A 56,340-nucleotide genomic window follows, 5' to 3' on the forward strand; every position below is an offset into this window, starting at 1 on the left:
GGGCGGCGGCCATCCAGGGGAGGTCGGCGGCGGGGTCGGCCGCGATCACCTGGGCGGTGAAATGGCCTCCGACCCGGCGGGCGGCGTCGATCTCGCGGGCGAAGCGGACGCGGAACTCGGGGTCGCCCGCGTGGTGGCGGTGCACACGCTTGACCACGACGACCCGGCCGCCCGGTGAGCGGGCGAGGAAGACCTCGCCCATGCCGCCCGCGCCGAGCCGTCCTTCGAGCCGGTAGGGGCCGATCAGGGCGGGGTCGTCGGGCAGCAGCGTGTCCAAGGTCGGCGAACCCCTCGTGATTTCCCGCGAACGAAACGATCCGAGGGCCCCGCGCCCACCCGAGGCATCCTAGAACCTAGTCGCGGCTCCATTCGGCCGCCTTGGCGGAGATGACCGCCGCCGCCCCCTCGGGAGCGGTGCCGGCGCCCTGGGCCAGGCCGAGGAGGTAGGCCGTCAGCGGCGCGGCCGGCCGGGCGACCCCGTGGGCGACGTCGCGCGTCAGATCGAGCACCATGTCGCGGTCGACGACGGCCGGGTCGATGCCGAGTTCGCGGCAGACCAGGGCGGTCCATTCCTCCAGCACGTTCACGGTCGGGCTCCAGATCGCTAGGGACGGGTCAGCCGCCGATCGCGCTCATCGGGCGGGACGGCTGGAGGAACTCGGGGTTGTCGATGCCGTGGCCGGGCTTCTTGCGGGCGATCGAGGCGGTCCAGCGGGCGGCGAGGTCGGCGTCGGAGGCGCCCTCGCGCATCGCCCGGCGGAGGTCGGACTCCTCGGTGGCGAACAGGCAGTTGCGGATCTGGCCGTCGGCGGTCAGGCGGACGCGGTCGCAGGCCCCGCAGAACGGGCGGGTGACCGAGCCGATCACGCCGACCGTGGCGGGGCCGCCGTCGACGAGGAACAACTCGGCCGGCGCGCTGCCGCGCTCCTTCGGGTCGGCGTCGTCAAGGGTGAAGTGGGCCCCGAGCAGGCCGAGGATCTCGTCGGCGGTGATCATGTTCTCGCGGCTCCAGCCGTGCTGGGCGTCGAGGGGCATCTGCTCGATGAACCGGAGCTGGTAGCCGCGGTCGAGGCAGTAACGCAGCAGGCCGGCGGCCTCGTGGTCGTTGACGTCGCGCATCAGGACGGCGTTGACCTTCACCGGCCGCAGGCCGGCCGCGTCGGCGGCGGCCAGGCCGTCGAGGACGTCGGGCAGGCGGTCGCGGTGGGCCAGCTTCTTGAAGATCTCGCGGTCAATCGTGTCGAGCGACACGTTGACCCGGTGGAGGCCCGCCTCGGCGAGCGGGGCGGCCAGCTTCGCCAGGCCGATGCCGTTGGTCGTGAGAGAGATCTCGGCGCCCAGGCCGGAGGTGCGGGCGACGATCTCGACCAGTTCGCGGCGCAGCAACGGCTCGCCGCCGGTGTAGCGGACCTCGGTGACACCCAGGTCGCGCACGCCGATGGTGACCAGGCGGACGATCTCGTCGGCGGTCAGCAGGTCGGGTTTCGGCAGCCAGTCGAGACCTTCCGGCGGCATGCAGTAGCTGCACCGGAGGTTGCATCGATCGGTCAGCGACACCCGCAGGTCTGTCGCGACACGCCCGAACGAGTCGACCAGCACGTAACCATCTCCATTCTGTATGCCAGCTTAGAGCAGATACAACCGCGCCCGATCAACGGGGATTCCTCCAGAGGAAAACCATTGGGAACGCTTAACCCCGGTTCGGCACACTGATCGCACTGAACAGGAGATCATCATGCCGAAGGAAGTCGCCCACAACCTGCTGTCCTGGGCCAGCGACATCGACGCCGGAACGATCGAGCAGGCGGCCCGGACCGCGCGCCTGCGGTTCGTGTCCGGACACGTCGCGCTCATGCCCGACGCGCACATCGGGATCGGCGCGACCGTCGGCTCGGTCATCCCCACCGAGGGCGCGATCATCCCCGCCGCCGTCGGGGTCGACATCGGCTGCGGAATGATCGCGACCGAGACCGACCTGACCGCCGCCGACCTGCCCGGGAACCTCGACGCGCTGATGCCGCTGGTCGAGCGGAGCATCCCGGCCGGCGTGGGCCGGGGCCACGACGACCGGGCCGTCGACAAGGCGCTGGAGGCGCTCGGGCGGCCGTCCACGGAACTGACCGCCAAGCAGGACAAGACGGTGGCGACGCAGTTCGGCACCCTCGGGTCGGGCAACCACTTCGTGGAGGTCTGCCTCGACGAGCGCGACCGGGTGTGGACGGTGCTCCACTCCGGCTCGCGCGGGATCGGGAACCAGCTCGCCACCCGCCACATCGCCGACGCGAAGAGGGCGATGAAGCAGGCGGCGATCGGGCTGGAAGACCCCGACCTGGCCTACTTCGTCCAGGGCACGCCCGAGTTCGCCGCCTACATCGACGACATGTTGTGGTCGCAGGCGTACGCGATGGCCTCGCGGGCGCGGATGGACGCGGTGTTGTCGAACGCGCTGTTCTCGGTGGTCGGGAAGGGCCGCCGGGTCCGGACGATCAACTGCCACCACAACTTCACCCAGCGGGAGACCCACCACGGCAAGTCGTTGTGGATCACCCGCAAGGGCGCCATCAAGGCCGACACCGGCGACGAGGGCGTCATCCCGGGCTCGATGGGGACGCAGTCGTACATCGTGCGCGGGAAGGGCAACTCCGACTCCTACCACTCGTGCTCCCACGGGGCGGGGCGGCGGATGTCGCGCGGGCAGGCCAAGCGCACGCTCACCGCGTCGTCGCTGAAGAAGGCGATGGAGGGACGGACCTGGAACGCCGACCGGGCGTCGTCGCTGGTCGACGAGCACCCGGAGGCGTACAAGCCCATCGACCAGGTCATGGCCGACCAGACCGACCTGGTGACCGTGCAGCACACGCTGCGTCAGGTGTTCAACTACAAGGGCTAGCCGGTTCCGCGCAGGAGCAGGAGCACGACGGCCAGCGCCGCCACGGCGACCGCGCTCTGGAACGGCGCCGACGGGCGGCGTACCAGGCGCGGGGCCAGCGCCAGCGCGGCGGCGAGCGGCGCCGCGGGCCACCAGAGCACCACGACGGCGGCGACCAGGAAGACCGGGGTGAGCGTCAGGGTCCGGCGGCGGCCGAGCCGCTGGGGCAGGCCGTGCACGCCCGTCTCCAGGTCGCCGTCGATGTCGGGCAGCACGTTGGCCAGGTGGGCGCCGATCCCGAGCAGCGCCCCGGCGGCCACCGACCACCAGGCGGGCCAGGGCTGGCCGGGCAGCCCGAGCGACACGAACGCCGGGAACTGCCCGAACCCGATCGCGTAGGGCGCCCACGAGAAGACGGTGGCCTTCAGGCCGAGGTTGTACGCCCACGCCGCCGCCACCCCCAGCAGATGGAAGGCGCCCGCCGCCGCGCCGCTCGCCAGCGACAGCGGCACGCACGCCAGCAGGGCGGCGAAGGCGGCCGCCCACAGGGTCGCGACCGGGACACGCCCGGCGACCACGGGCTTGCCGGTCCGGCCCAGGGCCCGGTCGCGGTTCGCGTCCACGGCGTCGTTCGACCAGCCCACCGACACCTGCCCGGTCAGCACGGCGGCCAGCACGAGCAGGCATCCGGCGAAGTCCCGTCCCGAACCGGCGGCCAGTGCGGTCACCAGCGCGGTGACCGCCAGCGTCGGCCCGGGGTGACACGCGAGGGCTAATCCCAGGAGCACAGGGGTTGGGGTTCCCAACGGGACGCACATGAACCCGTGAGGGGTGGGCAGAGATCGGAAGGGGATGGATTTCTGCCGATCTGGGAGTGCGATGTCACGTATCGCCGCCGTTCAGGGCGTCCTGCCGCCGAACCGCTACGCGCAGGCTGAGATCACCGATGCGATCGCCCGACTGGGCATTCTCGACGCCACCGAACGCCGCGTTCTCGACCGGCTCCACCGGCACGCCCAAGTGGAGTTCCGGCACCTCGTACTGCCCCTCGACGACTATGTGAAACTCGACGGTTTCGGCGCGGCCAACGACGTGTTCGTCGCGGCGGCGGTCGACCTGGGCTCCCAGGCCGTCGCCGAAGCCCTCGACGCGGCCGGCCTGACCCCCCGCGACGTCGACCTGATGCTCTTCACGACGGTGACCGGCATCGCCGCGCCGTCGATCGAGGCCCGCATCGCCTCCCGCCTCGGCATGCGACCCGACGTGAAACGCCTGCCGCTGTTCGGCCTGGGCTGCGTGGGCGGCGCGGCCGGGGTGGCCCGCGTCCACGACTATCTGGGGGCGGGGGCCGGGCGGGTCGCGGTGCTGCTGTCGGTGGAGTTCTGCTCGCTGACGATCCAGCGCGACGACCGCTCGATCGCCAACCTGGTCGCGGGCGGACTGTTCGGCGACGGCGTGACCGCCGTGGTCGCCACCACCTCCGAAGGCCCCGGCCCCCGCGTGATCGACTCGCGCTCCCACCTCTATCCCGACTCCGACCAGGTCATGGGCTGGGACATCACCAACGGCGGCTTCCGGGTGGTCCTGGACGCCAGCGTCCCGGCCGTGGTCCGCACCTACCTGCCCGGCGACGTCGACGGCTTCCTCGGCGACCACGGTCTGACCCGGTCGGACATCACGGCCTGGGTCTGCCACCCCGGCGGGCCCCGTGTGCTGGAGGCGGTCGTCGAGGCCCTCGACCTGCCGCCGGACGCCCTCGACGTGACGTGGCGGTCGCTGGCCGAGGTCGGCAACCTGTCGTCGTCGTCGGTGCTGCGCGTGCTGGCCGACACGATGGCGCTCGATCCCCCGAAGGGCACCCCCGGCCTCATGATCGCGATGGGCCCGGGGTTCTGCTCGGAACTCGTCCTCCTGGAGTGGTGATGGGCTGGTACGCCCTGCTGGTCGCCCTCGTCGGCCTCGAACGGCTCGCCGAACTCGTCGTCGCCAAGCGCAACCTCCGCTGGAGCCTCGACCGGGGTGGCGTCGTCGCCGGTCAGGGCCACTATCCGTTCATGGTGGTGCTGCACACCGGCCTGCTGGCCGGGTGCCTGATCGAGGTGTACGCCACCGGCCGCCCCTTCGTGCCCGCCCTCGGCTGGCCGATGCTGGCCCTGGTGATCGCCTCGCAGGGGCTGCGCTGGTGGTGTATCCGGACGCTGGGCCACCAGTGGAACACCCAGGTCGTGGTGGTGCCCGGCCTGACGGCGGTCACGGGCGGGCCCTACCGCCATCTGCGCCACCCCAACTACGTCGCGGTGGCCGTCGAGGGGCTGGCGCTGCCGCTCGTCCACTCGGCCTGGGTGACCGCCCTGGTCTTCACGGTGCTGAACGCGGGGCTGATGGTGGTCCGGATCCGGTGTGAGGAGGCCGCGCTGGCCCGGCTGGGAACGGCGTGATCGACTTATTGATCGCGGGCGGCGGGCCCGCCGGGCTGGCGACCGCCTGTCACGCCGCGCTGGCCGGGATGGAGGCCGTCGTCGTCGAACCCCGGGCGACCCCGGTCGACAAGGCGTGCGGCGAGGGGCTGATGCCCACGGGCGTCGAGGCGCTGCGGTCCCTGGGGGTGCGGCCCGAGGGGTGGCCGCTGCGCGGCATCGCCTACCTCGACGCGGGCGGCTCGGTGACCGCGCCGTTCCCGCGCGGCGCGGCCGGGCTCGGGGTCCGGCGCACGGTCCTGCACGAGGCGCTCGCCAAGCGGGCCGCCGACCTCGGGGTGCGGGTGGTCGCCGGGCGGGTCGGGCGGTTCCGGCAGCGTCTCGGCGACGTCGAGGCCGACGGGTTCGGCCGGGCCCGCTGGCTGGTCGCCGCCGACGGGCTGCACTCCCCCTTGCGCGCCGCCCTGGGGCTGACCGTCGCGTCGCGGCGGATCCGCCGCCACGGCCTGCGCCGCCACTTCGCGGCCGCCCCGTGGAGCCCCCACGTCGAGGTGCACTGGTCGCCGGGCGCGGAGGCGTACGTGACGCCGGTGGGGGCCGGGCTGGTCGGGGTGGCGGTGCTGAGCTCGCGGCGGGCGCCCTACGAGGAGCACCTGGCGGCCTTCCCCGCGCTGCGCGACCGGCTCGGGGCCGCGTGTTCGCCGGTCAGGGGGGCGGGACCGCTGCGGCAGGGGGCCCGTGCGCGGGTGGCCGGGCGGGTGCTGCTCGTCGGCGACGCCGCCGGATACGTGGACGCGCTCACCGGCGAGGGGATCTCGCTGGCCGCGCGGTCGGCGGAGGCGCTCGTGGCGGCGCTGCGGGCCGGCGACCCCGGGTCGTACGAACGGGCCTGGCGGCGGCTGTCGCGGCGGCAGCGGGCGCTCACGGGGGCGCTGGTGGCCGTCAGGGGCAACCGGGTGACCGGCGACCTGATCGCGCCGGCCGCGCGGCGGCTCCCGTGGGCCTTCCGCGCGGCCGTCGCTCTGCTGGCCTAGCGGCGCGCCACCAGGATCAGGCGGCTCGACCCGATCGTGTAGGGGGCGCGGTCGGGGCCGGCGTACAGGTCGATCTTCTGGAAGCCCGCCTGGGCGACCAGGCGGCGGACCTCGGCGGCGGTGTAGACGTGCTGGACCGAGGTCCCCCGGTGCACCTCGTCACCTCGGGTGAAGGTGAAGTGGGTGAGCCAGCGGCTCGCCGTCACGTCGTACTCGTTGACCTGCTCGGCGGTGACGCCGCCGATGGTCATCGGCTCCTCCTCCAGGGTGAGGCCCGGGAGGAACGACTCGGCCACGAAGCCGTAGTCGAGGACCAGCGTCTCGGCGGTCAGCCCGTTCAGGAAGGCGACCGTCTCGTCGTGGTCGAGGTAGCCGAAGGCGTTGCCCATGCAGATCGCCGTGTCGGCGGCCGACGCGGGCAGCGCGCGCATGTCGCCGACCTGGAAACCGGCGTCGAGGCCGCGCCGGGCGGCCTCCCGGGTCGCGTGGGCGACCGCCTCGGCCGACACGTCGACGCCGGTCACCCGGCGGCCGCGCGCGGCCAGTTCGAGGGCGTGCCGCCCGCTGCCGCAGGCCACGTCGAGGACGTGGTCGCCGGGCAGGGACATCAGGAAGTCGATCTCGGCGGTGGTGTACTCGACGGGCACGGCGGCCCGCCAGAAGGTGTTGGGCAGCTCGGTGAAGAAATCCGTGTACCACGGCATTGGAAGAAATGCTCCAGTCAATGTGAGAGAAGAACTGTTTCTCGTCTTGACCGGGGCAGCGCTGGACCACCCCGGTCACACCGGGCGGGCAGCCATGGCCTCTCCTCGTTTCGCTGGACTGGGTACGACGGTAGCGGCTGATAGAACGGTTGTCATGATGATTACGACCTCGCGTGACGGCACCACGCTGGCCTACGACCAGGTCGGCGAGGGGCCGCCGGTGATCGTCGTGCTGGGCGTCTTCAACGAGCGCGCCGCCGGGCTGCCGCTGGCCGAGGCGCTCGCCGACCACTTCACGGTCTTCGTGTACGACCGCCGGGGGCGCGGCGGCAGCGGCGAGGTGGCCGTGCCCTACCGGATCGCCGACGAGGTCGACGACCTGAAGGCGATGATCGAGGTCGCGGGCGGCGAGGCGGCCGTGTTCGGCTACTCCTCGGGCGGGCTGCTGGCGCTGAAGGCGCTGCTCGACGGGGCCCGCATCACCCGGCTGGCCCTCTACGAGCCGCCCTACCAGAACGAGAACCCCTCCCCCGCCGACCACGCCGGCCACCTGACCGAGCTGGTCTCCCAGGGGCGGCGGGCGGAGGCGGTCGAGTACTTCCAGCTGAAGATCATCGGCATGCCGCCGCACATGGTCGAGGAGGCCAGGAACGCGCCCTTCTGGCGGCGTCTGGAGGACCTGGCGCCCTCGTGCGTCTACGACGCCCTGCTGGTGACCGACCGCGGCCTGCCCGCGCAGCTGGCCGCCCTGCGCCCGCCGCCCACGCTGGTGCTCGACGGCGCGGCCAGCCCCGACCGGCTGCGCGGCATGGTGGGGGCCCTGGGCACGGCGGTCCAGGGAGCCCAGGTGGTGGCCCTCGACGGGCAGACCCACACGATCGACCCGGAGGTCACCGGGCCGATCGTGCGGGCGTTCCTCACGACCGGGCCTTCGCCGAGGCCCTCCGGTTCGCCTTCTTGATCGCCTCGACGAGCTCGGTCTTGCTCATCGACGACCGGCCCGGCACCTCCAGGCGCTTGGCGACGTCGTAGAGGTGCTGCTTGGAGGCGTTGGCGTCGACGCCCTCGGCGGTCTTGCCGGGCTTGGGGGTGCTCTTCTCGGCCTGGCGGTCGGAGGGGCCCTTCTCGGCCTTGGCCTCCCAGTGGTCGCCGACCTTCTCGAAGCCGTGCTTGAGGGCGGCGTTGGCGGTCCGGTGGGCCCGTTCGCCCTCGCCGTACTGTTCGACGGCCGAGTCGTGGGCCTTGAGCCAGGTCCGCTGGGCCTTCTTCGGGGAGCGCTTCAGCGTGTCGGGGAGTTCCTCGCGTGCGGGCATGGTCCGTGCCTCTCGTCCGGTGGTCCGGCCGTGGCGGCACGGCCGGACCGGCGAAGACGTCAGTCGGTGGTCAGCGCCGCCATGAGGTCGCCGACCGACGTTTCCGGAAGGGCCTTGGCGACATCGGCCAAAGCGACCATCCCCACCAGGGTGTGACCGTCGATCACGGGCAGGCGGCGGACCTTGCCGGCGCCCATCGTGCGCAGGATCTCCCCCGCGTCGTCGTCGGCGCCGATGGTCACGACCTTCTTGCCTCCCAGCTCACCGGCCAGGCAGGACTTCGGGTCGCGGCCCTGGGCGATCACCTTCACCACGATGTCGCGGTCGGTGATCATGCCCTTGAGGCGCTGGTCCTCCCCGCAGATCGGCAGGGAGCCGACGTCGAGGCGCCGCATCTTCTCGGCGGCGTCGGCGATGGTCTGGTCGGAGTTCACGCACTCCGCGTTCGGAGTCATGATCTCGCGGGCGGTTGTCATCGTTCCTCCTTCCGACAAGGGTCCGCCTGCCCCGCTTCGGCCGCGCCACGCCCCCGGTCAGCCCAAGAGTTCGTCGAGGTCGAGCCGGAGCGCCAGCTGGTCGCCCAGCTCGCGCACCAGGCCGGCCTCGGCCAGGGAGAGCGGACGGCCTCCGCCGGCGCGGCGCAGGAGGGTCACCGTGCCCATCGGGCGGCGGGCCGCGAGCGGCACGCAGACCAGGGAGCCGACGCCCAGCCGCGCGGCCACCTTCACCCCGTCTGGGTCCTCCCCCAGGACGCCGAGGTCGTCGAGCGGGCTCTCCAGCGCCAGGCGCCCGGTGTCGAGCACCCGCCGCTGCAGGACGAGCGGCCGGTCGGCGGCGTCGGCGCCGCGGCCCGCCAGGGCCGCCCCCGGACGCCAGACCCCGGTCTGGTCGAGCAGGTCGACGTACACCCAGTCGGCCATGGCGTCGAGCAGCGCGGCCGCCGCCTTCCCCAGGGAGAAGCCGGGCGAGAGCAGCAGCCGGGAGAAGGCGGCCAGCACGTCCTCCCGCGCGGGGTGGATCTCGGGCGCCGACGGCGCGACCGGTTCGAGCGGCGGCACGATCGAGGTGCCGATCATCAGATGGGGGCGCTCACCCGGCAGGTCGAGCGCGGTGATCGCGAGGGTGACATCCACCGGGGGCAGCCGTCGCCGGGCCAGCCGCATGCGGACCGTCCGGGTCTCGCCGGTCCGGCTCACCGCCGCCAGCGCCGACCGCAGGGCGGCCCGGAAGCGCAGGTCGGCGAAGACGGGGAAGGGGCGGCCGGACGCGTACGACTGGGTCACGTCGAGGAGGGCCAGCGCGGCGGCGTTGGCGCGCCGGATCACCCCGTCGTCGCCGGTCACGATCAGGGTGGGGAACGGCGAGCCGGTGAAGGCGGCCCGCAGCAGCAGGCGCTCCAGCTCGGCCGGGCTCTTCTCTGCGGCCACCTGGTCGGCCCAGGAGACCAGCTCCTCCTGGCGGACCTTGAGCTCCTCGGTGGCCACGTCGAGCTCCAGCAGGGCGGCGTCGACCCATTCGTCGCGGCCGAGCTCGGCGGTCACGTACGCCCGCGACTCCCGCAGATACGCCAGGCGCTTCTGGAACTCGATGAACTCGGTCTCGAACGCGTCGGCCGACTCGGTCATCGCTCCCCCGTCTCCGTCGCCTGGTCGCCACTGGGGGACACCATGCCCCAAGGACGGGGGGCCAGTCGCGCGGGGATTTCCGGGAAGGTCAGGCGGGGGCGAACCGGTTGCTCCTGGCCCGGAACTCCGCGGCCTTGCGCTCGTGGGAGTCGCAGTCGCAGTCGAGCGTGTGCCCGGCGTACTCGTGCATCCGCGCGAGGCGGTCGTGCAGGTCGGCCATGTCGGCGCAGTTGGCGGCGGCGCGTTCGCGCATGGTCCGCAGCTCCTCCCGCATGATCTCCCTCAGCTCCGCGGCCCGCCGCATGACCGGATGCACCGCGTCGGCGGCCGGAGCCGGGTCGAGCGGGCGGCGCGGCCGCGACTCCGCGCCGGGCCGGGCTCCCCGCACGACGGGACGATGACCGGCGACCGGGTCGGCCACGGCCAGGGGGACCGGGGACGGCGTGCTTACCAGCCCCGGGGAGAGCAGCCCGAGCAGGCGGGTGGCCGGACCACCGCCGGTCAGCAGCAGGATCGCCCCGTCGAGCTCCACCAGCGCCTTGAAGCGGAGCAGGACCCGGGCGCCCTCCAGGTCGCAGAAGCCCACCCCGCCCAGGTCCAGGGTCACCCGGTCGAACCGGCGGAACATTACCGCCGTCAGGGAGCTCTCCAGCCATTCGGCCCAGGTCCAGTCGACCTCGCCGGACAGCGCGAGGCCGAGGTCGGGGCCGTCCTCCTGGACGACGGCGAGCGAGAGGATCATGTCCGAGTCCCTACCCTTTTTGCGGTCTTATGTGCATACGCCGAGATAGCGGGCAGGGAAACCCCGTGGACAGCCAGCAGGGAAGAGACCTCGTGGTCGTCGCCGCGTCGGCCGGTGGGGTGGAGCCGTTGCGGACCCTGGTGGCCCGTCTCCCGCCGAGCCTACCCGCGGCCGTCCTGGTGGTCCTGCACGTGGCCTCATCAGGGTCGAGCGCGCTGGCGGGCATCCTCGACCGGGCCGGGCCGCTCAAGGCGGCGCCCGCCGAGGACGGCCTGCCGCTGGTGCGCGGGGAGATCCGGGTGGCCGTGGCCGACCACCACCTCCTGGTGCACGACGACCACCAGCGGGTCAGCCGGGGACCCCGCTACAACGGCTACCGCCCGGCCGCCGACCTTCTCTTCATGAGCGCCGCCGTCGCCGCGGGCCCGCGGGTCGCGGGGCTGGTGCTGAGCGGCACCCTCGACGACGGGGCGCGCGGCAGCGGGCTGGTGGAACGGCACGGCGGGGTGGTGGCCGTACAGGACCCGGAGGAGTGCGCCTTCCCCGGCATGCCGTCGGCGGCGCTGCGGGCGAGCGGCCGGGCGCAGATCGTGCCGGCCCGGCGGCTGGCCGAATGGATCGTGGACCAGACCCGGTCGCCGGTGATCGCGGAGGAGAGCATGCCCGACGACGAACTGCTGCGCGACCTGGCCCGCTACCTGACGCCCCGGCTGCCGACCACCCCTCCCGAGGGGGAGTTGTCCGGCTTCACCTGCCCCGACTGCAGCGGCCCGCTGTACACGCGGCCCGGCAACCCGGAGCCCCGCTACGACTGCCGCGTGGGCCACTCGTGGTCGATGGAGACCATGATCGCCGGACAGGCCGACGCGGTCGAACGCGCCCTGTGGGTGGCGGTGCTGCGGCTGGAGGAACGGGGCCGGCTGCTCCAGCGCATGATCCACTCCGCGGAACAGCGAGGGCACCGCATGTCCTTCACCCGGCTCGCCGAGGAGGCCGACCAGACCCGCGAGGCGCTGGAGACGATCAGGGTGATGCAGTCGCGGCTCAGCACCCAGGACGACGTGGCAGGGGCGTAGGGTCGGAGTGTGATCCCGGCTGACGAACGTGACTTCGACGACCTCCTGGCGATGCTGAAGGAGACCAGGGGTTTCGACTTCACCGGCTACAAGCGCACCACCCTGATGAGGCGCATCGCCCGGCGGCTGGAATCCCTCAAGCTTCGCGACTACGGCGAATACCGCGACTACCTGGAGCTGGAACCCGCCGAGTTCGACCGGCTGTTCGACAGCCTGCTGATCAACGTGACCAGCTTCTTCCGCGACCCGGTGGCCTGGCAGGTGCTCCGCGAGCGGGTCGTGCCGGCCATCGTCGCCGGCAAGCAGGCGGGCAAGGGCATCCGCGTCTGGAGCGCCGGGTGCGCCACCGGCGAGGAGGCGTACAGTCTCGCGATGGTCCTCGCCGAGGAGATCGGCGTCGACGAGTTCAAGGATCGCGTCAAGATCTACGCCACCGACCTCGACGAGCAGGCGCTCCAGGTGGCCCGCAGCGCCACCTACACCGACCGCCAGATGGCCGAGGTCCCCCAGGAGCTCCGCGAGACCTACTTCGAGTCGTCGGAGGGTCTCCACGCCTTCCGCCGCGACCTGCGCCGCCAGGTGATCTTCGGCCGCAACGACCTGACCCGCGACGCCCCGATCTCCCGGGTCGACCTGCTGCTGGCCCGCAACACGCTGATGTACTTCAACACCGAGACGCAGCTCAACATCGTCCGGCGGTTCCACTTCGCGCTGGCCAACCCGGGCTACCTGTTCCTCGGCAAGGCCGAGATGCTGCTCAACCACAGCGACAAGTTCGAGCCCCTCGACCTGCGCATGCGGCTGTTCAAGAAGACCGGCACCGTCTCGTCGGGCGCGCGCCCCGCCTGGTCGTCGGCGCTGCCCGCCCACACGTCGATGGGCGAGCTGCAGAGCTCCGCCCTGGCCTCCGGCCCGGTCGCCCAGCTCGGCCTCGACACCAACGGACGGCTCGCCCTGGTCAACAGCCGCGCCGAGACGCTCTTCAGCCTCAACCCGCGCGACGTCGGCCGCCCGTTCCAGGACCTCGAGGTCTCCTACCGGCCCGTCGAACTGCGCTCGGTGATCGAGCAGGCCCAGACCGAGCTGCGCACGGTCGAACTGCAGGAGATCATCTGGCCGCGGTCGGGGCAGCCCGACGTCGGCGTGTACGACATCTCGGTGGTCCCCCTGCAGAACGCCGGCGGCGACCTCGTCGGGGTCGGCATCAACTTCTACGACGTGACCCGCTACCGCCGCCTGCGCGACGAGCTCGAACAGGCGAACCGGGAGCTCGAGAACGCCTACGAGGAACTCCAGTCGCTCAACGAGGAACTGGAGACCACCAACGAGGAACTCCAGTCCACGAACGAGGAGCTCGAGACCACCAACGAGGAACTCCAGTCGACCAACGAGGAACTGGAGACCATGAACGAGGAGCTCCAGTCGACCAACGACGAGCTCCAGCAGATCAACGACGCCCTCAACGCCCGCAGCGACGAGCTCGACAAGGCCAACGCGTTCGTCTCGGCGATGGTCCGCAGCCTCGGCGACGCCGTCGCGGTCGTCGACACCGAGCTGCGCGTCCTGGTCTGGAGCCCCGGGGCCGAGGAGTTGTGGGGCGTGCGCGCCGAGGAGGCCGCCGGGCGTCCGCTGACCGGCCTGGACATCGGCCTGCCCCTCGACGACCTCACGGCCCGACTGAAGCCCATGCTCACCGACGCCGAGACGCGCGACTGGCCCGACGGCATCGCCGTCGACGCCGTCAACCGGCGGGGGCGCACCACCCGGCTGAGCATCGAGTTCTCCCGCATGCTCGACGAAGAGGGCCGGACCGCCGGCGCCATCCTGCTGATGGACGTCCTCGACCCCGCGGCCCCCTAGGCGGAGCTCCTACGGCAGCGAGGGGAGGTCGGCCACCGACCGCAGCAGGTGGGTGTGGCGATGGCCGCCCAGCTCGGCCGCGGTGGCCGCGCCGGTGAGCACGCCGACGACGAAGCCCGCTCCCGCGTTACGGCCGGCGGCGAGGTCGTTGGGGGTGTCGCCGGCGACGAGGACCCGGCCGACCTCGGAGACCCGCGCCCGTTCCACGGCGCGGAAGGGCGCGGGGCGGCTGAGCGGGACGTCGTCGTCGGCGACGAGGCCGTCGACGTGCTGCCCGACGGTCCAGCCCAGGGCGTCAAGGATGGATTCGGCGATGTCGCGGGAGTAGCCGGTCTGCAGGACGACCTTGACTCCCGCCGCGCGAAGCTCGCCGATGGCCTCGGCGGCGCCGGGGATCGCCGTCGGCGGCGTCGCGGCGTAGGCGGCGGTCAGGGGTGGGCACGTTCACCGCGCGCCGCGTCGACTACCGCGTCTCCCCCGCCGAAGCGCCCTCGTGGAGCCGCATGGTGCGCGAGTCCGGGTCGGTGCCGCGCACCGTCGTGCGCTCCTGCTCGGTCGTGCCGATGCCCGCCGAGGTGGCCGCCCTGCTCCGGATGGCCGAGGACACCCCCTGTCACCGGCTGCGCCGGCGGTCGTTCACCGACGACGTGCCGGCCGCCTACGGGACCGAATGGGTGCCGGTGGCCGTGGTGCCGGAGCTGGCGCAGGCGCTGCGCTCGTTCGGCTCGCTGGACGCGATCCTGCGCGGCAGCGCCGGCGCGATCCCGCGACGGGCCTGGACCCGGGCGAGCATGGCCCCGATCGACCCCGGCGTGGCCACCGAGCCGGGCAGCCGCACGGGCGACCCGGCCTGGCTGGTGGAGAGCCTCGACGACGACGCCGGTTCGGGCCGGCTCCTGTGCTTCACCCAGCGGTGGATGCGCGCGGACGCCGTGCGGGTGCTGCTGGAGACGGGCTCCGCTCGCGGCGGCGCGCGGGAGCACAGCACGGAGAGCCGGCCGGTGGCCGCCCGAGTAGCGATCACCTGACTGCGGGTCGGCCGCAGCTTGACCGGGGCGCCCAGGTCGACGGTGAAGCGACTGCCGTACGTCATTCCGTGGTTCGCGCACGCGTTCCGGATCGCCCATCGCGCCCCGGCCACCCCGGCCGCAAGGCCCGCGCCCTAGACGACGTCGGCGACGTCGGCGCCCCTGGCTCCTCGATGGTCGGCGACTGGCGGCGTGACGTATTCGACTGTGTCGTGCCTATTGTCGATGGACCTCACGATCCGGCCCTCGTCAGGACAGGTTCGCGCCGCGGGCGCCGGCGTGCTCCCAGAGTTGCCGCGCGGCGTCGCCGAAGAACGGGCCCACGACGCACTGGCCCTGTGCTCCCTGACTGCTCACCGACGTGACGTAACCCCAGCCTCTGGACTGCTGGTAGTCGTACATCCACGGACCGCCGCTCGACCCCGGCGCGGCGAGAGTGGCGCAGTCGCCGCCCGCCTGCAGCCTCTTGAAGACGCTGGCGATCACGGTGGTGGCGCAGTTGTACTGCCATTCGCCCTCGGACGGCGGGATCGCCGGGTAGCCCCACAACGCGGCGGTGTAGACACCCGTGCGGTTGAACGACATGCCGTTCCATCCCGTGACGTCACCGAGGACCCGGCCGTCGCGCGGCAGCACGCTCGCGAAGGCGTAGTCGTAGGTGTGGTCACGCGACTCGATCCACGGGCTGTAGACGTAGGTCCCGACGACGGTCCAGGTGCCGTAGTAGGGGTCGGGCCCGTAGTTGTAGTAGGGCATGTAGACGAGGTTCTTCGCCCAGGTGCCGCCTGGGCCGTCATGGACGCAGTGGGCCGCGGTCGCGATGACGTTGCGGCCGGGTCCGCCCACCGCGCTCGCCGAGCAGGCGAACAGTCCCTGCGCGTCCTCCCCGAGGATCTGGCCCACCACGGGGTTGGCGAGGAAGCCCTTCTGCGCGCCGCCGGCGGACGCCGAACCCGGGACGGTCAGTTCACGCCCCGCCGGTTCGGCCGGCCGGGCCGGGGCGGCGCCTTCCGCGGGGGCAGGCAGCTCCCGCGACCTTGCTCGTGCGATGCGCTCCGGGGTCCAGAACGTCTGGAGCGACTCGGTGACGGTGGCCTCGGCGCCGACTATGACGGGCCCGGAGTCGGCGGCCGCCGGGGCGGCGAGTGTTCCGGCGGCGACCAGGACACCGAGCAGGAGGTGAAGTGATCTCATGGACCCGGACGTTAGGGACCCGGCCTTGGATCCGCCTTGTCATCGACAAGGAGGCAGTTGGGGCGGAAGGCCTGCGCCAGGGTGATGACCGCCCATGATTACCGACTGATTCCGCACCGTGCGGGACCTGGCCCGGTGATATGGCCCGTCCCTCGTGTTTGAGGAGGGGCGGCGGGTAGAGGCGCGTGCACTGTGCGCTCACTTCTGGGAAGAGACATGCCGCAGAACGTCATCGATCTGATCATGGCTGATCACCGGGTCGGGCGGGACCCGGAGAACCGGCCCGCGCCGGTCGCGGAGCCGACCGCCACGTTCGTCGCGCACGGCCGTGCCGAGGAGACCAAGGTCTACTCCGAGCCGGCCGAGGCAGTCCCGAGCGAGCGCGTCGAGGTGCACCACGAGGCCGAGGAACTCTCCTCACTCGGGAAGTGACCCGCCCCATGTTCGACGATTTCACGCTGGAACACATCGAACTGTCCGAGACGACCCTCCGGGTGCGCCACGGAGGGTCAGGCCCGGCGGTTCTCCTCGTCCGTGGTCATCCCCGCACCCACACGACCTGGCATCGGCTGGCCCCTCTGCTGACCCGGAATCACACCGTCGTCTGTCCCGATCTGCGGGGATACGGCCAGTCGTCCAAACCGGAGACCACTCCCGACCACGCGCCCTACTCCAAGCGCGCCATGGCCGCCGACTGCCTGGAGCTCATGAAAAGGCTCGGGCACGAGACCTTCCGCGTCGTCGGACACGACCGTGGCGGATATGTGGCCTTCCGGCTGGCCATGGAGCATCCGGAGGCGGTCACCCACCTGACCGCCCTCAACGTCGTCCCCATCGGCGAGGCGCTCGCCCGCTGTGACGCGGGCTTCGCGACCCGGTGGTGGCACTGGTTCTTCCGCGCTCGGCCGACCCCGGGCCCAGAGACCGATATCGGCGACAACCTCAGCCTCTGGTGCCAGGACGGCCCCGACGAGATGGGCCTGGAGTCGTGGGAAGACCTCCAGCACGCCTTGGGCGATCCCCGGACCGTCCACGCCAGGTGCGAGGACTACCGGGCCGGGCTCGGCATCGACCGCCGCCACGACGACGAGGACCGGGCGGCCGGGCGGCGGGTGCGGTGTCCGGTGCTCGTCGTGTGGGGGTCCCGGAGCGACCTGCCGGAGCTCTATTCCGACATCACGGGAATCTGGAGGGCCTGGGCCGACGCGGGGGTGACCGGAAGGACGGCCGAAAGCGGCCACCACATCGCGGAGGACGCGCCCGGAGAACTGAGCACCTTCCTGCGCGAGACCGGTGGTCACCGCACTGGCCCCGTGTGGCGCAGGATCTCCTCCGCCAGGCGGTCGTGCACCACCGAGGGCAGGGTGTGCCCCAGCCCCTCGATCATGACCAGCCGGGCCCCGGCGATGGCCGAGGCGGTGGCCTCGGCGTGCGCGGGCGGGAACATCGGGTCCTCCGTGCCGTGGACGACCAGCGTCGGCGCGGCGACGGCGGCGAGGTCGACCGTGCCGCCCAGGCCGGCGGCCCCGGCGAGGGCGTGGTTGAGGGCGGCCCGCGGGTCGCGCGCCCGGGCGTAGGCCCGGCGCTCCAGTTCGCGGTACTCCTCCGCGTCGAAGGGCAACACCGGCCCGTGCAGGACCCGCCACAGCGGCAGCCGGGCCGCGAGGTGCTCCTCCAGCGACGCCCCGGGTCCGGCGAACGACGAGACGAGCGCGGCCAGCAGTTCGGGCGTGGGCGGCGGCAGCTCCCCCGGCAGGGGCGGCGCGCCCTCCATGACCCGCCGCACCGCGGCGGCCGTGTCGGTGCCGAGAGGCTGGGACGACAGGCTGGTGAGGGTGAGCACCCGGTCGGGGTGGGTGACGGCCAGCCGCTGGGCGATGACGCCGCCGAGGGAGGCCCCGACGAGGTGGGCCGGCCCGGCGTCGAAGGCGTCCAGGACGGCGAGCGCGTCGGCGGCCAGGTCGGCGACCGTGTAGGGGTGGGCGGCGAAGTCGACGGTGGAGGAGCGCCCGGTGTCGCGGTGGTCGTAGCGCACGACCCGGCGGCCCCCGTCGGCGAGGCGGCGGACGAACCCGTCGGGCCACTGCACACCCTGGGCCTGCGCGCCCATGATCAGCAGCACCGTCGGGTGCGCCGGGTCGCCGACGTCCTCTGCCCACAGGTCGAGGCCGCCGGTGCGGACGAAGTTATTTTCTTGCATGGTCGTTCAATATAATGGCACCCGTGGCGCGATTTGAACTCCCCGGCCCCCGGCGGCACCCTGATCCCCATGGCCGGAGTCAAGGGACAGGTGCAGAAGCGGGGCGTCGAGCGCCGCCGCGCCATGGTCGACGCCGCGATCGAGTTGTTCGCCCGCCAGGGGGTGCGCGGCACCGGCGTGGCCGCGATCGCCGAGCGCGCCGGCGCGGCCCCCTCAGCCCTCATCCACCATTTCGGCAGCAAGGACGGGCTGGTCCGGGCCGTACTCGAAGAGGCCGACCGGCGGGCCCTGGAGCGGCTGTCGGTCCCGCTGGGCGCCGAGCCCACCCTCGACCAGGCCTTCGACTGGTTCGTCCGGGACGCCGAGCACACCGCCGCCGCCGAACGCGACCTGGCCGCCCTGCACGCCACGCTCACCGCAGAGAACCTGGAGCCGGGTTCGGCCCTGCACACCTGGTTCCGCGACCGCGGCCGGGTGTTGCGGGCCCATCTGGTCTCCCTGTTCACCCGCGCCGGGGCCGACGACCCGCCGACCCTGGCGGCGGAGACGGCGGCGTTCGTCGAGGGGGCCCACCTGGTGTGGCTGCTCGACCCCGAGCAGGTCGACCTGGCCTCCGTGCACCGCAGCTACTTCGCGGGGCTGGCCGCCCGCCTCCGTTAAGCGATCAGGGGCCGGGGCAGGGTCGCAGCATGCCTGAGGAACCGAACCAGACACCACCGGGCCAGACGCAGAGCTATCCCGGGAGCAGCGGCGACATGGCGCCCGAGCCCCGCGACGAGATGCGCGACTACGCCGGCCGCGACCTGCTCAAGGGCAGGAAGGCCCTGATCACCGGAGGCGACTCGGGAATCGGCAGGGCCGTGGCGGTCGCCTTCGCCAAGGAGGGGGCCGACGTCGCCATCGCCTACCTGAGCGAGCACGACGACGCCGAGCACACCCGCGCGCTGGTCGAGCGGGAGGGCCGCCGCTGCGTGCTGCTGCCGGGCGACCTCGGCCGGGCCGACCACTGCGAGGAGGTGGTCGAGCAGACGGTCAAGGAACTGGGCGGGCTCGACCTGCTCGTCAACAACGTCGCCTACCAGGAGCCGGTCGACTCGCTCGCCGAACTCGGCGACGAGCAGTGGAACCACACCTTCGCGGTGAACATCCACAGCTACTTCCGGGTCACCAAGGCGGCGCTGCGGCACCTGGGCGACGGCGCGTCGATCATCAACACCTCGTCGATCAACGGCCTGCGGGGCAACAAGACCCTGATCGACTACGCCGCCACCAAGGGCGCGATCAACGCCTTCACGATGTCGATGGCGCAGAACCTAATCGACCAGGGCATCCGCGTGAACGCGGTCGCCCCCGGCCCGGTCTGGACCCCGCTGATCCCGGCCACCTTCCCCGAGGAGAAGGTGGCGGAGTTCGGGAAGCAGGCCCCGATGAAGCGGGCCGCCGACCCCGACGAGATCGCGCCGTCCTACGTGTTCTTCGCCTCGGGACGCCTGTCGTCCTACTACACCGGCGAGGTGCTGGCCCCGATCGGCGGCGAGACCCTCCCGGGCTGAGGCCCGGGAGGGCCGCTCACGTCAGGGTGAGCCGCAGGTGTAACCGCTCACCGTGGCGGTGTTGCCGGTGGGCCGGGTGACCTGGAACCCGAACGTCGTGCTGGCGTTCGGGGCGAGGTTGCCGTTGTAGTTCTGGTTGGTCGCGGTGACGGTCTGTCCCGAGACGGTGAGGGTGGCGTTCCACGAACCCGACAGGGAGTGCCCCGCCGGGAGCGTGAAGGTCACCCGCCAGCCGCTCAGGGCCGACGTGCCGGTGTTGGTGACCGTCACGGGCTGGACGACGTAGCCGTTGCCCCACTGGGTCTGCACGGTCCCGGTCGCCGAGCACGGCCCGCCGGGCTGCGGGCTCGGCGACGGCGAGGGGCTGGGCGAGGGAGACGGCGACGGGCTGGGCGACGGCGACGGGCTCGGTGAGGGAGACGGGCTGGGCGAGGGGTTCACGCCCGCCGGGGGAACCCGGATGATGCGGTCGTCCGCGGCGGTCGGGCTGCCGCGGCCGTCCCGGTTGCTGGTGCCGACCCACAACCAGCCGTCGGGGCCGACGGCGACCGCCCGGAGGCGGCCGTACTGGCCCTGGAACTGGGCGGAGGCGCCGGCGGAGCCGCCCGAGCCGGTCAGCGAGACCGCCCACAGGCGGGTGCCGCGCAGGGCCGCCGCGAACAGGGTGTTGTTGGCGTACGCGAGGCCACTCGGCGAGGCCTCGGCGGTCGTCCAGGTGACGATCGGGTTGCGGAACGAGGGGTTGTTGCAGGTGCCCTCGCACGTCGGCCAGCCGTAGTTGCCGCCCGCCACGATCTGGTTGACCTCGTCGGTGGTGTTCTGGCCGAACTCGGTGGCGTACAGGCGGCCCTGGCCGTCCCAGGCGAGGCCCTGGACGTTGCGGTGACCCAGGCTGTAGACCCGCGAGCCGGCGATGGGGTTGCTCGACGGGATGCCGCCGTCGGGGTTCATCCGGAGGATCTTCCCGGCGGGCGAGCTCAGGTTCTGGGCGTTGGACGTGGTCCCGGCGTCGCCGGTGGCCAGGTAGAGCAGGCCGTCGGGGCCGAAGGCGATGCGCCCGCCGTCGTGCACGGTCGCGCGCGGGATGCCCGACAGCAGGACGTTCTGGGTCGAGGGCGCGCTCAGGCGGAAGCGGGCCAGGCGGTTGTCGGAGGAGGTGGTGAAGTAGACGTAGACCCACTGGTCCTGGGCGTACGTCGGGGAGACGGCGATGCCGAGCAGGCCGCTCTCGCCCGAGGCGGACACCCCGCTGACGGTCGCCACGGCGACCGGGGTCTGGCCGGGCCGCACCTGCATGACGCGGCCCGTGTTGCGTTCGGTGACCAGGGCACTCCCGTCGGGGAGGAAGGCGAACCCCCACGGGACCTGGAGCCCGGTGACCGACACCTGAGCCCGGTCGAAGTCGAAGCCGCCGACCACGGCGGCCCGGGCCGGCAGGGCGATCATGACTCCGAGGAGCAGGATCGCCGCGGCGATGACGTGCCTAACGTGTCTGGACATTGCGGAACCATACGAGCCCCGCACCAGCCTGCCAACGATCACCGGCGGGCCCGCCCGCCGACCTGCGCGGCCCGAAGAAAGTTTCAGCGGCGAATCGCAACTTTTCGCCCCCGGAGACGGGGAAGCCCGGGCCTCCGTGGAGGGGAGGCCCGGGCTCGTAGAGAAAACTACTTGACGACCTTCACGTAGTCGCTCGCCTCAGAAGAGCCGAAACCGTGGCTACCGTCGTAACGGACGCCCCACGTGCCGCTGCCCCACGCCTTGACCTTGGTGTAGAACGAGCCGTTGGGGTTGGTCTCGACGGTCTTCACGTACTTCCACTTGTGCGAACCCGCGGGGAGGAAGTAGACGTCGATGTCCTGCCAGCCCAGCTTGTACCAGCCGTGCCAGTAGTCGCGAGAGTCGTAGCAGCCGCTCCAGCCGTCGTCGACGGGCTTGACGCTGCCGTCGAGCTCGACATAGGCGCGGTCGTGCTTCTTGTAGTCGTAGTACCAGTCGCCGTAGCACTGGGCGACCTGCAGCTGACCGGTCAGGGTCAGGTGACGCCCCTTCTTCACCGGCTCAGGGCCGGCGTTGAAGTCGACGATCCGAGTGGCCTTGGGGCCCTTCGGCGGCTTCGGCGGGTCGTAGCTGACGTGCTTGACCGTGAAGCCCGAAGAGCTGGTGTAGAGCTTGCCGTCGAAGCCGCGAGCATAGACCTTGACGGCGTAGAACCCCTTCGGGTCCTTCGTGTCGATCTTCACGCTCTCGGAGGTGGAGAACCACTGGGGCTTCCACGGCGCCTTCTTCTCGTCCGACGTGTCCGCGGAGGTGCCGTCCGCCGACTTGCCGTCCCATCCGTGACCGTCCCAACCGGGGCCATCCCAGTCGTCGCGGCCCCAGCTGCCCTTGTGGTCGACCACGATCTTGGCGTGCTTGATGTCCACGCCCTTGACGGTGATCGACACGACCTCGGAGTCCCACTTGCCCTTGAGGACAACCTGGCCGGGGTTGACCCAGACATTCGTGATTCTCGGGTTGGGTCCGTCGTGCTGACCGTGCCCGTGACCCGGGTCCGCTAAGGCGGGGGCCGCGGAGACGAGCGCCGAGGCGCTCATCGCAGCGGCCGCCACCAGAGCGGTGGCGATGCGCTTGATCATAAGAGGGTGCTTCCTCTCCCCGTTACAACGCGCGCTTCCGGCATGAAGCGCGCCTACGTCATAGACGGAAAATCTCCGCCAAAAGTTGCGGGTAAGTCGTGGAAAAAGTGATCACAACTTGGCAACGGGAACGGGAACTCGCGCGTCGGGGTCAGTTGATCACTGCCCGTACATCTCCTCGATGATCTCGGCGTACTTGGCGTGGATGACCCGGCGCTTGAGCTTCAGGCTGGGGGTGAGCTCCTCGGTCTCGGCCGTCCACTCGACCGGCAGCAGCCGCCAGCGCTTGACCTGCTGCACCCGGGCCAGCTTCTCGTTGGCGGTCTCGACCGCCGCCTCGACGGCCTTCAGCACGTCGGGGTGCTCGGCCAGGTCGGCCAGGTCGGTGAAGGTGATGCCGTTGGCCTGGGCCCAGCCGGGGGCGATCTCGCCGTCGAGGGTGAGGATCGCGACCGGGAACGGCTTGCCGTCGCCGAAGGCGAGGGCCTGGCCGATGAGCGCGTGCTCCTTCAGGTAGTTCTCGATGTTGGCCGGGGAGATGTTCTCGCCCCCTGCGGTGATGATGAGCTCCTTCTTGCGGTCGACGATGCGGACGAAGCCGTGCTCGTCGAGGGAGCCGACGTCGCCGGTGTGCAGCCAGCCCTCGTCGTCGAACAGGTCGGCGGTGGCCTCGGGGCGGTTGAGGTAGCCCGTGGTGTTGAGAGGGCTGCGGGTGAGGATCTCCCCGTCGTCGGCGATGCGCACCTCGACGCCCGGTTCGGGGCGGCCGACCGTGCCGAGCCGGTAGGCGTCGGGGCTGTTGGCGGTGAAGGCGCCGGTGGTCTCGGTCATGCCGTAGACGTCCAGGACCCTGAGCCCGAGGCCGGCGAAGAACCGCTGCACCTCCAGCGGCATCGGCGCGGCGGCGGTGGCCAGCCATCCCGCGTTGTCGAAGCCGATCATGCCGCGGATGATCGAGAGCAGCGCGGCGTCGGCGGCGGCGTAGGCGGCCTCGACCTCCGGGGTCATCGTGTGGCCGACCTGACCGGCCTCGACCCAGGCGAGCCCGGCGGCCATCGCCTTGCGCGCGTTCTCCTGCTGGTCCTCGGGCGACATGGCCAGCAGCGCGGTGAGCTTGGCCATCATCTTCTCCCAGACGCGCGGCACGCCGAAGAAGAGCACCGGCTTCACCGCGGCCAGCGTCGGCCCCAGGTTGGCCAGGTCGGTGCAGAAGTGCACGTGGGAGACCTTGAACAGGGGCAGGTAGAGGCTCAGCACCCGCTCGGCGATGTGCGCGTAGGTCAGGTAGGAGATCTGGGTGCCCTGGGTGGGCAGCGAGGTCATCCGGTCGGTCGCGCCGACCTCGAACAGCACGTTGCGGTGGGTCAGCGGCACGCCCTTCGGCATGCCGGTGGTGCCCGAGGTGTAGAGCACGGTGAGGGTGTCGTCGGGGGCGACCGAACGCCAGCGCTCCTCGATCGACTGCGGGTCGGCGGCCAGCGCCTCGGCCCCCAGCGCCAGGAAGTCGGCCCACGAGAGCTGGTCGCCGGTGGCGCCCTCCAGCAAGATGATCTTCTCCAGGCCGGGCACCTGGTCGAGGACCGGCTCCCACCGGGCCAGTTCGGCCGGTCCGCCCAGCACGGCGACCTTGGCGCCGACGTCGTTGGCCACGTAGGCGACCTGGTCGGGCGCGAAGGTGGCGTACACCGAGCACGGGATCGCCCCCGCGTGCACGGCCCCGAGGTCGGCGAGCACGTGCTCGCTGCGGTTGACCATCATGAGGGCCACCGAGTCGCCCGGATCGACGCCCAGGGCGGCGAAACCGGCGGCGATCTCCAGCACCCGCTGCCGGGCCTCCCGGTAGGTCAGGGTGGACCAGCCGCCCTCGACGGGGTCGGAATAGGCGGGTAGGTCGGGATGGGCTTCGGCGGTCTCGTCGAGCTGAGAACAGATGGTCCGACCGGCGATGCTCTCTTCGATCGCCGCCCGCTCCTCAAGAACCATTCCGCGTCTCCTCAGGGGGATGCTGGACAGAGTGACCCGCATCACATCATCGGTAAGTCAACCCTGACAAGATGTCCTGGTGACATGGGTGCTCGACCTGACCGGGATCTTCGTTTTCGCCATCTCCGGCGCGCTGGCCGGCGTCCGCACCCGCCTCGACGTCGTGGGCATGGCGGTGCTGGCGTTCTTCACCGCCGTGGGCGGCGGAATCCTGCGCGACGTCTTCCTCGGCGTGCAGCCGGCCGCGCTGCACGACGCCGGCTACGTGCTGGTCCCGCTGGTGGCGGCGGGGATCGTGTTCTTCTGGCACCCGCAGGTGACCCGGCTGCTGCCGAGCATCCTCATCTTCGACGCGGCCGGGCTGGGCCTGTTCTGCGCGACCGGCACCGAGAAGGCGCTGCTGTTCGGCCTGTCGCCGCTGCACGCGGTGCTGCTCGGGGTGGTCACGGCGGTGGGCGGCGGCGTGCTGCGCGACGTCCTGTCGGGCCAGCGGCCCACGCTCCTGTACGACCGCCAGCTCTACGCGGTGCCCGCGTTCCTGGGCGCGTTCACCCTCGCCGCGCTGTTCGAGTTCGGTGTACGCGGCCCGCTGGCCGTCCTGGCCGCCGCGGTGCTGGCCTTCGGCCTGCGGTTCCTGGCGATGCGGAAGGGCTGGCGGGCGCCGCTGGCGCGGGGCGTCACAGACTCGGCGTGAGCCGGTCGTCGGTCACCGGCCCCCGGCCCGGCCGGGCGGCGGCGATCCGGCCGATCGCGTCGGCCAGCACGTGCGGCGGATGGCAGTACGACAACCGCAGGTAGCCCTCGCACGCGCCGTCGACCCCGAACCACCGACCGGGCGCGAGCCGCACCCCGCGCTCGGCCGCCGCCCGGACCACCGGAGCCGCCGACGGGACGTCGAGCTTCGCCCACACCGACCCGCCGCCGACCGGGTGGGGGAAGGTCCAGCCCGGCAGGTGCTCGGCCAGCGCCGCCGTCAGCGCCTCGCGCGAGGTCGACAACCAGGCCCGGCGCTCGGCCCGCGACTCCTCCACATGGGGGAACAGCTCGGCCACGACGAGCTGGTCGAACACCGCCGTGGCCAGGTCGACGCCCGACCGCAGCACCGACAACCGCTCCACCAGCTCCGCCGTGCCGCGCAACCACCCGACCCGCAGCCCGCCCCACCACAACTTCGACGCCGACCCGATCGTGATCACCCGGTTGTCGACGTCCCAGCGGGCCAGCGGCGGCGGCATGACGACGTCGTCGACGGCCACCTCGCCCCACGTCTCGTCGCAGATCAGCGTCACGTCGTGGCGGCGCGCGGCGGCCACGAGGGCGGCCCGGTGGTCGGCGTCCATCAGCGCGCCGGTCGGGTTGTGGAAGTCGGGCAGCACGTAGGCGACCTTCGCCTGCCGCAGCGAGCTCTCCATCAGCTCCCCCGCCGCCACCGCCCTGGCCCCGTGGAGCCGGACCGACTGGATCGCGTGGGCGTAGGTCGGCGACTCCAGCAGCACCGGGTCGCCCGGCCCGACCAGCAGCGCGAACAGCAGGTGCATGGCCTGCTGCGCGCCCGGCGTGATGAGGATCTGCTCCGGCCGGGTGGCCACCCCGCGTTCGGTGTAGCGCCGCGCCACCGCCTCCCGCAGCACGGGCAGCCCGACGGGGTCGTAGCCGATGCCGAGCAGGTGCCGGTGGTACCCGGCGGCCGCGGCCGCCACGGCGGGGGCGACCTGCGAGGCGGCCGGCATGGAGGCGACGTGCAGCGGGATCATGCCGTCGCCGGGGACGGGGATCGTCCAGGGCGTGTCGCCGCCGACGGGCAACGCGGTCGTGCTGCCGGAGCCCTGCCGGGCGGTGACGTAGCCGTGGTCCTTGAGCAGGTCGTAGGCGGCGGTCACGGTGGTCCGGCTGACACCGAGCGCGGCGGCCAGATGCCGCTCGGCGGGCAGCCGCACCCCGACGGGGATCGCGCCGTCGTGCACCCGGCCCCGCAGCGCCTCGGCGAGCGCCCGGTAGTAGGGACGGGCCCCGGCGGGGACGGCGAGCAGCCGGGCCAGCTGCTCGGGGGCGATCGTGCGCGTCATGACGGCCAGCTTAAGGCCAATATCGGCGATTGGCTCTGTTGCCCGGGTCGGGCCGCCGTCACACTGGGGCGATTATGGTGCAGACATCCACTCATCCCACCTCTATGCGGCTCGTCCGCCTCTACGCCGGCCTGTTCCTCTACGGCGCCGGTTCCGGTCTCCAGATCGAGTCGAACCTCGGCAGCGCCCCCTGGGACGTCTTCCACCAGGGCCTGTCGCGCCACTTCGGGCTCAGCATCGGCGCGTGGGTCGTCATCGTCGGGGCGGCCGTGATGCTGCTCTGGATCCCCCTGCGCCAGAAGCCGGGCCTGGGCACGATCAGCAACGTGCTGCTGCTCGGCTGGTTCTTCGACCTGACCGTCTGGCTGGCCCCCACGCCCGGCCACTGGGCCGTCCAGTGGGCCTACCTGCTGACCGGCGTGGTCACCGTCGGCGGGGCGACCGCCCTCTACATCGGCGCGGGATACGGGCCGGGGCCGCGTGACGGGCTCATGACCGGGCTGCACCGGCTGGGGTTGTCGATCCGGCTGGCGCGGGTGATCATCGAGCTGACCGTGCTGGCGGTCGGGTGGCTGCTCGGCGGGGTCGCCGGAGTCGGCACGCTGGTGTTCGCGCTGATGATCGGGCCGGTCACCCAGTTCTTCATGAAGGCTCGGTGGGTAGCTTGATCACATGCGGATCGAGGACTACGCGCTGATCGGCGACATGCAGTCGGCGGCCCTGGTGGGCCGCGACGGCTCGGTCGACTGGCTCTGCCTGCCCCGTTTCGACTCCCCCGCGTGCTTCGCGGCGCTGCTGGGCAACCAGCGGCACGGGGCCTGGCGCGTCTGGGCCTCCGGGATGGAGACGGCCTCCAGCCGCCGCTACTGGGGCGACACGCTCGTCCTCGAATCGACCTGGGACACCCCCACCGGCACCGCCCGGGTGATCGACTTCATGCCGGTACGCCATGAGCACCCCCGCCTGGTCCGGATCGTCGAGGGCGTGGCCGGCACGGTCGAGATGAACTGCGAGATCCGCATCCGGTTCGACTACGGCCGGATCGTCCCGTGGGTGCGCCGCCGCGACCACAGCCTCCAGGCGGTCGGCGGTCCCGACTCCGCCTGGATCCACTCCCCCGTCCACCTGCACGGCAGCGACTACCGACACAAGGGCACCTTCCGGGTCGAGGCGGGCGACAAGCTGCCGTTCGTGTTCAGCTGGCACCCCTCCCACGCGCCCGCGCCGCCCATGATCGACCCGCTCGACGAGCTCGACTACACCCGCGAGATCTGGGAGGACTGGGTCTCCACGGGCACCCACACGGGCCAGTGGCGCGACGCCGTGGTGCGGTCGATGATCACGCTGAAGGGGCTGACCTACGCCCCCACCGGCGGCATCGTGGCCGCGCCCACCACCAGCCTGCCCGAGGACCTCGGCGGCGTGCGCAACTGGGACTACCGCTTCTGCTGGCTGCGCGACGCCTCCATGACCCTCGACGCCCTGCTGACCAGCGGCTACATCGACGAGGCCAAGGCCTGGCGCGAGTGGCTGCTGCGCGCCATCGCCGGCCGTCCCCAGGACCTCCAGATCATGTACGGCGTCGCCGGCGAACGCCGCCTCCCCGAGATGACCCTCGACTGGCTCCCCGGCTACGAGAACTCGGCGCCGGCCCGCATCGGCAACAGCGCCGCCGACCAGCTCCAGCTCGACGTCTACGGCGAGGTCGTCAACTCGCTCTACCAGGCCGGCATGGGCGGCCTGCACCCCGACGACCACGCCTGGAAGCTGACCCGCAAGATGATGGACTTCCTGGAGACCGGCTGGCGGCAGCCCGACGAGGGCCTGTGGGAGGTGCGCGGGCCGCGCCGCCAGTTCACCCATTCGAAGGTGATGGTCTGGGTCGCCGTCGACCGCGTCATCCGCACCCTGGAGGCCCAGCGGCGGTCGGGGCCGGTCGACCGGTGGAAGGCGCTGCGCGAGGAGATCCACACGGAGGTCTGCGAGAAGTCCTACGACGCCGACCGCAACACCTTCACCCAGTCGTACGGCTCCAAGGAGCTCGACGCCGCCACGCTGCTCATCCCCACGATGGGCTTCCTGCCGGCCGACGACCACCGTGTGATCGGCACCGTCAACGCGATCGAGCGCGAGCTGACCACACCCGAGGGCTTCGTGCTGCGCTACTCCACCAGCGAGCACAACGTGGTCGACGGGCTGCCCGGCCGCGAGGGCGCGTTCCTGGCCTGCAGTTTCTGGCTGGCCGAGGCCAAGGCCCGCATGGGCCTGCGCAACGAGGCGTGCGACCTGTTCCGCCGCCTGCTCGACCTGCGCAACGACGTCGGCCTGCTGTCGGAGGAGTACGACCCCGTGCAGGGCCGCCTGGTGGGCAACTTCCCGCAGGCGTTCAGCCACGTCCCGCTGATCCACGCCGCCCAGGCGATCGGTTAGCCCGTGGTCGTCAGTTGGCGTCTCCGGCCAGACGCGCGAGCAGCCGGGCGAAGTCGGCGGGCGGCGTCACCACGAGCCTGACCTGGCCGTCCTGGGGAACCAGGTCGGCCTGGATGCGGGTCAGCCGGTCGCGGTGCCACCAGTAGACGTGCGGGCTGAGGCCGCCGTCGCGGTCGTCGAACTCGCGCTGGGCGTACACGCGCATGCGCTCCAGGGCGCGCACCACGCCGATGCCCTCGATGGGGTGGACGGCCATCGCGCCCGGGTGGGGCAGCACGACGAGCAGCCCGTCGGGCGGGCCGGGCAGCCGCCGCAGGTGCGCCACCGCCGTGGGCGCGCTGATCATCCGCACGCTCACCCCGCCGAGCTGGAGGTACTCGGCGGTGATGCGCTCGTCGGCCAGCGCGTTGTCGAGCGCGACGTCGAGCGCCTCGGCGGGCGGGATCGGCCAGCAGAAGGCCTCCTCCGGCCGGACCGGACGGCCGCCGATCGTCAGCACCTCGATCAGGTCGGCGCTCAGGTGGCGGCCGATGATGCGCGAGGGGTCGGGGATCGCCGGGTCGTCGGCGGCGTGCAGGCGGGTGCGCAGCAGCGGTTTGATGCGGCCCAGGTTGCACGCGTCGAACGGTTCGCCCGACACGGCGTGGGACAGGTGCTCGGAGACCAGCATCGGCCAGTCTTCGCGCGACCTGCGGGCCGCCTCACGGCGCAGCCCGACCAGGTTGACGGTACGGGACGTCTCGTCGCCGCCCATGATCAGGGTGGCGCCGTCGTCCTCGAACGCGCAGCTGTAGCCCATCGTCTCGACGACCAGGGCGAGGAGGGAGTCAAGATCGACGTCCTCGACGGGCCGGGAGGCAGGCTGCACTGGCTGGTCAGGCCGAATCCGGCTGCGGAGTCGCCGCAACAGACCCAAGGCTCATCCCCTTACAAGCGTGGCGTGTTGCCAGCTTCAGGGTGCCTTGTCCTGGTTGCCGATGAGGCCGGTGAGAGAGCACGATTCGGTATCAATAACCCCATCGGCCCCCAGCCACACACTGAACTGTGGTGTCCCGTGACCGATCGGCAGCCCCGCGATGATCGGCACTCCCAGCGGTCCGAGGCGTTCCACCAGCACCGGAAGCGCCTCGCCGCACTCCACCCACGACCCGAGCGCGAAGCCGGCCGCGCCGTCGAGACAACCGGCCTGGAGCAGCTGGGTCAGCATACGGTCGATTCGGTAGGGCTCTTCCCGGATGTCCTCCAGAAGGACGATCCGGCCCTGCGCCTCCATCTGGTGGGGCGTGCCGCAGAGCGCCGCCAGCAGGGTCAGGTTGCCGCCGGTCAGCGGCCCGATGGCCGAGCCGGGCACGAGCACCTGGTCGCCCTTGACCGGCCGGGGCTCCAGGCTGGAGATCAGCGACGCCTTCAGGTGCGAGAGCGACCGGGGCTCGGGCCCCTCCTCGTCGCTGATCGTCGAGCAGGCCGGCATCGGGCCGAACAACGAGGCCACCCCCAGACGGCGCTGGAAGGCCAAATGGAGGGCGGTGATGTCGCTCGACCCCACCAGGGGCTTGGGCCGCACGGCCTCCATCTTGTCCCAGTCGAGGTGGTCGAGGACCCGCGTCGCGCCGTAGCCGCCCCGGGCGCAGATCACCGCGGCGATCTCCGGATCGCACCACGCTTCCTGCAGGTCGGCGGCGCGGGCCTGGTCGGGCCCGGCGAGGTAGCCGCGGCGGATCAGCATGCGGGGCCCGAACCGGACGTTCAGGCCGAGGCCGGTGAGCACATGGCGGCCGCGGTTGAGCCGGTCGAGGTCGACCGGACCCGAAGGCGCGACGACGGCCACGGTGTCACCGTGCCGGAGACGGGGTGGAGTACGTTCGGACACCCCCCAAAGAGTGTCAGACTAGGCGCTACCTATGCGACCACCGACCCACATTCTCGTGGTAAACGGCGTCAAGGTCCGTCAGCCGGTCTTCGTGCTCGCCGCCCCCCACAGCGGCGCGGACCTGCTCGCCCGTGCCATCAAGCGCTCGCCCGGCGTGCATCTCACCATGGGCCGGGGCGCGGTGTCCCGTGTCGTCTACGCGTTCGCGCGGCGGCCGTCGATCGCGCGCAGCCCGGGGGCGCCCCGGGTGATCCGCGACGTGCTGGCCGAGGCCTGGCAGGTGGTGCCGGGCGCGTGCGGCGAGTGCCCAGGCGCCTGCAAGGAGGCCGGCGGCATCATCGGCGCGGGCCCGTGCGTGACCGCCTCCGAGCTGACCCGGTTCGGCGACGCCAGCCCCGACCTGCTCTACAGCGCCCCCGTCCTGCTCCAGGCCTTTCCCGACGCCCGCTTCGTCCAGGTGATCCGCGACGGCCGCGACGTCGTCGCCGACATGCTGGCCGACCCGGCGACGATGGCCTGGTTCAAGCCCCACATGCTGGCCGACGACAGCGAGTTCCCCAGCCCGTTCCTCGGCGTCAACAACGCCGAGCACAAGCTGCGCTGGAAGGAGATGCCGGTCGCGGGCAAGAGCGCGCTGCGCTGGCGCGCCGCGATCCGCCTGTCGGCGGTGCTCCGCAAGGAGCTGCCCGCCGACCAGCTGCTGACGATCCGGTACGAGGACCTGCACAAGTCCCCCGCCGAGACGTTCGGCCAGGTGGGCGAGTTCCTCGGCGCCAAGATCTCCACGATCGCCCTCTACGGCACCAGCGCCCCCCGGGTGGGCGCCCGCCGCCGTCTCGCCCACACCGACGCCGAACTGGTCGGCAAGGTCGCCCGCGAGGAGCTCAAACGGCTGGGCTACTCATGAACTGGGTCTTGTAGAGCTCGGCGTAGAAGCCGTCGAGGACCATCAGCTCGTCGTGCCGCCCGAGCTCGGTCACCCGGCCGTCGTTCATCACGAGGATCACGTCGGCCTCGCGGATGGTCGACAGCCGGTGGGCGATGACCAGGCTGGTCCGGCCCGCCAGGGCGGTCTTCAGGGCCTGCTGGACGGCCGCCTCCGACTCGGAGTCGAGATGGGCGGTGGCCTCGTCGAGCACCACCACCGGCGGGGCCTTGAGCAGCAGCCGGGCCAGCGCCACCCGCTGCTTCTCGCCGCCGGAGAACCGGTAGCCGCGCTCCCCCACGACCGTGTCGAGCCCCTCGGGCAGCGCGGCGACCAGGTCGGCGATCTGGGCCGCCCGCAGGGCCTCCCAGACCTCCTCGTCGGTGGCCTCGGGGCGGGCGTAGCGGAGGTTGGCGGCGATGGTGTCGTGGAACAGGTGCGGGTCCTGCATGACGACGCCCACGGTGTCGCGCAGCGACTCCATCGTGGCGTCGCGCACGTCGAGGCCGTTGAGCCTGACGGCGCCGGCGTCGACGTCGTACAGACGGGAGACCAGCGAGGTCGTGGTGGTCTTGCCGGCGCCCGAGTGGCCGACCAGGGCGATCATCTGGCCCGGCCGGGCGGTGAAGGTGACGCCCTTGAGCACCTCGGCCGACTCGCCCTGGTCGGGGCGGGCGACCGACTCCAGGGAGGCCAGCGACACCTCGGCCGCGCCGGGGTAGCGGAAGCGGACGTCGTCGAACTCGATGGTGACCGGCCCGGCCGGCACCCTCTCGGCATCGGGCTTCTCGGCGACCATCGGCTTGAGGTCGAGCACCTCGAAGACGCGGTCGAAGCTGACCAGGGCGGTCATCACGTCGACGTGCACGTTGGACAGGCCCGTGAGGGGGCCGTACAGCCGCATGAGCAGGGCCGACATGGCCACCAGCGTGCCGAGCTCGAACGAGCCGCCGACCGCGAGCACGCCGCCGAGCCCGTAGACCAGGGCGGTGGCGAGCGCGGCGATCAGGCCGAGCGCGATGCGGAACACGGTGCCGAACATGGCGACGGTGACCCCGATGTCGCGGACCCGGGCGGCCCGGCCGGCGAAGTGGCGGGCCTCGTCGTCGGGGCGGCCGTAGAGCTTGGCGACCATCGCGCCGGCCACGTTGAACCGCTCGGTCATCACCGAGCTCATCTCGGCGCCGAGTTCCATCTGCTCGCGGGTGTAGGCGGACATGCGCCGGCCCACCCATCGGGCGGGCAGGATGAAGATCGGCACCATCAGCAGGGCGACCAGGGTGATCTGCCACGACAACGCCAGCATCGTGACCAGGACGACCACCAGGCTGACCACGTTGGAGACCACCGACGACAGGGTGCTGGTGATGGCCCGCTGCGCGCCGATGACGTCGCCGTTGAGCCGCGAGACCAGCGCCCCGGTCTGCGCCCGCATGAAGAACGCCACCGGCATGCGCTGGACGTGGTCGAAGACCTCCGTGCGCAGGTTGTAGATCAGGCCCTCGCCGATCCGGGCCGAGAACCAGCGTTCGGCCAGGCTCAGCACCGCGTCGAGCAGTGCCAGCCCGGCGATGGCCAGCGCCAGCCCGACGACCAGCCCGGTGTCGCCCGACGGGATGGCCACGTCGATGATCTGCTTCACGACCAGCGGGTTGGCCACCACGGTCAGCGATCCGACCGAGATCAGGGCCAGGAACGCCACGATCGACCACTTGAACGGCGCGGCGTAGCCGGCGATGCGCCGGACCGTGCCCGGCGCGAGGCGCTCCTTCGTGACGTCGCCGTCGCGCCGCATCGACATCATCATCTGCCAGCCCGGATTCGGGCCGCCCATCATCGCCATGTCCTGGCCAACCCTTTACCGGAGGAGGCGATTCCGAGATCAGCCCCAGGCGAACAGAAGCCGCCGCCGGGCGACGGGTCTCATGGTCAGCCCGAGGCGAACAGCGACCGGATGCGGACCACCTGTTCGGCTCTCTCCGCGGCCGCCTGCTCCTCCAGGGTGCGGCTCCCCGCGCCCTGCAGCAGCCGTTTGGTCGCCGTCGCGGCCGACCGCTCGGTGGCCAGCAGCGCCGCCGCCAGGTCGGCCACGGCCGTATCCAGCTCCTCAACCGGTACGGCCAGCTCGGCCAGCCGGAGGCGCAGCGCCTCCTCCGCCCCGACCTTCCGGGCGGTGACACACAACTCCAGAGCCCTGGGCAGCCCCACCAGATCGACCAGCGGCTTGGTCCCCGTCAGGTCGGGCACCAGGCCGAGCGCCGGTTCCTTCATGCAGAACTGCACGTCGTCGGCCACGATCCGCAGATCGCACGCGAGCGCGAGCTGGAATCCGGCCCCGATCGCGTGGCCCTGGACGGCCGCGATCGAGATGATCTCCGGACGACGCAGCCACAGGAAGGCCTTCTGCGCCTGGGCGATTCGCTCCTCGAAGCCCTCACCGAGCACCGAGGAGAACGAGCCCTCACCGGGGACTCCCCCGGGCGTGAACAGTCGCAGGTCGATGCCTGCGGAGAAGGACGGCCCCTCGCCTTTCACGACGACGATCCGCACGGCGTCGGGGAGGTCGTCCCCGATCCGGGCCAGTGCCGACCAGGTGGCGAACGTCTGGGCGTTCCGCTTGTCCGGCCGGTTCAGCGTGATCGTCGCGATCTCGCCGTCCACCTCGTAGCGCAGTCCGACCTCAGCGAGCGCGCTCGCCGAGATCTGCTCCGCTCTCCCCCTTGGTTCCGCTTCCACAGCGTCGTTCACAGCCCGCAACCCCTTCCTGGCGGTCACGCCCGAGCCTACCGAACCCTGTTCGGTTGTCCGACCCCGGCCGGTCGGCTCGGGAGCGGACCGCTCTGGATCTGAGGTACACGAGCGGCTGCGGTCGCGCGTCGGCGAGGCGGAACTAGCGCTTGGTCTTGCCTCGGGTCGCCCCGCCGCGTCCCCGCAGAGTCACGCCCGACTCGCTGAGGATGCGGTGGATGAATCCGTACGACCGGCCGGTGGAAGCGGCCAGGGCGCGGATGCTCTCACCCGCGGCATAGCGCTTCTTGAGATCGCTGGCCAGTTTTTCACGGTCGGCCCCGGTCACCCGGGTGCCCTTCTTCAGAGTCTCGGCCACGAGTACCTCCTGTAGTGCCAGACTTCCGCAGCGTTACTCACGCCATGATCAGTCATTTCGGCTCGATCGGCTACCTACTCCCAGGGAAAAGATCCGTACCCGGTAAATTTATGATCAGGCGAGGGCGACGAGATCGGAAAATTCCTCGCTCCACGCGTCTTCGACGCCGTCGGGCAGCAGGATGACCCGGTCGGGTTGCAGCGCCTCCACGGCTCCTTCGTCGTGGGTGACCAAGACGATCGCCCCTGTGTAAGAGCGCAGAGCCGTCAGCACCTGTTCCCGCGAGGCCGGATCGAGGTTGTTGGTGGGCTCGTCGAGGAGCAGCACGTTGGCGCTCGACAACACCAGCGTGGCCAGGGCCAGCCGGGTCTTCTCGCCGCCCGACAGCACCCCGGCGGGCTTGTCGACGTCGTCGCCGGTGAACAGGAACGAGCCGAGCACCTTGCGCAGGTCGACGTCGGCGAGGTCGGGCCCGGCCGAGCGCATGTTCTCGAGCACGGTGCGGGCAGGGTCGAGGGTCTCGTGCTCCTGGGCGTAGTAGCCGATCTTCAGGCCGTGGCCAGGGCGCACCTCGCCGGTGTCGGGCTTCTCGATGCCGCCCAGGATGCGCAGCAGCGTGGTCTTCCCGGCGCCGTTGAGGCCGAGGATGACGACCCGGTGGCCCCGGTCGACGGCGGCGTCGACGTCGGTGAAGACCTCGAGGGAGCCGTAGGACTTGGACAGGTCGACGGCCGACAGCGGGGTGCGGCCGCAGGGCGCCGGCGACGGGAAGCGCAGCTTGGCGACCTTGTCGGAGCGGCGCTCGGGCTCGATGCCGCGCAGCAGCCGCTCGGCGCGGCGCTGCATGTCCTGCGCGGCCTTGGCCTTGGTGGCCTTGGCGCGCATCTTGTCGGCCTGCGCCATCAGCACCCCGGCCTGCTTCTCGGCGTTGGCCCGCTCGCGCTTGCGGCGCTTCTCGTCGGTCTCGCGCTGCGTCAGGTAGGCCTTCCAGCCGACGTTGTACGTATCGATCACGCACCGGTTGGCGTCGAGATGGAGCACCCGGTTTACCGTCGCTTCAAGTAGACCAACATCGTGGCTGATGATGATCAAGCCGCCCTGGTGGGAACGCAAAAAATCACGAAGCCAGGAGATCGAGTCCGCATCGAGGTGGTTTGTCGGCTCGTCGAGGAGGAGAGTCTCCGATCCCGAGAAAAGAATGCGCGCGAGTTCGACGCGTCTGCGCTGACCACCCGAGAGGGTCTCCAGCGGCTGCCCGAGCACCCGGTCGGGCAGGCCCAGGCTGGAGGCGATCGAGGCGGCCTCCGACTCGGCGGCGTAGCCGCCCAGCACGTGGAGCCGGTCTTCGAGACGGCCGTAGGCCTTCACGGCCTTGTCGCGGGTGCGCACGTCGGCCGAGGTCATGCCGAGCTCGGCCTTGCGCAGGTCGCGGATGACCTCGTCGAGCCCGCGGGCCGACAGGATGCGGTCGCGGGCGATGACCTGGAGGTCGCCGGTGCGCGGATCCTGCGGCAGGTAGCCGACCGCGCCGGTGATGGTGACGGTCCCGCCGGCGGGCTGGCCCTCGCCGGCCAGCGTCTTGGTGAGCGTGGTCTTGCCCGCTCCGTTGCGGCCGACCAGGCCGATCTTGTCGCCCGGGTTGACCCGGAACGAGGCCCCCTCGATGAGGAGGCGCGAACCCACACGCAGTTCGATGTCAGTAGCGATGATCATGGTTGGGGGACACTCCCGTGAGTAGCTGCCTCGAAGAAGGGGCTTCAGGACCGTGGGCACACGGAAGTGATCAATCGGGAGTGCGCATGGGTCGATTGTATGGTGGCCCGGCGAAATCCCCGACTTCTAAACCTGCGGCGGATCGACGACCCTGATCCTGACCGCCCGGAACTCCTCGGGCGTCTTCTCCAGCACCACCAGCCGGGGGTCGGGAACCGCCAGGAACGGGCCGGTCTCCAGGGCGAACAGCGGTGCGAGCCGCCGGTCGGACCGCAGTTCGTCGATCGCCTTGCGGTCTCCCCCGACGACGAAGCCGGCCAGCCCCTCGCCCGCCGACGGCAGCAGCACCCGGGCGGCGACGTCGGCGGCGGCCCCGAGGGCCTCGTCGGCCTGTTTCTCCCGGCGGCGGGCGAACCGTTGCTGCGACCACCCGCCGGCCGCGCTCCGGCCGTGGACGAGCCGGGAGCCCACCTTCGACACCAGCAGCCGGTCGCCCTCGAAGACCCCGGCGGCGTATCCGCCGAGACGGACAAGCAGAACCCCGACCCGCCGTTCACGGGAGACATGGGAGATCAGGGAAACGGCGAGAGGGCCGGGCCTTGCTGTGGCGAGACCGTCGGCGCCGCGGCTCCCCGGCCCTCCGGAGCGGCCGGAATCGAGGGGGCCGAAAGGGACGTGGCACTCGGCCACCGCGCCGTCGGGGGCCGTCAGGACGACCACATCGGCGCCGCCCTCCTCGGACGGCGGGCCGCCGTGGCGATCGGCGAAGTTGGCGAGCCAGCGGGGCAGCCGGGACGGGGGGATCGACACCCACCGTCCGCCCCCGGCGGCCGGGCGTGCGCTCATGGCTGCCCAGAGTAGCGGCTGAGCCCGAGCAGGGCGTCCATGGTTGTCGATAGGGGGAAATGTGGGTGAATTTCAAATCACCCACCTCAATAACCGCAGGCAGGCGCATGAGAATCGTCGTGTGTCGGTTCCCATGCCCCATCCGGCGCCGGTCGCCGTCTCACCAGGTGAGCAGTCTTCGACGACCGGCCCGTTCACCGTGTCGGGGTACGTGCCGGCGTGGGCCGCCGCGCCCCAGAACCCCATGGGCGGCCCGCCGAGCGCCTTCGGCCCCGTCGCCAGCTTCACCCCCGTGGTCGACCTCGACACCGGCGGCGTGATCGCCATACAGGTCAACGCGAGCACGCCCGCCGCCGAGCGGGCCGACGTCGGCGGGACCGTCGCGGGCATCCGCGCCGCCGCCGAGCAGGACGCGCGGCTCCCCCTCGTGCTGCCCATCCCCATCGCCGCCGTCACGGCGGGCTCGGCCGGGCTGGCCCCGCTGCACGAGGCGATGCGGGTGGCCGGACGGCGGCCGCGCGAGATCATCCTGACCCTCGAGGGCGACCTCGACCCGGCCGACCGTTCCCGGCTGCTGGCCGGGATCGACGGGCTGCGCGCCGCCGGTTACCTCATCGCCTTCGGCGGGGTCGGGGTCCGCAACATCCCCCTCGACGTCGTGGCCGACGCCTCCCCCTACGTCATCCTGATCTCCCCCGAACTGGTGGAGCGCGCCCCCAAGGACGCCCGCCGGGCGGCCGTCGCCGAGGCGCTGGTCACGGTGGCCAAGGGCGTGGCGGCGCACATCCTCGCGCCGGGCGTACAGGACGAGATCCAGCTCGCGGCGGTGCGGGCGTGGGGGGTCAGGCTGGCCACCGGCCCGCTGCTGGCGCCCGGCGACTGGCGGCCGGCCGACGGCCGGGTGCACGTGCCGGTCCCGGCGACCGAGACCTCGCCGAACCTGGCCCAGCTGCTCGGGCCGAGGGTGCAGGAGTTCCTGATGCCGGCCGTGACGCTGCCGATCACGGCGACCTCGGAGGACGTCGTCCAGGCGTTCGGCAACGAGGCGTCGATCACCAGCGTGATCCTGGTCGACGAGTACCAGCGCCCGCAGTCGATGGTCGACCGCAGCCGGTTCCTGCTCTACATGGCGGGGGCCTACGGCCACGCCCTGCACGCCAAGAAGCCCGCCCACCGGATCGCCGACAGCGCCCGGCTGGTGCCCAAGACGACCCCGGCCATCGCGGCCATGCAGGTCGCCGGGCAGGACGCCAAGCGGGTCTACGACGACCTCGTGGTGGTGGACGAAGTGGGCCGCTGCCTGGGCACGGTCCACGTCAGCGACCTCATAAGGCACGTCGCCAACCGGCCGGCCCCGAAGTAGCGGGACCGGCCGGCCGGTCGGCCTAGAGGCGGCAGGCGTAGATGTCGGTGATCAGGATCGCCTTGGCGCCGAGGTCCCACAGCTTGTCCATGACCTGCTGGTGGCCCTTGCGGCGGATCATCGCGCGGACCGCCACCCAGCCCTCGCGGTGCAGCGGCGAGACCGTCGGCCCCTCCATGCCCGGAGTGACCTCGATGGCCTCGTCGATGCGCTCGACCCGGATGTCGTAGTCGATCATCACGTAGTCGCGCGCCGCCAGCACGCCCTGCAGGCGGCGGATGAGCTGCTGGAAGCCGTTGTTCTCGGGCGCCCCGACCTGCTTGATCAGGATCGCCTCGGACGTGGTGATCGGGTCGCCGAACACCTCCAGGCCGACGTTGCGCAGGGTGGTGCCGGTCTCCACGACGTCGGCGACGGCGTCGGCCACGCCGAGCCGGATCGCCGTCTCGACCGCGCCGTCGAGCTTGATGACGCGGGCGTCGACGCTCTGCTCCTCCAGGTAGCCCGCCAGCAGACCGGCGTAGGCGGTCGCGACCCGCTTGCCGTTGAGGTCCTTGACGTTGGAGAAGGCGCCGGGAGGCGCGGCGAAGCGGAAGGTCGACCGGCCGAAGCCGAGCGGCACCACCTCGTCGGCCGGGGCCCCGGAGTCGATCAGCATGTCGCGGCCGGTGATGCCGGCGTCGAGGGTGCCCTCGCCGACGTAGACCGCGATGTCTCGGGGACGGAGGAAGAACAACTCGCAGGAGTTCTCCGGGTCGACGACCACGAGCTCCTTGCTGTCCTTCCGGGGGCGGTAACCCGCCTCTTTCAGGATGACCTGGGCGGCGTCGGACAACACGCCCTTGTTCGGTACGGCAAGGCGAAGCATTGTTGGAACCTTTCGGGATGGCCTCTGAGTCGAGCGAGGTCCGGGCACCCGGGGGTGCCCTAAAGATGCTTGTAGACCTCGTCGAGCCCGATCCCGCGGGCCAGCATGAGCACCTGGAGGTGGTAGAGCAGCTGCGAGATCTCCTCGGCGGTCCGGTCGGTGGATTCGTACTCCGCCGCCATCCAGACCTCGGCGGCCTCCTCGACGATCTTCTTGCCGATCGAGTGGACCCCGGCGTCGAGCGCCTTCACGGTCCCCGACCCTTCGGGACGGGTGCGGGCCTTCTCGGACAGCACGTCGTAGAGCTCATCGAACGTCGTCACTCGCCCAAGCCTAATGGCGTCACCGTCCGGATCACGGCAGCGTCCACTGAGCGAGACCGTGTCGCCCCGGGGCCACTTCGTCAGGTCGAACGCCGGTCAGTGGCGCTCGGCTTCGCGGCCCGGGGGCGCTTCCATCGGTGGCGTGGGAAAGTCACACCGAGAGGGTGCGGACCATGATCCGCAGAGCCCGGCGCAGCGCCGGCTCCTCGAGGTGGCCGAAACCGAACACCACGCCGTTCCCGGCCCGCCCGGCGGGGTGGTGGAAGGCGGCCAGGGTGGCCACCCTGACGCCGCGCGCCCGCAGCTGCTCGGCCAGCGCGGGGGCCGGCAGCGCCCGGGGCAGCAGCAGGGTCGCCGTGGTGCCGGTCTCGGTGCCGATGACGCGGGTGTCGCGCCGTACGCCCGCGAGCGCCTGGCGGACCATCGCCCGGCGCCGGGCGAAGATCGCCGACAGCCGGTCGACCCGCCGGGTGACCGCGCCGGTGGCCAGCAGGTCGGCGGCGGCCCGCTGGCAGGTCTCCGGCACCGCGCAGGCCCGTTCCCGCACCCGGTCGGCCAGGTGGCGCGGCACGACCAGGTAGGCCAGCCGCATCCCCGGCGTCAGCAGTTCGCGGAACGACCCCAGCATGATCGTGGTCGCCGGGTCGCCCAGGGCCAGCAGCGACGGGCAGGGGTTCAGGCCCGCGTGGAACAGCCCGTCGAAGGCCGGTTCGATCAGGTACGTCCCCCTGTCGGCCGCCCACGCCGCCAGCGCCCGGCGGTGTTCGGTCGGCAGCCGGTAACCGAGGGGTTCGTTGCGGTCGGGCGTGAGCACCAGAGCGTCCACACCGGCCGGAACCTGCGGCCCGGTGGAACTGACCGGAACGGGCACGACGTGTCCCGTGTGGCCCTTCAGGGCCTCTCTGAGGCGCGGCAGCGCCGGGTCCTCGATCCCGACGACCGGGCGGCCCTCGGGAATCGCCAGCTGGAGCGCCGTCTCGCAGCCGGTGGTGACCACGATCTCGTGCCGGTCGAGCACCAGCCCCCGGGTGTCCCGCAGGTGGGCGGCGATGGCCGACCGCAACTCCGGCAGCCCGCCGGGCGGCGGCTCGGCGGCGCTGGGCACGCGGTGGCTGGCCCGCCGCCAGGCCGCCCGCCACTCGGCCAGCGGGAAGGCGTCGGCGGTCGGCTGGTCGGGCCGCATGTCGACCACGTTCGGCCGGGCGGGCGGCCGCACCGGCGCGCGTTCCGTCTGCCGCGCCCGCGCGGCGACGTAGGTGCCCGACCCGTGGCGGCTGGTGACGTACCCCTCGGAGTGCAGGATCTGGTACGCGGTCAGCGCCACCCCCCGCGAGATCTTCAGGGCCACGGCCATCGTCCGCGTCGACGGCATGCGGATCCCCGCCGCGAGCTGCCCCGAGTCGATGGCCTGGCGGAGCTGTCCGGCGAGCTGGTCGGGCAGTGCTTCGGCGGCGCCGCGGCCCAAGTGGATCGGCACGCGGAGCCCTTGTGGGTTGCGCATGGTTCATGTCCCCGTCGTTTCGGCGAATCTCTGTCACCTAGGGCGGGACACCGATGTTCCACCGGACGGAACGGGGCCGGGAAAACCGAAAACGCCGGTCCCCCACTGGGGAACCGGCGTCCTCTACCGCTGGCTAGCGGCCGTTGAAACGGCCACCCGGACGGCCCTGGCGGAAGCCGCCGCCGCCCGACCGGCCGCGGAAGCCGCCGCGGGCGCGGTCCTCGCCGAAGGTGCGGGGCTCGCCCCGGTCGTCGCGGACGGGCCGCTCGCGGTCGTTGTTGTACGCCCGCGGCGCGCGGTCGTCACGGAAGTGACCCCGGGCCGGAGCCGGCGCCGAGGCGTCGCGGCGCGGCCGGTCGTCGCCCTGGAAGCGGGGCCGGTCGTCGCGGTGCCGGGGCCGGTCGTCGTTGTAGCGGGGACGCTCGCCCTCACGGCGCGGCCGGTCGTCGCCGCCCTGGAAACGCGGCCGGTCGTCGTTCTGGAAACGCGGCCGGTCGTCGCCCTCGCGGCGGGGACGGTCGTCGTGGGCGAAGCGCGGGGGGCGGTGCCCGAACTCGCGGCGCGGCCGCTCGTCGCCCTCACGGCGCGGACGGTCGTCGCCGAAGTCGCGGCGGGGACGGTCGTCGTCGTACCGGCGACGGCCCTCGAAGCGCTTGCGGCCGCCCGACGGACGCTCGTCGCGGCCGCCCGAGCGGGGGCGCAGCGGCTTGCGGATGTCGGGCTCCCACACCGGGATCGACTCGCCGGAGGGCTCGCGGGCCCCGGCGATGTCGGCCAGCACCGGGGCGCCCGGCACGGCGCGGTGCCGCGAGGGCGAGATGCCGGCCCGGCGGGCCATGGCGTCGGTCGAGCGGCGCTCGTTCGGCATGACCAGGGTCAGCACGCTGCCCTTCTCGCCGGCGCGGGCGGTGCGGCCGCCGCGGTGCAGGTAGCTCTTGTGGTCGGCCGGCGGGTCGACGTGCAGCACCAGCGAGACGTCGTCGACGTGGATGCCGCGCGCGGCGACGTCGGTGCAGACGAGCACCTTGATGCCGCCCTCGCGGAACTCCCCGAGGATGCGGGTGCGCTGGTTCTGCCGCTTGCCGCCGTGCAGGCCGCCGGCCTGGACGCCGACGCGGGCCAGCTGCTTCACCACGCGGTCGACGCCGTGCTGGGTGCGCACGAACAGGATGGTGCGGCCCTCGCGGTTGGCGATCTCGGCGGTGACGGCCGGCTTGTCCTGCCAGCTCACCTGCACCAGGTGGTGCTCCATCGTCTCGACCGGCGAGGTGGCCGGGGCGAGCGAGTGGGTGATCGGCTCGACGAGGAAACGCTTGACGAGCTGGTCGACGTCGCCGTCGAGGGTGGCCGAGAACAGCAGCCGCTGGCCGTGGACCGGGGTCTGGTCGAGCAGCGCGCTGACGACCGGGAAGAAGCCCAGGTCGCACATGTGGTCGGCCTCGTCGAGGATGCTGATCTCGACGTCCTCGAGCGAGCACTCGCCCTGCTCGATGAGGTCGGTGAGACGGCCCGGCGTGGCGACGATCACCTCGACGCCGCGGCGCAGCGCCTCGATCTGGCGGCCCATCGACATGCCGCCGACGACGGTCTTCATCCGCAGCGACAGACCCCGGCCGAGCGGCTCCAGGGCGTCGTTCACCTGGAGCGCCAGCTCACGGGTGGGGACGAGGATGATGGCGCGCGGACGCTTGGGCAGCGCGCGGTCACCGGCGATGCGGGCCATCATCGGCAGCCCGAACGCGAGCGTCTTGCCGGAGCCGGTCTGGCCTCGGCCGAGCACGTCGTGGCCGGTCAGGATGTCGGGGATGCAGGCTTCCTGGATGGGGAACGGCGAATCGATGCCCTGACGGGCGAGCCCGGTGACCAGCGGTCGCGGCAGCCCCAGCGCGGCGAAACCGTTGACGGTCTCGTCGGCGGACTCGGTCGCGGACATGGTCGGGTCGAGCATGGTCACGTTGGTCGTGCCTTTCGGTGAGAGGGACGTGCCGCAGCACGCAGGCGCGTCTCTTCTGCGAAAGGACGAGCCAGGGTTAAACCGGGGCGGCAATCCGCCGCATCGGGGGAGGGCACCCCTTCCAAAGGTGCCGAGTGCCAGCTCTGCGCACCGCCCGATAAACGCGCCGATCTCATCGTGGCGCGAGAAACTGCATAGCAGTGTGCAGTCGCCGCGGTTCACAGTCGCGGCAGAAGGCCGCCCGCTCCCAAAGCGGACGGCCTTTGAAGTCAACCCTCGTATCTTACACCGGGAATCCCATTGGGAATCACACGTTGAAGCCGAGCATCCTCAGCTGGTCACGACCGTCGTCGGTGATCTTGTCGGGACCCCACGGCGGCAGCCACACCCAGTTGATGACCACGCCGCTGACCAGGTCGGCGAGCGCCGAGTTGGCCTGGTCTTCGATGACGTCGGTCAGCGGGCAGGCCGCGCTGGTCAGCGTCATGTCGATGGTCGCGACCGGCTTCTCGCCCTCGCCGGCGGCGTCGAGGTTGAGGCCGTAGATCAGGCCGAGGTCGACGACGTTGACGCCGAGCTCGGGGTCGACGACGTCGCGGAGAGCCTCCATGACGTCATCGGAGGACAGGTCGCCGTCGTAGGGGGCGGCCGTCGGGGTCTCGGTCGGCTTGCTCATCTCAGGCACTCCTCACCACGGCGTCCTTGTACGCCATCCACGACAACAGGGCGCACTTGACCCGCGCCGGATACTTGGCCACCCCGGCGAACGCGACCGCGTCGCCGAGGACGTCCTCGTCGGCCTCCACCTGGCCGCGGCCCTGCATCAGCCGGGTGAACTCGTCGACGACGCCCAGGCTCTCCTCGACGGTCGACCCGGTGGCCAGCTCGTGGAGCACCGAGGCGGCGGCCTGGCTGATCGAACAGCCCTGGCCCTCGTAGGAGACGTCGAGCACCTTGCCCTCGTCGACCTTCACCCGCAGCGTGATCTCGTCGCCGCAGGTGGGATTGACGTGGTGGACCTCGGCGTCGAACGGGTCGCGCAGGCCCCGGCCCTGGGGGTGCTTGTAGTGCTCCAGGATCAGTTCCTGGTACATCGACTCAGCGATCATCCGAACACCTTCTGCACATGGTGGAGCCCCCGCGCCAGGGCGTCGATCTCGTCCGTGGTGTTGTAAAGGTACAACGACGCACGGGTGGTGGCGGGGATGCCGAACCGCAGGTGAAGCGGCCTGGCGCAGTGGTGACCGACCCTGACGGCGATGCCGAACGCGTCGTCGAGCACCTGCCCGACGTCGTGGGGGTGGATGTCGTCACCCGACAGGTTCTTCAGGGTGAACGAGATCGTGCCCCCGCGCGCGATGTTGGTGCGCGGGCCGATGACCTTCAGGCCCGGGATCTCGCCGAGCGCGTCGAGGGCGTAGCCCGTCAGCGCCTTCTCGTGGGCCTTGACGTCGGCCATGCCGATGCCGGTCAGGTAGCCGGCCGCCGCGCCCAGGCCGATGGCCTCGACGATCGGCGGGGTGCCGGCCTCGAACTTGTGCGGCACGGGCGCGTAGGTCGAGCGGTCCATCCAGACCGCCTCGATCATCTCGCCGCCGCCGAGGAACGGCGGCATCGCGTCGAGCAGCTCGCGACGGCCCCAGAGCACGCCGATGCCCGACGGGCCGACCATCTTGTGGCCGGTGAAGGCCACGAAGTCGACCCCGAGCTCGGTCACGTCGACCGGCATGTGGGGCACCGACTGGGACGCGTCGAGCATCATCAGCGCGCCGACCTGGCGGGCGCGGGCCAGGATCGGCGAGACCGAGTTGACCGTGCCCAGCACGTTGGACTGGTGGACGATCGAGACGATCTTGGTTCGCTCGTTGACCAGGTCGTCGAGGCCGTCGAGGTCGAGGCGGCCCTCGTCGGTCACCTTGAACCAGCGCAGCGTGGCGCCGGTCCGCTGGGCGAGCAGCTGCCACGGCACGATGTTGGAGTGGTGCTCCATCTCGCTGATGACGATCTCGTCGCCCGGCCCGACCCGGAACCGCTCGTCGGTGGCGATCGGGTTGCCGAAGGCGTACGCGACGAGGTTGAGCGCCTCGGAGGCGTTCTTGGTGAAGATGACCTCGTCGCGCGACGGCGCCTTCACGAACGCCGCGACGGCGTCGCGGGCGTCCTCGTAGGCGGCCGTCGACTCCGCGCCCAGCGTGTGGTGGGCGCGGCCGACGTTGCTGTAGTGGTGGGCCAGGTGATCGCGCATGGTGTCGATGACCTGGTTCGGCTTCTGCGATGAGTTGCCGGAGTCCAGGTAGACGAGCGAGCGTCCTCCTGGCAGCTCACGAGAAAGGACCGGGAAGTCCTTTCTGATGAGATCGACGTCGAACATCAGGAACTGACCTTCGTGTAGGCCTCGTAGCCCTCGTTCTCCAGCCTCTCGGCGAGCTCGGGACCGCCCTCTTCGACGATGCGGCCGGCCGCGAAGACGTGCACGAAGTCGGGCTTCACGTAGCGCAGGATGCGGGTGTAGTGGGTGATCAGCAGCACGCCGGTGTCACCCGAGGCGCGGAAGCGGTTGACGCCCTCGGAGACGACGCGCAGGGCGTCGACGTCGAGACCCGAGTCGGTCTCGTCGAGGACGGCCACCTTCGGCTTCAGCAGCTCCAGCTGGAGGATCTCGTGGCGCTTCTTCTCGCCGCCGGAGAACCCCTCGTTGACGTTGCGGGTGGCGAAGGCGGAGTCGATGTGGAGGGCGTCCATGCCGCCCTTCAGGTCCTTGGCGAACTGGCGCAGCTTGGGCGCCTCGCCCTGCACGGCGGTGACGGCGCTGCGCAGGAAGTTGGACACCGACACGCCGGGGACCTCGACGGGGTACTGCATGGCGAGGAACAGGCCCGCGCGGGCGCGCTCGTCGACCGACATGTCGAGCAGGTCCTCACCGTCGAGGGTGACGCTGCCGCTGGTGATCGTGTACTTGGGGTGACCGGCGATGGCGTACGCGAGCGTGCTCTTGCCCGAGCCGTTGGGGCCCATGATGGCGTGGGTCTCACCGGCGCTGACGGTCAGGTCGACCCCCTTGAGGATCTCCTTGTCGCCGACGGAGACGTGCAGGTCGCGGATCTGGAGCGTGGACACGTTATGACTCCTTCGAGAGCGAGACATACACGTCGTCGCCTTCGATCTTGACTCGGTATGTGGGAACGGGCCTGGTCGCGGGCGGCCCCGTCGGCTTGCCGGTACGGATGTCGAAACACGATCCGTGCAGCCAGCATTCCAGCGTGCCGTCGTAGACCTCTCCCTCGCTGAGGCGCACCTCGGCATGGGAGCAGACGTCGTGGACGGCGTACACCTCGGCGCCCTCGCGGACGAGCGCGACCGGGGTGCCGTCGACCTCGACGCCGATGACGCCCTCGTCGGGGACGTCCTCGACCTTGCAGACCTTCTCGAAGCCCGGTTCGGAGCTCATCGGGCCAGTTCCGCCTCTACAGCGGCCAGCACCTTCTCCTGGATCTCCGGCACCTCGATGCGCTGGATCAGCTCGTTGAAGAAGCCGTGGACGATCAGCTTGCGGGCCTCGTCGGCGGGGATGCCGCGCGCCTGCAGGTAGAACATGTGCTCGTCGTCGAGCCGGCCGGAGGCCGACGCGTGGCCCGCCCCGGCGATCTCGCCGGTGAGGATCTCCAGGTTCGGCACCGAGTCGGCGCGGGCGCCGTCGGTCAGCAGCAGGTTGCGGTTGAGCTCGTAGGTGTCGGTGCCCTCGGCCTCGGCGCGGATGATGACGTCGCCGATCCAGACGGTGTGGGCGTCGTCGCCCTGCAGGCCGCCCTTGTAGGTGACGTCGGAGGCGCAGTTGGGCACGCTGTGGTCGACCAGGAGACGGTGCTCCAGGTGCTGACCGGCGTCGGCGAAGTAGAGCCCGACCAGCTCGGCCCGCCCGCCGGGAGCGGTGTAGGCCACCCTCGGCGAGATCCGGACCAGGTCGCCCCCGAGGGTGACCACGACCGACTTGAACGTGGCGTCCCTGCCGACCAGCGTCGTGTACTGCGCCACCTGGACGGCGTCGCGGTCCCAGTCCTGGTTCGACACCACGGTGAGCTTGGCGCCGTCGCCGACGACGAACTCGACGTTCGCCCCCTGCACCCCGGTGCCCGTGTAGTTCAGCACGACGACCGCCTCGGCCATCGGCTTGACGTCGACGAGCAGGTGGCGGAAGACGGTCCCGCCCTGCCCGTGGACGTTGACGACGATCGGCTCCGACGGCACGAGCTCCTTGGGCACGGTGATCACACCGGCCTTCTCGAACGCGTTGTACGCCTGCGCCGCCACCCGGTCGGCCGGTTTGCCCGCCGTGCCGATCCGGGGGTCTTCCCGGCTGACCAGCTCGTAGCTCACCCCGGACGGGGTCAGGACCTCGGTGCGGTCGTTGCCGTCGTTGACGGCCGAACCGTCGTGCAGGCCCTTCAGCCGCGACAGCGGCGTGAACCGCCACTGCTCCTCACGTCCGGTCGGGACGGGGAAGTCGGCCAGGTCGAAGGAGGCCGTCTCGTGCAGGGTCACGAGCGGCTTGGTCTCAAGACCCATCGCTAGCCCACCGCTCCTTCCATCTGAAGTTCGATCAGACGGTTGAGCTCCAAGGCGTACTCCATGGGAAGTTCACGGGCGATCGGCTCGACGAAGCCGCGCACGATCATGGCCATGGCCTCGTCCTCGTTCAGACCGCGGCTCATCAGGTAGAAGAGCTGGTCTTCGGAGACCTTCGAGACGGTCGCCTCGTGGCCCATGGACACGTCGTCCTCGCGGACGTCGACATAGGGATAGGTGTCGGAGCGGCTGATCTGGTCGACCAGCAGGGCGTCGCACTTGACCGTGGAGGCCGATCCGGCGGCGCCCTCCTCGATCTGGACCAGGCCCCGGTAGGAGGTGCGGCCACCGCCGCGCGCCACCGACTTGCTGATGATGGTGGACGAGGTGTTGGGCGCCAGGTGCACCATCTTGGCGCCGGCGTCCTGGTGCTGGCCCTCGCCCGCGAAGGCGATCGAGAGGGTCTCGCCCTTGGCGTGCTCGCCCATCAGGTAGACGGCCGGGTACTTCATCGTGACCTTGGACCCGATGTTGCCGTCGATCCACTCCATGGTCGCGCCCTCGTACGCCACGGCGCGCTTGGTGACCAGGTTGTAGACGTTGTTCGACCAGTTCTGGATGGTCGTGTAACGGCAGCGGGCGCCCTTCTTCACGACGATCTCCACGACCGCGCTGTGCAGCGAGTCGCTGGAGTAGATCGGCGCGGTGCAACCCTCGACGTAGTGCACGTAGCTGTTCTCGTCGACGATGATCAGGGTGCGCTCGAACTGGCCCATGTTCTCGGTGTTGATCCGGAAGTAGGCCTGGAGCGGGATCTCGACGTTGACGTTCGGCGGCACGTAGATGAAGGAGCCGCCCGACCAGGTCGCGGTGTTCAGCGCGGCGAACTTGTTGTCGCCGACGGGGATCACCGAGCCGAAGTACTCCTTGAAGAGCTCCTCGTGCTCGCGCAGGCCGGTGTCGGTGTCGACGAAGATGACACCCTTCTCCTCAAGGTCCTCACGGATCTTGTGGTAGACCACCTCGGACTCGTACTGGGCCGCGACGCCCGCGATGAGCCGCTGCTTCTCGGCCTCGGGGATGCCCAGCTTGTCGTAGGTGTTCTTGATGTCCTCGGGCAGTTCGTCCCAGGACGCCGCCTGCTTCTCCGTCGACCGCACGAAGTACTTGATGTTGTCGAAGTCGATGCCCGTGAGGTCGGAGCCCCAGGTCGGCATGGGCTTCTTGCCGAACAGGCGCAGCCCCTTCAGACGCAGGTCGAGCATCCACTCGGGTTCGTTCTTCAGCGCGGAGATGTTCCGCACGACGTCCTCGTTCAGGCCGCGGCGCGCCGCGGCGCCGGCGGCGTCGGGGTCGGACCAGCCGAACTTGTAGTTCCCGAGGCCTTCCAGCTCCGGGCGGTCGGTGACAGTCACCTTCCGGGCTCCTTGCTCTCTATACGAGTGGCTCGCGCCAGCGCGTGGGGGCTGACGTGGGTGGTGCAGATTCCGTCTCCGTGGGCGATGGTGGCCAGCCGCTGGACGGGCGTGCCCAGGAGACGCCCGAACGCTTCGGTCTCGGCCTCGCACAACTGCGGGAACGCGGCCGCGACGTGGGCGACCGGGCAGTGGTGCTGGCAGAGCTGCTCCCCGCCGGTCGCCGTCTTGGTGGACGAGGCGGCGTACCCGTCGGCCGACAGGGCCTCGGCGAGCATGCGCACCCGCTGCTCGGCCGGGATCTGCCGCATGGCGGGCCCCAGCCGCTCGACCAGCCCGGCGACCTGCTCCCGCGCGAACGCGGTGACCGCTTCGGTCCCGAGGCGCTCGGCCAGGAACCGCAGCGCGCTGCCGGCGAGGTCGTCGTAGGCGTGCTCGAAGGCGCTGCGCCCGGCATCGGTGATGCCGAAGAGCTTGGCCGGACGGCCACGCCCGCGCTGCGCCTTCTTGTGGGCCTGACGGGGCTCGATCATCCCCTCGGAGAGAAGGTTGTCGAGATGCCGCCGCACGGCGGCCGGGGTGAGCCCCAGCCGTTCGCCGAGGTCGGCGGCGGTGACCGGGCCGTGTTCGAGGATCAGGCGCGCGACCCGCGCCCGCGTTCCCCGTTCCGAGGGCACGCCGGAGGACCGCGTGGTCTCCCCTGCGTTGGTCCCGGTCACGTTTTTCACAACATCAGTGTGGCGTAATTCCTTCCCGCACGACAAACGGAACCCCGCATTCGTGGGGAATGCAATTTGTCACCCAGGTAAGGCTTACCTAAGTCACCGTGGTCGCGGGGGGCGCTTGAGCATAACGCCTGCCATCCCTGGATCTGTCCCTGACCTCGGACGACGTGGTCTGTGGTTTAGCGCCGCCGGTCGCCGAGATGGTCATGTAGATCGGCATGCCGGAATTGGTAAACCGGACCGATCGCGCGCAGCAGCCCCAGCCGGTGCATGTCGTCCAAGAACGGCATGAGCGCGCGCGGCAACCGGCCGGACCGGGCCAGCCGGTAACTCGTGACCACGAATGCCGGCCAGGCGTGGTGATTCCCGGCAAGCAGCCCCACGACCGCCCCGATCAGGAACCCGGTCGCGAACCCGGAGACGAATCCAGCCAGAAAGCCGGCCACGAACCCGTCCCCGCCGTCGGCGAACAGGCCCCGAGCCCCGGCCATGAGCCCGATCCCGGTTCCGCTCACGACCCCGACCACGGCGGTCCGCGCGAGATTGAGGGCGCGGTCGGCCCGCCACGTGGCGATCGGCGCCGTCGCCAGGTCCGCCGCGGGAGCCTCCAGCCGCCCGATGAGCCCGAACGCGATGGTGGAGAACCTCATCACGAACCCGGCCAGCAGCCCCATCAGAAACGCGATCACGAACACGGCCATGAGATCCTCCATCGGAGGTGCCTCCTGGGACTCGTTCGCCTGCGCCCACCACAGGGGGAGCAGCAGGAGCATGATCGGAAGCGCACAGGCGATCCCGCTCGCCAGCCCGCTCACCAGGCTTTCCCTGAGCCCGGACACGAGTTCCCCGGCGACCTTGAGCGCCAGGAGGGATTTTCGACCGTTCAGGTCGAACCTGGCGAGCCCCGGTTCCTGCGACGGCCACGATTTCGAGGTCGCCCCCACCACGCTCCCCAGCGCGACGCCGCACACGACCGCGGACGCGGGCCCGTACATGGATCCGAACACGATCGCGGCGACGAGTCCGGATACAAGCCCGAGCAGGCGCCTGGTCGACGTGGTGAAGGTTCCGGTCCTCCGCGCCAGGTGCCACCAGGCGAGATCGCGGGAATCGGGCAGAGTGGCCGCCAGGAAGGCCAGCCAGTGCCGGGTCTGATCGGGGTCGTGCCGGCGCCGGGGCCGGAAGGGGTCGGCAGGGTCGCCACTGGGCGGGCGCGCGGCGATGAGGGCGGGGATGAGACCGTCGAGCAGATGCCCCCGCAGGGCCTCGGCGCTGGGGAAACGGCCGGGTTCCAGCAGCGGCGCGGGATCGGCGCGGCCGTCGCAGTAGACGACGCGCAGCAGCCACAGGCCCAGGGCGTTGCCGGCCACCACGGCCAAGGGCGTTCCCTGATCAGGCGTGGCGGGCGTCGCCCGCAGGACGGCCAGGAGCCGGTCCCATCCGTCCGGCGGCTGCGGGGGCAGGCACCGCTTCAAGTAGGCCGCCGCCGTCCTCGATGGCACCGGTCGCGCCTCGATGACCATGGCCGAGCGAAGGACGTCTCCGGCGTCGTGCACCGCGGAGCCGTATTCAGTCGTCCGGCTGGTGAGGATCAGCTGATCGGTGTCGGCCAGAGACCGGTTCAGCGCCACGATGACGGCCTGCCGGGTCGGCGGCGAAAGTTCGTCCAGCCCGTCCAGCACGGGAAGGACGTGCCCGCGCGTGGCCAGTGTCCCGGCCATCCCGGCGGGCAGTTCGGCGGCCCGGAGCGCGGGATAGTCCTGTTCGAGCCGCACGGCGAGCCACTCGTGCAGGGAGGGGCAGGCCGCGACGTCCCAACCGGCGAGCGACATCAGCACCGGCACCGGTTCCTCCGGATGACCGGCACGGGAGGCCAGCAGTTCCCTGACCATCTGCACTGCCAGGGTGGTCTTCCCAGTGCCGGGACCACCGAGGACGACCAGACGGCGGCGGCGCATACTGCGGAACTTGCCGACCGCCGCGACGACGTCGTCGCTGGAAGCGGTCAGCCGCCGCAGGGCCGGAGTCAGGTTGACCGGCCGATCCATCAGATCTTTGGCAGGGGTGGCGTGCCATCGGACCGGGATCGGGGCGGGGTCGTCGACCGACCGCAGCCGCGCCTCCGTTCTCCATTGGTACTCCACCATCCCCGCCAGCACGTCCTTGGCGTGGGACACGTGCGCGGTCGTCACCACCGGCCGGGCCGGCGGGCTGCGCCGCCACAGCCACAGAGGAACCAGGAGGGTGGGAACCACCAGAACGACACCGACCACCTGGGCGACGTTCGCCGCCGCCTGCAGCCCGCCCGCGCCGAGGAGGGCGGCTCCGATCAAGGCGAGGAGCCCGGTCACGCCCGCGACTCCGCCCCACCAGCCCAGCGCGTATCGCCACGAATCGTCCCGCCTCGCCATGGCCGCAATCCTGGGCCTCACCGTGGGTGCCGCGCCGCCAGAGCGAGGGAACCGTGACCCACCCGCGTCCAGGCTCGCCTTCTGCGCCGGTCTGTACCGGCTTATCGGAAGCCCGGAATCCACATCCGACCCATCCCGCTCACATGTATCCGTCACCGCCGCTTCGGCGCGCGCGGGAGATCGAAGTTCTCGGACGTCGTCGGATGTGGCCGGATTCCCGCCGCGACAAGCCCCGGCTCACTATGGTGGCCGTCCGCCGTCGCCTCACCCCGATGACTCAGAGGTCCGATGTCTGTTCATGGTGGAGTCAGAAATTGATCCGATCTCTCCATCGTCAGGTACCTCGCGCGTCGACTTTTGTTGATCAAAAAGCCTAATCCATCGGACTAGACCACTCCCCGTGTCGGGGTCACAACTTGGTTGCGGTGAAATTCATCGGATCTCAAAGCTTGTTTCGCCCAGATTTCGGTGCTATTTCATTGTGAGATCACCAACCCTGACCCATAAGGAACACCCGTGAGTCACCCCCCACGGCGGCTGCTCGGCGCCGCCACGGCGCTGGGGCTGGCCATGGCTCTGGGCGTGCCGGTGCTGCAGGGCAGCACCGCCACGGCTCAGGTCCAGGAGGCCGCAGCCGCGCAGGACGATCTGACCCTCTGGTACGACAAGCCCGCGACCAACTGGGAGTCGCAGGCCCTTCCGATCGGTAACGGCGCCCTCGGCGCGATGATCTACGGTGGCGTCGCCACCGAGCAGATCCAGTTCAACGAGAAGACCCTCTGGACCGGCGGGCCCGGCTCCAACGGCTACAACTTCGGCAACTGGACGACGCCGCGGCCCACCGCGATCGCCGACGTCCAGGCGCTCATCGACCAGAACAAGCAGATGACCCCGGCCCAGGTGGCGCAGCGCCTCGGTCAGGGCAAGACGAACTTCGGGTCCTACCAGACGTTCGGCGACATGTTCCTGGACTTCCCGGGCGCGCCGGCGAACCCGACCGACTACAAGCGGTCGCTGAACCTGAACGACGCGGTCGCCGCCGTGACCTACAAGGACGCCGGCGTCACCTACAAGCGCGAGTACTTCGCGTCCTACCCCAACAACGTGATCGTGGGCCGCATCTCGGCCGACGCGGCCGGCAAGGTGAACTTCACCGTCCGCCACACCTCGCCGCGCAACGACAAGACGGTCAGCGTCGCCAAGGGCCGCATGACCATCCGCGGCAAGCTGGCCAACAACGGGCTCAACTTCGAGTCGCAGGTCAACGTCGTCACCGAGGGCGGTTCGCGGACCGACGGGACCGACCGCATCACGGTCGCCAACGCCAACGCCGCGTGGTTCGTGATCTCGGCCGGCACCGACTACTCGATGGAATACCCGACGTACCGGACCGAGGACCCGCACGACAACGTGCGCCACTGGGCCAACTGGGCGTCGTCGATGTCGTACGCGGCCCTCAAGCAGGCCCACCTGAACGACTACCACGAGCTGTTCGACCGGGTGAAGCTGAACCTGGGCCAGCAGGCGCCGAACCTGCCGACCAACCAGCTGCGCGCGGCCTACACCGGCGGTTCGTCGGCGCAGGACCGCTACCTGGAGGCCATGTTCTACCAGTACGGCCGCTACCTGCTGATCTCCTCCTCGCGTGAGGGGTCGCTGCCGGCCAACCTGCAGGGCGTGTGGAACAACGTCACCAACCCCCCGTGGGACGCCGACTACCACGTCAACATCAACCTGCAGATGAACTACTGGCTCGCCGAGCAGACGAACCTGGCCGAGACCACGGTTCCCTACGACGAGTACATCGCCTCGATGGTCGCCCCCGGCACCAAGACCGCGACCGACATGTACAACGCGCGCGGCTGGGTCGTGAACAACGAGACCAACCCCTGGGGCTTCACGGGCCTGCACAACTACCCCGAGTCGTTCTGGTTCCCCGAGGCCGCGGCCTGGACCACCCAGCAGATGTACGACCACTACCGGTTCAACGGCGACGAGAAGTACCTCAAGCGCACCGCCTACCCGGTGATGAAGGGCGCGGCCGAGTTCTGGCTCGACTTCCTGCACACCGACCCGCGTGACGGCAAGCTCGTGGTCTCCCCGTCGTACTCGCCGGAGAACGGCCAGTTCACGGCCGGCGCGTCGATGTCGCAGCAGATCGTCACCGAACTGCTCACCAACACCCTGAACGCCGCCAAGACCCTCAAGGTCGACCCGGCGCTGCAGGCCGAGCTGACCAACACCCTGGCCAAGCTCGACCCGGGCATCCGCATCGGCTCCTGGGGCCAGCTCCAGGAGTGGAAGGAAGACCTGGACAACCCCAACAACGACCACCGCCACGTCTCGCACCTGTTCGCGGTGCACCCGGGCAACGCGATCAAGGCCGGCACCCCCGCGGGCGAGGCCGCCAAGATCTCGCTGACCGCGCGCGGCGACGGCGGCACCGGCTGGTCGAAGGCCTGGAAGATCAACTTCTGGGCGCGCCTGCTCGACGGCGACCACTCGCACAAGATGCTCAGCGAGCAGCTCAAGTCGTCGACGCTGGACAACCTGTTCGACACCCACCCGCCGTTCCAGATCGACGGCAACTTCGGCGCCACCTCGGGTGTCACCGAGATGCTGCTGCAGTCGCACCAGGACACCATCCACGTCCTCCCGGCCCTCCCGGCCGTGTGGAAGAACGGTTCGGTCTCCGGCCTGCGCGCCCGCGGCAACGCGACCGTCGACGTCGAGTGGTCCAACAGCAGCCTCACCAAGGCCGTCATCAAGGCCGGCGACACCGGTGAGCTGAAGGTCCGCGCCGGCGCGATCAACGCCCGTTACTCATTCGTGGACGACCAGGGCAACCCGGTCGACGCGATCCGCACCGGCGACACCCTGACGTTCGGCGCCGAGGCGGGCCGGACGTACACCCTCTACAACGAGATCCAGCTGTCGGTGTCGGCTCCGGCCGAGATCGGCGCCGGCCAGGTCGTCCCGATCAAGGCGACCGTCACCGCGATCCAGAACGCCTCCCCGGCGGGCACCCTGACCCTCCAGCTCCCCTCGGGCTGGACCGCCGACCCGGCCTCGACCCCGGTCGCGTCCGTTCCGGCGGGCGAGAGCAGGGAGATCACGGTCAACGTCACGGCCGGTCCGTCCACCGGAGCGACCTCGGCGCGCATCCAGGCGACCCTGGCCGGCTCCGGCTGGTCGATCAGCGCCGCGACCGGCGCCGCCCTCAACCCCTGTGCGGTTCCCCCGGCCGACCGTGCCATCGTCGCCTGGGACCCGCAGGAGGGCACGACCATCGCCGACCAGTCCGGCTCCGGCCGGAACGGCGTCGTGGTCAACGGCGCGGCGACCTACGACGCCGACGGCGGCCTGATCCTGGGCGGCCAGAACTACGTCCGCACCGAGCAGCCGACGACCATCGGCTACCTGCGTGAGGCCACGTTCGCGGCCGAGGTGAAGATCGGCGGCTCCGGCTACCGGCGCCTGTTCGACTCGCAGCCCTCGGGCAACCCGGGCACCGACGGCGTCCTGATGGACGTCACGCCGGACAACCGCCTGCGCCTCATCGGCGCCGGCCAGGGCGTCACGACCAACGCGACGCTGCCCACCGGCCGCTACATCGACCTGGTGATCACCCTCAACCGCAACGGGGCCATCGACGTCTACGTCGACGGCGTCCGCGCGGGCGGCGGCAACACCGGTTCGACCGGCATCTACGGCTGCAACAACCGGCCGCTGATCTTCGCCGCCAACCAGGGCGGCGGCGAGCGGATGACCGGCGCGGTCGACCGGATGGCCGTGCTCCCCTACGCGCTGCCCGCCAACCAGGTCTCGACCTGGCAGGACATCGCCTTCTGAGCAACACCTGAATGAGGGAGAACCGGCCGGGGTGCTTACCGGCCGGTTCTCTCGTTTCTACGGGGTGCTCTCCCAGAGCCCCACGGCCGCCCCGGCGGGGTCGGTGACGATGGCGAAGTTGCCCATGCCGGGCACCTCGGTCGGCCCGACCATCTGGGTGGCGCCCAGCCGG

Annotated in this window: 54 protein-coding genes and 1 pseudogene (2 of these 55 cut by a window edge); 18 read left to right on the forward strand and 37 right to left on the reverse strand. The window is 71.2% G+C overall.

The window, feature by feature from the left end:
• The 3 genes from AW271_RS26520 to moaA form a co-directional block, all read right to left on the reverse strand.
• A protein-coding gene (locus AW271_RS26520) for a WD40 repeat domain-containing serine/threonine protein kinase (protein ID WP_062340320.1) crosses the window boundary here: on the reverse strand, positions 1-277 show its beginning. It extends 1,685 nt beyond the left edge of the window; the window shows 277 of its 1,962 coding nt (coding positions 1-277); its start codon is at positions 275-277; its stop codon lies off the left edge, out of view.
• A gap of 76 nt (positions 278-353) precedes the next feature.
• On the reverse strand, positions 354-587 hold the full coding sequence (locus tag AW271_RS26525; RefSeq protein WP_062340321.1) for a DUF6457 domain-containing protein: 234 nt from the start codon (positions 585-587) through the stop codon (positions 354-356).
• Positions 588-615: 28 nt separating this feature from the next.
• Complete coding sequence (moaA, locus tag AW271_RS26530; RefSeq protein WP_062340322.1) at positions 616-1,599, reverse strand: GTP 3',8-cyclase MoaA; 984 nt, start codon at positions 1,597-1,599, stop codon at positions 616-618.
• 136 nt (positions 1,600-1,735) lie between these two features.
• Here moaA and AW271_RS26535 point away from each other — a divergent pair, with 136 nt between their 5' ends.
• A complete protein-coding gene (locus AW271_RS26535) occupies positions 1,736-2,890 on the forward strand; it encodes an RtcB family protein (protein ID WP_062340323.1) in 1,155 nt (384 codons plus the stop codon).
• Here the strand turns inward: AW271_RS26535 and AW271_RS26540 are convergent.
• Entirely contained in the window at positions 2,887-3,657 is a 771-nt protein-coding gene (locus AW271_RS26540; RefSeq protein ID WP_245653207.1) for a UbiA family prenyltransferase, read from the reverse strand. The two genes, AW271_RS26535 and AW271_RS26540, sit on opposite strands and share 4 nt — an antisense overlap.
• Positions 3,658-3,748: 91 nt before the next feature.
• On the opposite strand from AW271_RS26540, the gene AW271_RS26545 reads away from it, so the two are divergent.
• From AW271_RS26545 to AW271_RS26555, 3 genes are read left to right on the forward strand one after another with little or no spacing between them, the layout of a single operon-like run.
• Complete coding sequence (locus AW271_RS26545) at positions 3,749-4,792, forward strand: type III polyketide synthase (protein WP_062340325.1); 1,044 nt, start codon at positions 3,749-3,751, stop codon at positions 4,790-4,792.
• Positions 4,792-5,307 (forward strand): isoprenylcysteine carboxyl methyltransferase family protein, encoded by a 516-nt coding sequence (locus AW271_RS26550; protein ID WP_062340436.1) that lies wholly within the window; start codon positions 4,792-4,794, stop codon positions 5,305-5,307. The genes AW271_RS26545 and AW271_RS26550 overlap by 1 nt, the downstream gene beginning before the upstream one ends.
• Complete coding sequence (locus tag AW271_RS26555; protein ID WP_062340326.1) at positions 5,304-6,320, forward strand: NAD(P)/FAD-dependent oxidoreductase; 1,017 nt, start codon at positions 5,304-5,306, stop codon at positions 6,318-6,320. The genes AW271_RS26550 and AW271_RS26555 overlap by 4 nt, the downstream gene beginning before the upstream one ends.
• On the opposite strand, the gene AW271_RS26560 is transcribed toward AW271_RS26555, so the two are convergent.
• Positions 6,317-7,024: a class I SAM-dependent methyltransferase gene (locus AW271_RS26560; RefSeq protein ID WP_062340327.1), complete on the reverse strand. Its 708-nt coding sequence runs from the start codon at positions 7,022-7,024 to the stop codon at positions 6,317-6,319. The two genes, AW271_RS26555 and AW271_RS26560, sit on opposite strands and share 4 nt — an antisense overlap.
• Positions 7,025-7,178: 154 nt before the next feature.
• Here AW271_RS26560 and AW271_RS26565 point away from each other — a divergent pair, with 154 nt between their 5' ends.
• The gene (locus AW271_RS26565) at positions 7,179-7,985 is read left to right on the forward strand and encodes an alpha/beta fold hydrolase (RefSeq protein ID WP_062340328.1); all 807 of its coding nucleotides are present in this window, start codon (positions 7,179-7,181) and stop codon (positions 7,983-7,985) included.
• On the opposite strand, the gene AW271_RS26570 is transcribed toward AW271_RS26565, so the two are convergent.
• The 4 genes from AW271_RS26570 to AW271_RS26585 all read right to left on the reverse strand — a co-directional run bounded on the left by AW271_RS26570 (position 7,942) and on the right by AW271_RS26585 (position 10,704).
• Positions 7,942-8,337 carry a ChaB family protein gene (locus AW271_RS26570; RefSeq protein ID WP_062340329.1) on the reverse strand — a complete coding sequence of 132 codons (396 nt, stop codon included), beginning with the start codon at positions 8,335-8,337 and terminating at the stop codon, positions 7,942-7,944. The two genes, AW271_RS26565 and AW271_RS26570, sit on opposite strands and share 44 nt — an antisense overlap.
• 59 nt (positions 8,338-8,396) lie before the next feature.
• A complete protein-coding gene (locus AW271_RS26575; RefSeq protein WP_062340330.1) occupies positions 8,397-8,813 on the reverse strand; it encodes a CBS domain-containing protein in 417 nt (138 codons plus the stop codon).
• A gap of 57 nt (positions 8,814-8,870) precedes the next feature.
• Positions 8,871-9,962, reverse strand: a complete 1,092-nt coding sequence (locus tag AW271_RS26580) for a PAS domain-containing protein (RefSeq protein WP_062340331.1) — start codon at positions 9,960-9,962, stop codon at positions 8,871-8,873.
• An 88-nt stretch (positions 9,963-10,050) separates the two neighbouring features.
• The gene (locus AW271_RS26585; protein ID WP_062340332.1) at positions 10,051-10,704 is read right to left on the reverse strand and encodes an STAS domain-containing protein; all 654 of its coding nucleotides are present in this window, start codon (positions 10,702-10,704) and stop codon (positions 10,051-10,053) included.
• A 65-nt stretch (positions 10,705-10,769) separates the two neighbouring features.
• On the opposite strand from AW271_RS26585, the gene AW271_RS26590 reads away from it, so the two are divergent.
• Positions 10,770-11,780, forward strand: coding sequence for a chemotaxis protein CheB (locus AW271_RS26590; protein WP_062340333.1), 1,011 nt, complete (start codon positions 10,770-10,772; stop codon positions 11,778-11,780).
• 9 nt (positions 11,781-11,789) lie between these two features.
• Positions 11,790-13,640 (forward strand): CheR family methyltransferase, encoded by a 1,851-nt coding sequence (locus tag AW271_RS26595; protein ID WP_083977247.1) that lies wholly within the window; start codon positions 11,790-11,792, stop codon positions 13,638-13,640.
• 9 nt (positions 13,641-13,649) lie between these two features.
• Here the strand turns inward: AW271_RS26595 and AW271_RS38950 are convergent, their stop codons facing one another.
• Positions 13,650-14,072, reverse strand: a complete 423-nt coding sequence (locus AW271_RS38950; protein ID WP_083977249.1) for an HAD family hydrolase — start codon at positions 14,070-14,072, stop codon at positions 13,650-13,652.
• 2 nt (positions 14,073-14,074) lie between these two features.
• Between AW271_RS38950 and AW271_RS26605 the strand changes: the two genes are divergently transcribed.
• Positions 14,075-14,668 carry a GntR family transcriptional regulator gene (locus AW271_RS26605; RefSeq protein WP_062340335.1) on the forward strand — a complete coding sequence of 198 codons (594 nt, stop codon included), beginning with the start codon at positions 14,075-14,077 and terminating at the stop codon, positions 14,666-14,668.
• Between the two features lie 249 nt (positions 14,669-14,917).
• Here AW271_RS26605 and AW271_RS26610 read toward each other — a convergent pair whose 3' ends face one another.
• Positions 14,918-15,862 carry a trypsin-like serine peptidase gene (locus AW271_RS26610; protein ID WP_062340336.1) on the reverse strand — a complete coding sequence of 315 codons (945 nt, stop codon included), beginning with the start codon at positions 15,860-15,862 and terminating at the stop codon, positions 14,918-14,920.
• A 216-nt stretch (positions 15,863-16,078) separates the two neighbouring features.
• On the opposite strand from AW271_RS26610, the gene AW271_RS26615 reads away from it, so the two are divergent.
• Positions 16,079-16,294 carry a hypothetical protein gene (locus AW271_RS26615; protein ID WP_062340337.1) on the forward strand — a complete coding sequence of 72 codons (216 nt, stop codon included), beginning with the start codon at positions 16,079-16,081 and terminating at the stop codon, positions 16,292-16,294.
• Positions 16,295-16,302: 8 nt separating this feature from the next.
• Positions 16,303-17,121, forward strand: a pseudogene (locus AW271_RS38955) (alpha/beta fold hydrolase); the annotation flags it as partial.
• Positions 17,122-17,159: 38 nt separating this feature from the next.
• Here the strand turns inward: AW271_RS38955 and AW271_RS26620 are convergent.
• Positions 17,160-18,062, reverse strand: a complete 903-nt coding sequence (locus tag AW271_RS26620) for an alpha/beta fold hydrolase (protein WP_062340338.1) — start codon at positions 18,060-18,062, stop codon at positions 17,160-17,162.
• Between the two features lie 69 nt (positions 18,063-18,131).
• On the opposite strand from AW271_RS26620, the gene AW271_RS26625 reads away from it, so the two are divergent.
• Together AW271_RS26625 and AW271_RS26630 are read left to right on the forward strand one after the other, a co-directional pair.
• The gene (locus tag AW271_RS26625; RefSeq protein WP_062340438.1) at positions 18,132-18,722 is read left to right on the forward strand and encodes a TetR/AcrR family transcriptional regulator; all 591 of its coding nucleotides are present in this window, start codon (positions 18,132-18,134) and stop codon (positions 18,720-18,722) included.
• Between the two features lie 29 nt (positions 18,723-18,751).
• Entirely contained in the window at positions 18,752-19,615 is an 864-nt protein-coding gene (locus tag AW271_RS26630) for an SDR family oxidoreductase (RefSeq protein ID WP_062340339.1), read from the forward strand.
• A 21-nt stretch (positions 19,616-19,636) separates the two neighbouring features.
• Here AW271_RS26630 and AW271_RS26635 read toward each other — a convergent pair whose 3' ends face one another.
• The 3 genes from AW271_RS26635 to AW271_RS26645 form a co-directional block, all read right to left on the reverse strand.
• Positions 19,637-21,115, reverse strand: coding sequence for a PQQ-dependent sugar dehydrogenase (locus AW271_RS26635; protein WP_062340340.1), 1,479 nt, complete (start codon positions 21,113-21,115; stop codon positions 19,637-19,639).
• Positions 21,116-21,282: 167 nt separating this feature from the next.
• Entirely contained in the window at positions 21,283-22,254 is a 972-nt protein-coding gene (locus AW271_RS26640) for a hypothetical protein (RefSeq protein WP_062340341.1), read from the reverse strand.
• 159 nt (positions 22,255-22,413) lie between these two features.
• Positions 22,414-24,237, reverse strand: a complete 1,824-nt coding sequence (locus AW271_RS26645) for an AMP-dependent synthetase/ligase (RefSeq protein WP_062340342.1) — start codon at positions 24,235-24,237, stop codon at positions 22,414-22,416.
• A 79-nt stretch (positions 24,238-24,316) separates the two neighbouring features.
• Here AW271_RS26645 and AW271_RS26650 point away from each other — a divergent pair, with 79 nt between their 5' ends.
• Positions 24,317-24,931 carry a trimeric intracellular cation channel family protein gene (locus AW271_RS26650; RefSeq protein WP_157554654.1) on the forward strand — a complete coding sequence of 205 codons (615 nt, stop codon included), beginning with the start codon at positions 24,317-24,319 and terminating at the stop codon, positions 24,929-24,931.
• On the opposite strand, the gene yczR is transcribed toward AW271_RS26650, so the two are convergent.
• On the reverse strand, positions 24,915-26,303 hold the full coding sequence (gene yczR, locus AW271_RS26655) for a MocR-like transcription factor YczR (RefSeq protein WP_062340344.1): 1,389 nt from the start codon (positions 26,301-26,303) through the stop codon (positions 24,915-24,917). The two genes, AW271_RS26650 and yczR, sit on opposite strands and share 17 nt — an antisense overlap.
• A gap of 104 nt (positions 26,304-26,407) precedes the next feature.
• Here yczR and yczE point away from each other — a divergent pair, with 104 nt between their 5' ends.
• Positions 26,408-26,971, forward strand: coding sequence for a membrane protein YczE (yczE, locus tag AW271_RS26660; protein ID WP_369408472.1), 564 nt, complete (start codon positions 26,408-26,410; stop codon positions 26,969-26,971).
• A gap of 4 nt (positions 26,972-26,975) precedes the next feature.
• The gene (locus tag AW271_RS26665; RefSeq protein ID WP_062340346.1) at positions 26,976-28,733 is read left to right on the forward strand and encodes a glycoside hydrolase family 15 protein; all 1,758 of its coding nucleotides are present in this window, start codon (positions 26,976-26,978) and stop codon (positions 28,731-28,733) included.
• 10 nt (positions 28,734-28,743) lie between these two features.
• On the opposite strand, the gene AW271_RS26670 is transcribed toward AW271_RS26665, so the two are convergent.
• Together AW271_RS26670 and AW271_RS26675 are read right to left on the reverse strand one after the other, a co-directional pair.
• Positions 28,744-29,601, reverse strand: a complete 858-nt coding sequence (locus tag AW271_RS26670; RefSeq protein ID WP_232327369.1) for a hypothetical protein — start codon at positions 29,599-29,601, stop codon at positions 28,744-28,746.
• Positions 29,602-29,685: 84 nt separating this feature from the next.
• Positions 29,686-30,561, reverse strand: a complete 876-nt coding sequence (locus AW271_RS26675) for a S66 peptidase family protein (protein ID WP_245653208.1) — start codon at positions 30,559-30,561, stop codon at positions 29,686-29,688.
• A 73-nt stretch (positions 30,562-30,634) separates the two neighbouring features.
• On the opposite strand from AW271_RS26675, the gene AW271_RS26680 reads away from it, so the two are divergent.
• Positions 30,635-31,510, forward strand: a complete 876-nt coding sequence (locus AW271_RS26680) for a sulfotransferase family protein (RefSeq protein WP_062340348.1) — start codon at positions 30,635-30,637, stop codon at positions 31,508-31,510.
• Here AW271_RS26680 and AW271_RS26685 read toward each other — a convergent pair.
• From AW271_RS26685 to AW271_RS26705, 5 genes are all read right to left on the reverse strand, one after another.
• Positions 31,488-33,371, reverse strand: a complete 1,884-nt coding sequence (locus AW271_RS26685) for an ABC transporter ATP-binding protein (RefSeq protein ID WP_062340349.1) — start codon at positions 33,369-33,371, stop codon at positions 31,488-31,490. The genes AW271_RS26680 and AW271_RS26685 overlap by 23 nt on opposite strands.
• Before the next feature lie 86 nt (positions 33,372-33,457).
• A complete protein-coding gene (locus tag AW271_RS26690; protein ID WP_439649005.1) occupies positions 33,458-34,276 on the reverse strand; it encodes an enoyl-CoA hydratase/isomerase family protein in 819 nt (272 codons plus the stop codon).
• Between the two features lie 142 nt (positions 34,277-34,418).
• Complete coding sequence (locus AW271_RS26695) at positions 34,419-34,634, reverse strand: helix-turn-helix domain-containing protein (RefSeq protein ID WP_030452286.1); 216 nt, start codon at positions 34,632-34,634, stop codon at positions 34,419-34,421.
• 114 nt (positions 34,635-34,748) lie between these two features.
• Positions 34,749-36,347 carry an ABC-F family ATP-binding cassette domain-containing protein gene (locus tag AW271_RS26700; RefSeq protein ID WP_062340351.1) on the reverse strand — a complete coding sequence of 533 codons (1,599 nt, stop codon included), beginning with the start codon at positions 36,345-36,347 and terminating at the stop codon, positions 34,749-34,751.
• A gap of 126 nt (positions 36,348-36,473) precedes the next feature.
• Positions 36,474-37,193 carry an acVLRF1 family peptidyl-tRNA hydrolase gene (locus tag AW271_RS26705; protein WP_062340352.1) on the reverse strand — a complete coding sequence of 240 codons (720 nt, stop codon included), beginning with the start codon at positions 37,191-37,193 and terminating at the stop codon, positions 36,474-36,476.
• 121 nt (positions 37,194-37,314) lie between these two features.
• Here AW271_RS26705 and AW271_RS26710 point away from each other — a divergent pair, with 121 nt between their 5' ends.
• On the forward strand, positions 37,315-38,556 hold the full coding sequence (locus AW271_RS26710) for an EAL domain-containing protein (RefSeq protein WP_245653209.1): 1,242 nt from the start codon (positions 37,315-37,317) through the stop codon (positions 38,554-38,556).
• 22 nt (positions 38,557-38,578) lie between these two features.
• Here the strand turns inward: AW271_RS26710 and hisG are convergent, their stop codons facing one another.
• The 13 genes from hisG to AW271_RS26775 form a co-directional block, all read right to left on the reverse strand.
• Complete coding sequence (hisG, locus tag AW271_RS26715) at positions 38,579-39,424, reverse strand: ATP phosphoribosyltransferase (RefSeq protein WP_062340353.1); 846 nt, start codon at positions 39,422-39,424, stop codon at positions 38,579-38,581.
• Between the two features lie 59 nt (positions 39,425-39,483).
• Positions 39,484-39,747 carry a phosphoribosyl-ATP diphosphatase gene (locus AW271_RS26720; protein ID WP_062340354.1) on the reverse strand — a complete coding sequence of 88 codons (264 nt, stop codon included), beginning with the start codon at positions 39,745-39,747 and terminating at the stop codon, positions 39,484-39,486.
• Between the two features lie 151 nt (positions 39,748-39,898).
• Positions 39,899-41,224: an aminotransferase-like domain-containing protein gene (locus tag AW271_RS26725; protein ID WP_062340355.1), complete on the reverse strand. Its 1,326-nt coding sequence runs from the start codon at positions 41,222-41,224 to the stop codon at positions 39,899-39,901.
• Between the two features lie 157 nt (positions 41,225-41,381).
• Complete coding sequence (locus tag AW271_RS26730; RefSeq protein WP_062340356.1) at positions 41,382-43,196, reverse strand: DEAD/DEAH box helicase; 1,815 nt, start codon at positions 43,194-43,196, stop codon at positions 41,382-41,384.
• Between the two features lie 313 nt (positions 43,197-43,509).
• A complete protein-coding gene (locus tag AW271_RS26735; protein ID WP_062340357.1) occupies positions 43,510-43,878 on the reverse strand; it encodes a metal-sulfur cluster assembly factor in 369 nt (122 codons plus the stop codon).
• A 1-nt stretch (position 43,879) separates the two neighbouring features.
• Positions 43,880-44,311 (reverse strand): Fe-S cluster assembly sulfur transfer protein SufU, encoded by a 432-nt coding sequence (sufU, locus tag AW271_RS26740; protein ID WP_030452277.1) that lies wholly within the window; start codon positions 44,309-44,311, stop codon positions 43,880-43,882.
• Positions 44,308-45,573, reverse strand: coding sequence for a cysteine desulfurase (locus AW271_RS26745; RefSeq protein WP_062340358.1), 1,266 nt, complete (start codon positions 45,571-45,573; stop codon positions 44,308-44,310). Before AW271_RS26745 ends, sufU begins: the two co-directional genes overlap by 4 nt.
• Positions 45,573-46,319: a Fe-S cluster assembly ATPase SufC gene (sufC, locus tag AW271_RS26750; protein WP_062340359.1), complete on the reverse strand. Its 747-nt coding sequence runs from the start codon at positions 46,317-46,319 to the stop codon at positions 45,573-45,575. The genes AW271_RS26745 and sufC overlap by 1 nt, the downstream gene beginning before the upstream one ends.
• Position 46,320: 1 nt before the next feature.
• The gene (locus AW271_RS26755) at positions 46,321-46,650 is read right to left on the reverse strand and encodes a non-heme iron oxygenase ferredoxin subunit (RefSeq protein WP_062340360.1); all 330 of its coding nucleotides are present in this window, start codon (positions 46,648-46,650) and stop codon (positions 46,321-46,323) included.
• Positions 46,647-47,765 (reverse strand): Fe-S cluster assembly protein SufD, encoded by a 1,119-nt coding sequence (gene sufD, locus AW271_RS26760; RefSeq protein WP_061292508.1) that lies wholly within the window; start codon positions 47,763-47,765, stop codon positions 46,647-46,649. The genes AW271_RS26755 and sufD overlap by 4 nt, the downstream gene beginning before the upstream one ends.
• A gap of 2 nt (positions 47,766-47,767) precedes the next feature.
• Complete coding sequence (gene sufB, locus AW271_RS26765; protein ID WP_062340361.1) at positions 47,768-49,180, reverse strand: Fe-S cluster assembly protein SufB; 1,413 nt, start codon at positions 49,178-49,180, stop codon at positions 47,768-47,770.
• Positions 49,177-49,908 carry a helix-turn-helix transcriptional regulator gene (locus tag AW271_RS26770; RefSeq protein ID WP_062340362.1) on the reverse strand — a complete coding sequence of 244 codons (732 nt, stop codon included), beginning with the start codon at positions 49,906-49,908 and terminating at the stop codon, positions 49,177-49,179. Before AW271_RS26770 ends, sufB begins: the two co-directional genes overlap by 4 nt.
• A 176-nt stretch (positions 49,909-50,084) precedes the next feature.
• The gene (locus AW271_RS26775; protein ID WP_083977252.1) at positions 50,085-52,316 is read right to left on the reverse strand and encodes an NACHT domain-containing protein; all 2,232 of its coding nucleotides are present in this window, start codon (positions 52,314-52,316) and stop codon (positions 50,085-50,087) included.
• Positions 52,317-52,832: 516 nt separating this feature from the next.
• Between AW271_RS26775 and AW271_RS26780 the strand changes: the two genes are divergently transcribed.
• The gene (locus AW271_RS26780; protein WP_062340364.1) at positions 52,833-56,168 is read left to right on the forward strand and encodes a glycosyl hydrolase family 95 catalytic domain-containing protein; all 3,336 of its coding nucleotides are present in this window, start codon (positions 52,833-52,835) and stop codon (positions 56,166-56,168) included.
• A gap of 57 nt (positions 56,169-56,225) precedes the next feature.
• On the opposite strand, the gene AW271_RS26785 is transcribed toward AW271_RS26780, so the two are convergent.
• On the reverse strand, positions 56,226-56,340 hold the final stretch of the coding sequence (locus AW271_RS26785; RefSeq protein WP_063818122.1) for a VOC family protein. Its footprint extends 662 nt past the window's final position; the window shows 115 of its 777 coding nt (coding positions 663-777); its start codon lies off the right edge, out of view — the gene reads right to left on this strand; the stop codon is at positions 56,226-56,228.

The sequence above is a fragment of the Herbidospora sakaeratensis genome, assembly GCF_001570525.1.
In the GTDB taxonomy this organism is placed as follows: Bacteria; Actinomycetota; Actinomycetes; order Streptosporangiales; family Streptosporangiaceae; genus Herbidospora; species Herbidospora sakaeratensis.

Excerpts from the sequence above, each read along its gene's own strand:
- AW271_RS26535 (WP_062340323.1), top strand. The coding sequence starts at position 1,736 with ATGCCGAAGGAAGTCGCCCACAACCTGCTGTCCTGGGCCAGCGACATC.
- AW271_RS26545 (WP_062340325.1), top strand. The coding sequence starts at position 3,749 with ATGTCACGTATCGCCGCCGTTCAGGGCGTCCTGCCGCCGAACCGCTAC.
- AW271_RS26550 (WP_062340436.1), top strand. The coding sequence starts at position 4,792 with ATGGGCTGGTACGCCCTGCTGGTCGCCCTCGTCGGCCTCGAACGGCTC.
- AW271_RS26560 (WP_062340327.1), bottom strand. The coding sequence starts at position 7,024 with ATGCCGTGGTACACGGATTTCTTCACCGAGCTGCCCAACACCTTCTGG.
- AW271_RS26565 (WP_062340328.1), top strand. The coding sequence starts at position 7,179 with ATGATGATTACGACCTCGCGTGACGGCACCACGCTGGCCTACGACCAG.
- AW271_RS26570 (WP_062340329.1), bottom strand. The coding sequence starts at position 8,337 with ATGCCCGCACGCGAGGAACTCCCCGACACGCTGAAGCGCTCCCCGAAG.
- AW271_RS26575 (WP_062340330.1), bottom strand. The coding sequence starts at position 8,813 with ATGACAACCGCCCGCGAGATCATGACTCCGAACGCGGAGTGCGTGAAC.
- AW271_RS26580 (WP_062340331.1), bottom strand. The coding sequence starts at position 9,962 with ATGACCGAGTCGGCCGACGCGTTCGAGACCGAGTTCATCGAGTTCCAG.
- AW271_RS26585 (WP_062340332.1), bottom strand. The coding sequence starts at position 10,704 with ATGATCCTCTCGCTCGCCGTCGTCCAGGAGGACGGCCCCGACCTCGGC.
- AW271_RS26610 (WP_062340336.1), bottom strand. The coding sequence starts at position 15,862 with ATGAGATCACTTCACCTCCTGCTCGGTGTCCTGGTCGCCGCCGGAACA.
- AW271_RS26615 (WP_062340337.1), top strand. The coding sequence starts at position 16,079 with ATGCCGCAGAACGTCATCGATCTGATCATGGCTGATCACCGGGTCGGG.
- AW271_RS26620 (WP_062340338.1), bottom strand. The coding sequence starts at position 18,062 with ATGCAAGAAAATAACTTCGTCCGCACCGGCGGCCTCGACCTGTGGGCA.
- AW271_RS26625 (WP_062340438.1), top strand. The coding sequence starts at position 18,132 with ATGGCCGGAGTCAAGGGACAGGTGCAGAAGCGGGGCGTCGAGCGCCGC.
- AW271_RS26630 (WP_062340339.1), top strand. The coding sequence starts at position 18,752 with ATGCCTGAGGAACCGAACCAGACACCACCGGGCCAGACGCAGAGCTAT.
- AW271_RS26635 (WP_062340340.1), bottom strand. The coding sequence starts at position 21,115 with ATGTCCAGACACGTTAGGCACGTCATCGCCGCGGCGATCCTGCTCCTC.
- AW271_RS26640 (WP_062340341.1), bottom strand. The coding sequence starts at position 22,254 with ATGATCAAGCGCATCGCCACCGCTCTGGTGGCGGCCGCTGCGATGAGC.
- AW271_RS26645 (WP_062340342.1), bottom strand. The coding sequence starts at position 24,237 with ATGGTTCTTGAGGAGCGGGCGGCGATCGAAGAGAGCATCGCCGGTCGG.
- yczR (WP_062340344.1), bottom strand. The coding sequence starts at position 26,303 with ATGACGCGCACGATCGCCCCCGAGCAGCTGGCCCGGCTGCTCGCCGTC.
- yczE (WP_369408472.1), top strand. The coding sequence starts at position 26,408 with ATGCGGCTCGTCCGCCTCTACGCCGGCCTGTTCCTCTACGGCGCCGGT.
- AW271_RS26665 (WP_062340346.1), top strand. The coding sequence starts at position 26,976 with ATGCGGATCGAGGACTACGCGCTGATCGGCGACATGCAGTCGGCGGCC.
- AW271_RS26680 (WP_062340348.1), top strand. The coding sequence starts at position 30,635 with ATGCGACCACCGACCCACATTCTCGTGGTAAACGGCGTCAAGGTCCGT.
- AW271_RS26685 (WP_062340349.1), bottom strand. The coding sequence starts at position 33,371 with ATGGCGATGATGGGCGGCCCGAATCCGGGCTGGCAGATGATGATGTCG.
- AW271_RS26700 (WP_062340351.1), bottom strand. The coding sequence starts at position 36,347 with ATGATCATCGCTACTGACATCGAACTGCGTGTGGGTTCGCGCCTCCTC.
- AW271_RS26705 (WP_062340352.1), bottom strand. The coding sequence starts at position 37,193 with ATGAGCGCACGCCCGGCCGCCGGGGGCGGACGGTGGGTGTCGATCCCC.
- hisG (WP_062340353.1), bottom strand. The coding sequence starts at position 39,424 with ATGCTTCGCCTTGCCGTACCGAACAAGGGCGTGTTGTCCGACGCCGCC.
- AW271_RS26730 (WP_062340356.1), bottom strand. The coding sequence starts at position 43,196 with ATGCTCGACCCGACCATGTCCGCGACCGAGTCCGCCGACGAGACCGTC.
- AW271_RS26735 (WP_062340357.1), bottom strand. The coding sequence starts at position 43,878 with ATGAGCAAGCCGACCGAGACCCCGACGGCCGCCCCCTACGACGGCGAC.
- sufU (WP_030452277.1), bottom strand. The coding sequence starts at position 44,311 with ATGATCGCTGAGTCGATGTACCAGGAACTGATCCTGGAGCACTACAAG.
- AW271_RS26745 (WP_062340358.1), bottom strand. The coding sequence starts at position 45,573 with ATGTTCGACGTCGATCTCATCAGAAAGGACTTCCCGGTCCTTTCTCGT.
- AW271_RS26755 (WP_062340360.1), bottom strand. The coding sequence starts at position 46,650 with ATGAGCTCCGAACCGGGCTTCGAGAAGGTCTGCAAGGTCGAGGACGTC.
- sufD (WP_061292508.1), bottom strand. The coding sequence starts at position 47,765 with ATGGGTCTTGAGACCAAGCCGCTCGTGACCCTGCACGAGACGGCCTCC.
- AW271_RS26775 (WP_083977252.1), bottom strand. The coding sequence starts at position 52,316 with ATGGCGAGGCGGGACGATTCGTGGCGATACGCGCTGGGCTGGTGGGGC.